We start from the raw sequence: 55010 nt of genomic DNA on the forward strand, positions 1-55010 counted from the left end.
CGGACTGCCGGATCGCGATCCGGTCGACCGTGGTGCCGAGCGCGCCCGCCGTGATCTGCTGGTGCACGGTGGTGGTGCCGTTGCCGAACTCCGCGGTCCCGACGGCGATGTCGTAGCTGCCGTCCTCCAGCAGCTTGACCGTGGCGTCGGCGAAGTGGCCGCCGGGCGGACCGGTGGCGATCATCGACATCGCGGTGCCCTGGCCGACCAGCCAGCCCGCCGGCGCGTCCTCGGCGCTGCGGTCCTCGGCGATCGCGTCGCGCACCACCTGCAGGCACTGGTCCAGGCCGTAGCTGGCGATGTGCAGGTCCTCCTCCTCGCCACCCGGGCTGATCATGTGCTCGCCCGGGCCGATGATGTTGCGCTCGCGGAAGACCAGCGGGTCGATGCCCAGGCGCCGCGCCATCTCGTCCATCGCCGACTCCACGGCGAAGGTCACCTGCCCCAGCCCGTAGCCGCGGAACGCCCCGGCCGGCACGCAATTGGTGTACACCGAGAAGGCGTTGACCTTCTTGTGCGGCGCCCGGTAGACCGCCATCGACTCGCCCACGCTGTGGAACATCACCGCCGGCCCGTGGTTGCCGTACGCGCCGGTGTTGGAGACCACGCGCAGCTGGAGCGCGGTGAGCGTGCCGTCCGCCCGCGCGCCGGCCTTCACCCGGATCGTGAACGGGTGCCGGGTGGTGGCCCCGTAGAACTGCTCGGGGCGGGTGAACTCCAGCTTCACCGGCCGCTTCAGGCGCATCGCCGCGAGCACCACGATGTCCTCGACCAGCATCTCCTGCTTGCCGCCGAACCCGCCGCCGACCCGGCCCGCGACCACCCGGACGTAGTCCTGCGGCAGGTCGTACAGCGCGCACAGGGCCCGCCGGGTGAGGAACGGGACCTGGGTGCTGGACCGGACCACGATCCGCTCCGCGCCGCCCTCGCCCTCCTCGAAGTAGGCCAGCGCGCCGTGCGTCTCCAGGCTGGCGTGCTGGACCCGCTGGGTGCGGAAGGTCTCCTCGTACACCAGGGCGGCCTCGGCGAACCCGTCCGCCACGCTGCCGATCTCGCCGTGCACCTCGCCGCAGACGTTGTTCTGCGGCCGGGCGATCCGCGACTCGGGCCCCTTCGGATGGATCACCGGCGCGCCGGGCGCCATCGCCAGCTCCGGGTCGATCACGAACGGCAGCACCTCGTACTCCACCGCGATCCGGCGGCAGGCCTCCTCCGCGGCGCCCTCGCTGTCCGCGACCACCGCGGCCACCCGCTGCCCGGCGAACCGCACCACGTCGTCCAGCACCCGGGTGTCGTCCGGGTCCTCGGTCGGGTGCTCGTGCCGGGCCGAGGAGAACAGCCGCTCGGGGGCGTCGTGGTGGGTGAGCACCAGGTGCACGCCGGGGACCCGCAGCGCGCGCGAGGTGTCGATCGAGACGATCCGGGCGTGCGGGTGCGGGGAGCGCAGCAGCTTCATGTGCAGCAGCCCCTCCACCTCGACGTCGAAGGTGTACCGGGCGGTGCCGGTGACCACCAGCGGCCCGGCCGGCGCCCCGAGGCTGCGGCCCACCGCCTGCCCCGCGCACGGCTCCTCGGCGTGCCGCACCCCGCGCACCGCGTCCTCGATCGCCCGGTAGCCGGTGCACCGGCACAGGTTGCCCTTCAACGCCCGGGGCAGATCGGTGAGTTGCTCCTCGTCCAGGGCCGAGGTGGTCATCAGGAAGCCGGCGGTGCAGAAGCCGCACTGGAAGCCCTGCGCGTCCAGGAAACACTGCTGCATCGGGTGCAGCTCACCGTCCTTGGCCAGGCCCTCGACGGTGGTCACCGAGCGGCCCTCGGCCCGGACGGCCGGGTAGAGGCAGCTGTGCACCGGCTCGCCGTCCACCTGCACCGTGCAGGCACCGCAGTCCCCGGCGTCGCAGCCCTTCTTCACCCCGAACCAGCCCCGGTCGCGCAGGTAGGTGCGCAGGCACTGGCCCGGCCGGGGCTCGGCGTCGAAGGACCTGTCGTTCACGCGGATCTCGAAGCTCATCGCCCGGCCTCCTCGACCAGTTCGCGCCGGATCTCCTCGGCGAACCGGAACGTCATGTGCCGGCGCCAGGCCGGCAGCCCGTGGATGTCGTCGAAGTACTCGTCCGGCGCCACGGCGTGGACGAGCGCCTCGCGCAGCGCCGCCGCGTTCGGTGGCAGCGGGAACCACAGCCGCACCGGCCGGACCGTCGACGCCGTCACCGTGATGGTCAGCGCCCCGTCCACCGGGTCCAGCGCGCCGACCAGCAGCGCGCCCGAGCGGCCCAGCCCGTACAGCGACGCCTGCCGGAACGCGGTCCGCGCGCCCAGCGCCCGGGCCGGCAGGGTCACCGAACGCAGCAGCTCACCGCGGTCCAGCAGGTTGCGCCCCGCCCCGGTGACGAACTCCGCCACCGGCACCCGCCGCACACCCCCGGTCTGCGCCCACAGCTCGGCCACCCCGTCGAGCGCGGCGGTCAGCGAGATCATCGGCCCGGCCGGCAGCGAGTTGCACAGGTTGCCGCCGACGGTGGCCATGTTCCAGATCTTCCAGGAGGCCAGGAACGCCCGGCAGCACTGCTCGAACAGTGGCTGCGCCGGCCACGGGGCGGTGGCCGCGTACCGGGAGAGCTGGGCGATGGTGCAGGTGGCCGCGATCTCCAGCCCGCCGTCGGCGGTCGCCCGCAGCGGCTCCCAGCCGGTCCGGCTCAGGTCGATCAGCCGGCGGATGTGCGGCTGCGGCTCGGAGAACAGGTAGGTGCCCCCGCCCAGCCAGGCGTCGCCCGGCTGCCACCCGCCGCGCCGCCGGGCGTCGCGCACCTCCAGCACCGTGTTCAGATCCACGTCGTCCACCGTCCTCGACCGCTCGATACGGCGATTGAAGCAACGTGCGACCTGCGCGGACGAGTGTCACCGCACACCGGCTCCACCGCCCCGCGCTGGAGGATCGACCAGCGCCGGCGGTGCCGGCCAGGCGCCCGCCGGGGCGGCCCGGCAGGGTCAGGCGGCGGTGCCCGGCACCCTCGCGAGCACCTGCTCCGGACCGCCGGCCGGCCCTCGGCCGGCCCGGTCGTCGATGCGGGCCGGTCGCGGTGCCACCAGCCGGCGGGCCAGCGCGGCGCGCTGCTCGCGCGGGGTCCCGGTGGCGGCGAGCGCGGCGGCGACCGTGACGGCGGCGTCGGTCGGCAGGGCGGTCGCGCGCAGCGCGGGCAGCAGGAGCAGCAGCCGGAGGTGCCGGGCGGTGACGCCCGCCCGGGCGCCGGGGTGGCGGGCCGCGTGCAGCAGCTCGGACCAACCGAGGCCCGGCCCGCCCGGCCGGTCACCGGTGCGGGCGAGCAGCCGGGTGCGGGCCCGGTGCGGGTGGCCGATCAGCAGCTCCAGCCCGCCGCCGCGGGGGACGGCCAGCACGGTGCGGTCGTACTCCAGCGGGATCAGGGCGATCGGCCGGCCGGTGGCGCCGGCGAGGGCGGCCGAGGCGGTGGCGGCGGCCGCGGGGGCGACGCCGAACTCCGGGCCGAGCGGCGCGGGGCCGGCGGCGGCCCCGGCCGGTGCCGGCAGGTACCGGTGCAGGTAGGCGGCCCAGAAGCCGGGCAGCGCCAGCGGCCCCTCGTCCGGCTCGGGCAGCCCGTCGACCTCTCCAGGGATCAGCACGGGCCCATCCTGGCATCCGGCACCGACACGCGGGAGAGGGCCTCGCCCCGGACCTCTCCCGCGCCGGGTGTCAGGACGGTCGCGGGCCGGCCCACGCGTACGTCTCGCCGGGGCGGCGCGGGCCGTGGACGGTGCGCTCGGCCTCGGTGATGGCCAGGTCGTTGATCGAGGCCTCCCGGCGGCTCATCAGGCCCTGCGGGTCGAACTCCCACAGCTCGTTCCCGTGGCTGCGCCACCACCGGCCGGCGTCGTCGCGCCACTCGTACACGAAGCGCACGGCGATCCGGTCGCCGGAGTAGGACCACAGGTCCTTGCGGAGCGCGTAGTCGAGCTCGCGCTCCCACTTGGCGGTCAGGAAGGCCTCGATCTCGGCGCGGCCGGTGACGAAGGTGTCCCGGTTGCGCCAGCGGGAGTCGGGTGTGTACGCCTGCGCGACCCGGTGCGGGTCGCGGGAGTTCCAGGCGTCCTCGGCGGCCTGGACCTTGGCGCGGGCGCTCTCCTCGGTGAACGGTGGCAGGGGCGGCCGGGCGGCTTCGGACATGGGGTGCTCCTGGTTTTCGCGGGTTCCCGCATGCTCTCGCGCGCTCTCGCATGCGGCGGTCGTCTAACCCTTAAATCATCTAGTAATGGTTAGAAATTGGCAAGAAGGCTGCCCGCCCCGGCGGTGCTCCGCGAGCGCGGCTGGCCTTGACGCCGGGGGCAAGGTCTACCGTCGGTGCCATGCGGATCGGCGAGCTGGCGGCGCGGGCGGGAACCACCACCCGCACCCTGCGGTACTACGAGTCGCGCGGGCTGCTGCCCGCGCGGCGCTCCGGCAACGGCTACCGGGCCTACGACGAGGAGGACCTGCAGCTGCTGCGGCAGATCCGCACCCTCCAGGACTTCGGCTTCGGACTGGAGGAGACCCGGCCCTTCGTCGAGTGCCTGCGGGCGGGCCACCCGGCGGGTGACTCCTGCCCGGCCTCGCTGGAGGTCTACCGGAGCAAGCTGGCGGAGCTGGACGCCTGCCTGGCCCAGCTGCAGTCGGTCCGCGACCAGGTGGCGGCCCAGCTGGCCAGGGCCGAGCTGGAGCGCGCCGAACTGGCCCGCGCGGCCGACCGGCCGGGCGGCCCGGAGCCGAGCTGCGAACTGTCCACGGGGCGTGGGCGGTGGACGAGTTGAGGGGATGAGCAGATGACGGCGGAACTGCGCACGGTCACCGACCGGAGCTTCGAGCAGGAGGTCCTGACGGCCGAGCAGCCGGTGCTGGTGGAGTTCACCGCCGACTGGTGCCCGCCCTGCCGGATGCTCGCACCGGTGCTGGCCGAGATCGCCCGCGAGGAGTCCGACCGGTTCCGGGTCGTCCAGCTGGACGTCGACGCCAACCCGGAGACCCAGGCCGCGTACGGCGTGCTGTCGATGCCGACGCTGATGCTCTTCCGGGGCGGCGAGCCGGTCCGTACGCTGGTCGGCGCGCGGGCCAAGGCCCGGCTGCTGCGCGAGCTCTCCGACCTGGTCTGACCTCCGAGGTCGGCCGGCGCCGCGGATCCGCGGCCTGCCCCTACCGTGGGGGGCAGCAACCGGATCCGAAGGAGCAACCCCCATGCCCGACCGCGACGCCGCGCTGGAGACGATCCAGCGGGAGCTCACCGCGTTCGCCCGCCGGGCCCGCCACAAGGCCGCCCAGCTGCACCCGGACCTCTCGCTGGTCACCTACAGCATGCTCGACCTGGTGAACGAGCGCGGCACCTGCCGGGGCGCCGACCTGGCCTCGCACTTCATGCTCGACAAGTCGACGGTCAGCCGCCAGGTGACCGCACTGGAGCGGCTCGGCCTGCTGGTCCGGGAGGCGGATCCGGAGGACCAGCGCGGCCAGCTGCTCCGGCTGACCGACGCCGGCACCGAGCTGCTGGCCGAGGCCTACCAGCAGCGGCGGCTCTCCTTCACCAAGCGCTTCGAGACCTGGTCCGACGAGGACATGGCGGCCTTCGCCCGCTACCTGGTCCGCTACGGCGAGGCGGACTGACACCGGCCGGGCCGCCCGCCACCGGTCGAGCCGCCTGGCCCCGGCCGGGCGGCTCGGCCAGGATGGGGCGCATGACCCGGATGACCGAACCCCAGTGGCGCGCGTTCCTCACCCACGGCACCCGTACCGGCAAGCTCGCCACCACCCGCGCCGACGGCAGCCCGCACCTGGCCCCGATCTGGTTCCTGCTGGACGGCGACGAGCTGGTGTTCAACACCGGCAGCACCACCGTCAAGGGCCGCAACCTGGCCCGCGACGGCCGGGTGATGCTCTGCGTGGACGACGACCGCCCGCCGTTCGCCTACGTGGTGGTCCGCGGCACCGCGACGATCAGCGAGGAGCTGCCCGAGGTCCGCGCCTGGGCCGGCCGGATCGCCGCCCGCTACATGGGCGAGGACCGTGCCGAGGAGTACGCGGCCCGCAACGGCGTCCCCGGCGAGCTGCTGGTGCGGGTGGCGATCGAGAAGGTCACCGGTGAGCTGGGCGTGGCCGACTGACTCCGCGGCACCCGACCCGCCCCCGGCGGGCCGTCCGCGGTACCCGGCTCAGGCCTGCGCGAGCAGTTCCCGGGCGTCGTCCGGCGCCCGGTCGCGCCCGCGGCCGAACAGCACCGGCACCAGGCCCAGACCCACCACCGCCCCGGCCGCCTGGGCCAGGACGAAGGCCGGCACCGAGACCGGCGCGATCCCGGTGGCGCTGTCGCTGAGCGCCCGGCCGAGGGTCAGCGCCGGGTTGGCGAAGCTCCCCGACGAGGTGCCCCAGCAGGCCGCCCCGATCCACGCCGCCACCGCCACCGGCAGCAGCGGCGCCCGGCCGCTCCGCACCAGCCCGACCACCAGCAGGATCAGCACCCCGGTCGCCACCCCCTCGGCGAGCCACAGGTGCCCGGCCGCCCGCTGCTGCCCCGAGAGCTGCACCAGCGGCCGCCGGAACATCGCGTTCGCCAGCCCCGTGCCGGCCACCGCGCCCGCCGTCTGGGCCAGCACGTACCCGCCGAGCTCGCGCAGGGTCAGGCCGAGGCCGCCGCGCCGCCCGGTCCACCAGTCGGCGGCCGACACCAGCGGGTTGAAGTGCCCGCCGGAGACGGGTGCGAACAGCGCGATCAGCAGCGCCAGTGCCAGGGCCGAGGCGAGGACGTTGGCGAGCAGCTGCACCCCGCCGTCCCCGCTCAGGCCGGCGGCCCGGATGCCGGAGCCGACCAGGACGGTGGCCAGCACCGCGGTGCCGAACGCCTCGGCGGCCAGGCGCCGGGACAGCGGAGTCGTCATCATGGCGTTCATCCTGGTCACCGCCGGGCTGGCCGGACAATTGGCCGGTGTGCCGAAGCAGCGGGCACCCGCCGCCCGTCCCGCTCGGAGACTCGTACGGCGCACGCCCCCGGCGCCCGCGGCGGGCCGGCCGCCGCGACAAGAGCGGGCTTGACCCTCACGCGACGTGAGGACCGAGGCTGGAGCCAACGAGGAAGGAGGACCCGATGCCCCCGCAGGACAGCTACACCGTGGGACAGCTCGCCAAGCTCGCCAAGGTGACCGTGCGCACCCTGCACCACTACGACGAGATCGGCCTGCTGTCGCCCGGCGGCCGCACCCCGGCCGGGTACCGCCGCTACGCGGAGGCGGACCTGGACCGGCTGCAGCAGATCCTGTTCTACCGCGAGCTCGGGTTCCCCCTGGAACAGATCGCCGCCATCCTGGACGACCGCTCGGTCGGCCCGTCCGAGCACCTGCGCCGGCAGCACCGGCTGATCGGTGAACGGATCGGGCACCTCCAGGAGCTGGCCGCGGCGGTCGAACGCGCGATGGAGGCGAGGACGATGGGCATGCAACTGACACCGGAGGAGAAGTTCGAGGTGTTCGGCCCCGACTACGACGAGAACTGGGAGGCCGAGGCCGAGCAGAAGTACGGCGGCTCGCAGCCCTGGGAGCAGTCCCGGCGGCGTACGGCCGGGTACTCCAAGGCGGACTGGGAGGAGATCAAGGCGGAGGGCGAGGAGCTCAACGCCCGGCTGGCGGCGGCGTTCACGGCGGGGGTGGCGGCCGACTCGGCGCGGGCGGCCGACCTCGCCGAGGAGCACCGGCAGCAGATCACCGCCCGGTACTACGACTGCGGCTACGAGATCCACCGCGGGCTGGCCGCGATGTACCTCGCGGACCCGCGGTTCACCGCCGTCTACGAGCAGCTGGCGGTCGGTCTGGCGCAGTGGTTCCACGACGCGATCATCGCCAACGCGGACCGCCACAGCGCTGGTTGAGCCCGCGTCGGGTGCGGGCGGCGCTCAGGCCGCGCCGCGCCCGAAGGTGCGCCGGTAGGCGGTGGGGGAGGTGTGCATGGTGCGGCCGAAGTGGTGCCGGAAGGTCGCGGCGCTCTCGAAGCCGACCGCGCCGGCGATCTCCTCCACCGTGCCCTCCGGCGCCTCCAGCAGCGGCAGGCTGGCCGCGATCCGCTGGGTGATCACCCAGCGCATCGGGCTGGTGCCGTTGCGGGCGGTGAAGTGCCGCAGGTAGGACCGGTCGGACATGCGGGCGGCCCGGGCCAGCAGCGGCACGGTGACCGGCGCGGTGAGGTGGTCCAGCGCCCACCGCATGGAGCGGGCGATGCCGTCGTCCTCCTCCTCGACCGGCCGCACCGCCGCCTCGATGAACTGCGCCTGGCCGCCGTCACGGTGCGGTGGTACGACGAACCGGCGGGCCACCGTGTTGGCCACCCGCGCGCCGTGGTCGCGCCGCACCAGGTGCAGGCACAGGTCGATGCCGGCCGCGCTGCCCGCGCTGGTCAGGATGGACCCGTTGTCCACGTAGAGCACGTCCGGGTCGACCCGTACCGCGGGGTGGCGCTGCTGGAGCAGCTCGGCGTACCGCCAGTGCGTGGTGGCGTCCAGGCCGTCCAGCAGGCCGGCGGCGGCCAGCCCGAAGGCGCCGGAGCAGATCGAGACGATCCGGGCGCCGCGCTCGTGCGCCGTGCGCAGCGCGGTGACCAGGCCGGGCGAGACCTCGCCGGCGAACGGGTTGGGCACGCCCGGCACGATCACGGTGTCGGCCGCGGCCAGTTCGTCCAGGCCGTGCGGGGCGCTCAGCGAGAAGCCGCCGACGGCGTTCAGCGGCGCGCCCGGACGGTCCGCGCAGACCTTGACGTCGTACCAGGGGGTGGCCAGGAGCCCGGTCAGCTCCGGCCGCGCCAGACCGAACACCTCGACCACCACGCCGAGTTCGAACGGGGCCAGGCCGTCGAAGACGTACACGGCGACGGTGTGCACGGGCTCGGGACGCCGTCCGATGCTGACGGCCACCGGGCCGCAGGTCCGCTGCTCGGTCACTGTTCTCCCCAATTGCGCAGCCTGGCGGGATCTTGGCGAGTGTAGTCGTGGACGCCACTGTCGGGGGCGGGTGTCCGGATCGGAGGATCGAGCTGTCCGGAACGCAGCCGGCACCGACCGTCAGGAGTCCGCAGATGACCGCCACCACGTCCCCCGTGACCGCGATCCCCGCCCTCGCCCCCGAGCGGGCCTTCGCCTTCTTCGCCGAGCGCCTCGGCTGCCAGGCCGACCCGGCCGACGTCTGGTACGCGCTGCGCGACGGGCAGCGGGACTTCACCCTGGTCGACGTCCGGCCCGAGGGCGCCCACCGCAAGGCCCACCTGCCGGGCGCGGTCAGCCTCCCGCTCGACGGGATCACCGCCGAGCGGCTCGCCGACCTGCCGCCCGGGCTGCTGGTGGTCTACTGCTGGGGCCCGGCCTGCAACGGCTCCACCAAGGGCGCGATGCGGCTGGCCGCGCTCGGCCGCGAGGTCAAGGAGATGATCGGCGGCCTGGAGTACTGGGTCCGCGAGGGCTGGCCGACCGAGGGCCGGCGCCCGATCGACCCGGCCACGGCCACCCCCGCGGACCTCGGCCTGGTCCGCTGACCCGGCCCGACCGCGACGGGCGCCGACCCGACGCGACGGGGCGGGCCCGGACCGGTCACCGGTCGGGCCCGCCCCGTCGTGGGCGGCCGGCTCAGCGGGCCAGGCCGGCCATCCAGGCCTCGACCTCCTCGGCGCGGCGCGGCAGCCCGGCCGAGAGGTTCTCGTTGCCGTCGGCGGTGACCAGGATGTCGTCCTCGATCCGGACGCCGATGCCCCGGTACTCCTCGGGCACCGTCAGGTCGTCCAGCTGGAAGTACAGGCCGGGCTCGACGGTCAGCACCATGCCGGACACCAGCTCGGCGTCCACGTACGACTCGCGACGGGCGTGCGCGCAGTCGTGCACGTCCAGGCCGAGCATGTGGCCGGTGCCGTGCAGCGTCCAGCGGCGCTGCAGGCCCAGCTCCAGGACCTTCTCCAGGTCGTACACCGAGGAGTCGATCAGGCCCCAGGCCAGCAGGCGCTCGGCGAGCACCCGCTGCGCGGCATCGTGGAAGTCGCGGAACCGGCCGCCGGGGCGGACCGCCGCGATGCCGGCCTCCTGGGCGTCGAACACCGCGTCGTAGATCCGGCGCTGGAGCTCGTCGAACCGGCCGTTGATCGGCAGCGTCCGGGTGACGTCCGCGGTGTACAGGTTGGCGGTCTCCACGCCGGCGTCCAGCAGCAGCAGCTCGCCGGGGCGGACGTCACCGTCGTTGCGCACCCAGTGCAGGGTGGTGGCGTGCGGGCCGGCGGCGGCGATCGAGCCGTAGCCGACGTCGTTGCCCTCGACCCGGGCCCGGCGCCAGAAGGTGCCCTCGATCCAGCGCTCCGAGGTGGCCACGGCCTGGTCCAGCTCGCGGACCACGTCGGTGAAGCCCTTCACCGTGGCGGTGCAGGCGGCGCGCAGCTCGGCGACCTCCCACGCGTCCTTGACCAGGCGCAGCCCGCTCAGGAAGACCTTGAACTCCTCGTCCTTGCCGGCGTCCAGCTGCTCGCCGAGGGCGCTCTCCAGCTCCTCGTCGTACCCGCGCACGATCCGGGTCGGGCCCGGCGCGGCGGCCAGCTCCTCGGCGGCCGTGCGGACGTCCTTGCAGGGCAGCCCGTAGCGCAGCTCCGCCTCGGCCAGGCTGTACCGGCGGCCCACCCACAGCTCGCCGTAGCCGTCCAGCCAGAACTCGCCGTTCTCGCGGTCGGAGCGCGGGCGAAGGTAGAGGGAGAACGCGTGGCCCTCGGCGGCCGGCTCGCCGACCAGCACGGCGTCCTCGCTCTGGTCACCGCTGAGGTGGACGTACTCGCTGGCCGCGCGGAACGCGTAGTCGGTGTCGTTGGCCCGCACCCGCAGGTGGCCGGCCGGCACGACCAGGCGCTCGCCCGGGAAGCGGGCGGACAGCGCGGCCCGCCGCGCCGCCGTGTACGGCGCCTGCTCGACCGGCTCCAGGCCGCGCAGCTCGGTGTCGGCCCAGCCGGTCTTCATCGAGGCCGCGAGCTCGTCGGAGACCTCCGAGTAGAGCCCGTTCTTGCGGCCCTTGATCTCCTCCTCCGCCGCCAGGCCCTCAGGGTTGTCGGACACCGCCGGGGTACGGTCCTCGGTCACGTACGTCGCCTCCTTGCGCGCGTGGCGCCGCCCCGGCACCCCGGATCGCGGGGCGGTGGGCGGCCTCGGCTCCCATGGTACGGATGCCGGCCCGATCATCCGTTCGGAGGTTCGGGCCGGTCACTCGAAGCGGACCGCCAGCAGCACCAGGTCGTCCCTCGCCCCGTCCTGCGGTTCGTCACCGAGCAGCGTCTCCAGCAGGTGCGCGCACAGTCGGTCCGGGTCGAGCCGCACGTCCCGCGGCGCGTCCGCGGCCGCCCGCCGCAGCGCGGCCTGCCCGGCGTGCAGGGTCGGGCCGAGGCGCCGTGCCAGGCCCTCGGTGCACAGCACCAGCACGTCGCCGCGCTCGGCGGTGAACTCCACCCCCGGCGCCTCCCAGCAGCTGAGCATGCCGAGCGGCGCGGAGAGCGAGGTCTCCACGAAGTCGGCGCCGTGCCGGCCGACCAGCACGGGCGGGCAGTGGCCGGCGCCGGCCAGCGTCACCCGGCGCTCCTGCGGCTGGACGCAGGCGTAGACGGCGGTCGCGGACCGGTTCGGTTCGGTGGTCTTGAGCAGCAGCTCCAGGTCGCCGAGCACCGACACCGGGTCCTCGCCCTCCAGCACCGCGTACGCGCGCAGCGCCGCCCGTACCCGGCCCATCGCCGCCGCCGCCCCCGCGGCGGCGCCCGGACCGGCGCCCGGCCGGTCCGCCGAGACGCTGCCGACGGTGAGCCCGAGCGAGCCGTCGGGCAGGGCCACGGCGTCGTACCAGTCGCTGCCGCAGGAGTGCTCCAGGGCGGCCGGCCGGTAGCGGACCGCCAGCCGGACCCCGGGCAGCACCGGCAGGTGGTCGGGCAGCAGGCTGCGCCGCAGCGCCCCGGTGGCGCGCACCGCGGTGTCCGCCTCCAGCTGCCGGGACAGCAGCGGCGCCGCGAACTCGCAGTACCGCTCGACCAGCTGCCGGCGGCGCTCGTCCGGGCGGGCCGGCTCGTCGTAGAACCAGACCGCGGCCGCCAGCGGGCCGTCCTGCTCGGTGGCCAGGGTCAGTGCGTAGCAGGCGCCGAGGCCGAGCTGGGCGGCCACCTCGCGGAACCGGTGGCCGACACCCGGGTCCTCGGCCAGGTCGGTGATCATCAGCCGGCCGGTCTCCGACGGGCGGCTGAGCAGGCCGGCGAACGGGCCGTGCTCGGCCGGCACCGTCTCCAGCGCGCCGATCCCGGCCCGGTCCAGGCCGAGCCCGACCGGTCGGCCGGAGCCCCGGGCGGTGGTGGTCACCAGCCCGCGCGGCGCCCCGAGCAGGGCCGCGCCGGAGGCGAGCACGGTCTCCAGCGCGGCCGGCAGGCCCCGGGTGCGGGCCAGCAGCTCGGTGTGCTCGTGCAGGCTGGTGAAATCGGACAGCCATCCGGCCAAACGGTCCTGCACCCCGTCCGGCGACACGGCCGGGAAGCCGGCCACCAGATCGTCCGCCGCCGGCTCCGGCAGCGTGGCGGAGGTGCTCGGCCCGGCCACCGGGCCGGACGGAGCGGACTCGGTCGGCACCAGGTGGAGCGGCCGGGCATCGGTCATCTCGGAACTCCCCGCAAAGTGGTACGTGTCACGCAGGACCCCCGGCACCGCCCAAAACGACTGCTACCTCTACTACTCGGCAACAATCCACCACTTGTACACAGGCCGATCGGGGCATGTCCAGAATTCTGACAAGGCCCGCCGAGCCGGCCCGGGAGCCCGGAAGGGCCGCTCCGGCACCCCGGCCCGGCCGCCCGGGAGGCGCCGGCGGTGGCACCGCCCGGCCGACGCGTCGTCAAGTGGCGGTCCGGATCGTATGCTTCGCATCCGCGCCGGTCGCCCACCCGGGTTTGGACTCACTCGTACGGTGGAACCAGGAGCTCCCGGCAGGCGTCCATCCGGACGTATGAGGGATTCTCGTTCCAGCGGGCCGGTCCACCCGGCCCCGCCCCTCAGCCACCCCTGGGTCACCTCGGCCGGGCCGTGCGGCAGCCGCCGGCCGACGCGTTGATCGACGGTCCCGTGCTCCATGGTCGCGGAAAGGAACGAGTGCCCATGCGTCGGACACGTCGTCGACTGGAGCCGCTGCGGCGGGCCGTGACCCGGTGGCGGCCGGACTCCTGGCGGGAGCTGCGCCCCCGGCGGCCCGGGGCCCGGCGCCGCGCACTGGCGGCCGCCCTCGCGGCGGCCGAGCTCGGCTGGCCGGTCCTGCCGGGCGCCCGCACCGTCCGCGGCCCCGCCGGCCCGTGCTCCTGCGGCGACGTCTGCTGCCCGGTGCCCGGCGGCCATCCGCACGAGCCCTCGTTGCTCGCCGCCACCACCGACGCCCGGATGGTGCGCTGGTGGTGGGAGCGGTGCTCGCCCGGTGCCCCGGTGCTGGTGGCCACCGGCCGGACGGTCTGCGCGGTCAGCGTCCCGGCGGCGGCGGGGGCCCGGCTGCTGGCCTGGTTCGACGGGATCGGCGTGCCGCTCGGCCCGGTGCTGGCCACCCCGAACAGGTACCTGCTGCTGGTGGCGCCGTACACGCTGGAGGAGTTGGGCGAGCTGCTGGCCGAGCGGGCCTGGGTGCCCGGTTCGCTGCGCTACCACGGCCCCGGCGGCTACCTGCCGCTGCCGCCGTCACGGACCGGGAGCGGCACCGTGCAGTGGGTGCGCCCGCCACGCCCGGACGGTCCCTGGCTGCCGCAGATCGGCGCGCTGCTGGCCGGGCTGATCGCGCTGGCCGCGGCGCCCGACGGCACCCGGATGCCGTTCTGACCGGCGGGTGTTGGACCGCAGGCGTACTGTTCCGCGCGGTGGCCGGAAAAAGGAAAGGCCCGGCCGCTGGCGACGGGGGATGCACCAGCGACCGGACTGTTTAAAACAGTAACAAAGATCCGCGTGCGCGCCAATTTGTCCGCGCGGCCCGGGTCTTGGAATCCTCCGCGACCAGGACCGATGCGGGCGAATTGTGACACCCGTCACCATTCGTCAGTTCAGCGTGACCTGACGGTTCACCAGATTGGCGCGGGAGCGGCGCTCTTCGGCGGTGAGCGGGGCACTCTCCTTCAGCGCCGCGGCCAGCTTCTCGGCGAAGGCGGCGGCGGGCTGCTCGCAGTCGGCCGCGGTCATCTCCAGCGGCAGGTCCCAGACCGGCACGATCAGGCCGTGCGCGCGGAACGAGCCGACCAGCCGGGTGTCCTCGCCGAGCGAGGCCTCGCCGGCGGTGGAGAGCCGGGCCAGCGCGTCCAGCAGCTGCTCCTCGGGCACCGTCATGACCCAGCGCAGGTGGTTCTTGTCCGGGGTGCCGCACCAGTACGCCGCGTCCACGCCGGCCAGCTTCTCGGTCGGGATGGCGGAGGCGTTGGCCCGCTCCAGCGAGGCCGCCACCTCGCCCTCGGCGCCCTCCGAGTCCTCCAGCCAGAACTCGAAGCCGGTGTGCACGTCCGGGACGAACGCGGCCTCGGTGTCCAGCAGTTCCTGCAGCCGGCGGCCGCCGGGCACGGTCCGGCGGGACGGCACGGGGCTGCCCGGCGCGGTGGTCAGCGCCAGCTCCAGGGCGTCCGCGAGGTCGCGGCTCAGGTCGCCGGAGGAGGACTGGGTCTGCAGCCCCAGCAGGATCGAGCCGTCCGGACGGCGCAGCGCCGGCCAGGCCAGCGGGAGCACGGTGGCCAGCGTCACCGACGGCACCTCGCCCTCGGCCTGCTCGGCCACCCCGGCGGCCAGCGTCAGCGGCACGGTGGCGGCGGGCACCAGCTCGCGCAGGGCCACCCAGTCGGCCTCGCCCGGCAGCCCCTCGAACGGACGGTGCACCAGCTCCTGCACGGCGTGCGCGGCCTCCCGCCCGTGGCACGCCTTGTACCGGCGGCCCGAGCCGCACGGGCACATCTCGCGGGCGCCGACGACCGGGACCTCGCCCGCGGTCACGGTGCTGGACTGGCTGCGCTGCGGCGACTTCTTGGCGGCCTTCTTGGCCATGGTGCGGCTCTCCCGGTGACGGCGACGTCTTGCTCCGGGCAGCCTACTGAGATTTCCGGGGCTTCCCCGCGCACGGCGCCCTGGTACGCCGTTCGGGTGGCGTGGCCGGCCTTCCGAAGGAGCGGGCCTACGCGCTGCGGGCGTGCGGGCCGGCGCTGTCGGGCAGCGTCGTCGGAGCGGTCGCCGGGCGCCCGTCGGCCGGCAGCTCGGCCCAGACCGTCACCCGGCCGGGTGCGTGCCGCACCCCCCAGTCGCTGGCCAGCTCGCCGACGATGTTCAGTCCGCGGCCGCCGCGGGCGGTCACCGAGGGCCGGGCGGGCAGCGGTCTGGTCACCGCGCCGCCGTCCGTGACCTCCAGGGTGAGCAGGCCGTCGACGTGGGTCTGCCAGTGCACCAGCACCCCGCCGGGCTCGCCGTCCTGGTCCCCGTCCGGGCCCCGGTCGCCGGCGGGCTCGGCCACGCCGAGCCGGACCGTCCCGCCCGCGGTCACCAGGTGACCGGCCGGCAGTTCCACGTCCCGGTCGAGCTCGGCCAGCAGGGCCAGCGGCCGGGCGTAACGACAGGAATTGCTGAGCAGTTCGGAGAGGATCAGAACCGCGTCGTCAATCACCGAATCCGGAATCTTCCGATCGCCCAGATCGCGCCGCAACTGCCGTCGCGCCACACCCACGCTCGCCGGACCGTGCGGCACCGCCAGGGTCGATGAAGCCGGCCCGGCCTTCTCAGGCACAGAACGCGCCACCATCAACGCCACCCCCGGACCTCCTTCAGCTTCTGCCGAGGGATGGATGCCCCTTGGGATTGCGTCGGAAACGAGCGTTCACAGATCCCTGACGGCCATTTCGGGCACCGCAACGCACGGTGCCCAAAAGACGATTAGATGCTCACGTTCTGTGGTGAAACAGGTCGGAATTACCCCGGCGCGTACGTTGCGCCCCCTTCCGCGCCCCTTCACCCCCGCGCGCCCGAATACGCGCACCAGCGGGGCCCGATCGGCGCCCCGGCCGGCCGCGACCGGCACCGCACGGTGGCCGGCGGGCTCAGCGGCCGAGCTGGTCCAGCACCTGGCGCGGCCGGTTGGTGATCAGCGCCTCCACGCCCAGCTCCAGGCACAGTTCCACGTCGGCCGGCTCGTCCACGGTCCACACGTGCACCTGGTGCCCGGCCTTGCGCAGCGCCGGCACCAGGCCGGGGTTGCGCCGCACCAGCTCGATCCCCGGCCCCGCGATCCGGGCCCCGCCGGGGAGCGCGGCCGTGCGGCCCAGCAGCGGGAGCCGGCGCTCCAGCAGGTACACGGTCGGCACGGCCGGCGCCGCCCGGCGGATCCGGTGCAGGGCCAGCTCCGAGAAGCTCATGATCCGAACGGTCGACCCGTCGGGACCGGTCGCCGCGCCGGGCAGCAGGCCGAACCGGTCCAGCATCTTCAGCAGCTCGGCCTCCACCCGTCCCGCGTACCGGGTCGGGTGCTTGGTCTCGATGGCCAGCTCGATCCGGCGGCCGCTGTCCGCCACCAGCTCCAGCAGCTGGGCCAGGGTCAGCACGGGGGCCGGGCTCGGGTCCTGCGGCGACTTCCAGGACCCGAAGTCCAGCTCGCCGAGCTGGGCCAGCGTCATCGCGGACACCGTGCCGCGGCCGTCCGAGGTGCGGGCCACCGTCCGGTCGTGCACGCAGACCAGCTCGCCGTCGGCGGTCAGCCGGACGTCGCACTCCAGCCCGTCCGCGCCCTCCTCGATCGCCAGCCGGTAGGCCTCCAAGGTGTGCTCGGGCAGGGCGGCCGAGGAGCCGCGGTGCGCGATGACCTTGACCGACCTGCGGTCCGGGGAGCCGGCCGAGGCGGCGGCGGGGTCGAGGCTCTGGGTGTCCACGACGATCACCCTACGCGGGCCCGGATGGCCGAAAGCCGCCGGCACCGGGAACGTGCGGTGAACAGCTCCCCGGTGACGGCGGCTCCGGACGGCGCAGCGGCGCGGTCGGCCTGACACCGTACGGGCGGTCCGTACGGTGTCAGGCCGACCGACGGACCAGCGTGGTCGCCCAGGTGGCGAGCGCCGCGGTCAGGAAGGCGAACAGCGAGGCCGAGGTCCACGCCTGCGGGACGAAGCCCACCGCCGACTGCAGGTCCTGCCAGAAGCCGGTCCACCAGCCGGCGACCGCGGTCGGCGCGATGAACTGGTAGGTGGCGAAGCCGATCGCCCAGGGCAGCAGCATCAGCCAGCGGGCCGGGGCGTCCTGCTCCAGGTTCCAGCCGGTGCGGCCGGCGCCGAAGAAGTAGTCGACCGCGAGCACCGCGAACAGCGGCACGAACACCGCGCCGATCAGGTACAGGAAGTTGGTGTAGCCGGCGCTGAGCTCGTGGATCCACAGCGCCAGGCCGGTGACCAGCGTGCCGATGCCGACGGTCAGCACCCGGCGGTCGACCCGGGGGAAGAGGTTCTGCACCGACATCGCCGTCGAGTACACGTTGGCGAACGACTGGTCGGTCTCCCGCACCACCAGGACCAGCAGGAACAGCCAGCCCGCCGTCACCCCGGTGAAGGAGTCGAAGATCTTGGTGCTGTCGCCGTGTTGCTGGAGCAGGGCGATCAGGCCCAGCACGTAGCACCAGACCTGGGCCACCGTGTAGCCGGAGAAGGTGCCCCAGAACGAGGTGCCGGGGGTGCGCGAGTGCCGGGTGTAGTCCGCGGCCAGCGGGACGAAGGAGATCGACACCGCGATCACCGCGTCGGTGGCGGTCAGGAAGCCGTCCCAGTTGCCCGCCCCCGGGTCGGGGAAGCCCTGCCGGCCGAGCTGGACGGTGAAGTAGACCATCGCGACGCCCACCGCGACCGCCACGTACTTGCGCAGCACCGCGATCGCGCCGAGCGGCCAGATCGTCAGCACCGTGGTCAGCCCGCCCGCCAGCAGCACGAACAGCCAGCGCCAGCCCTGGGTGCCGACCACGTTCTGGGCCCCGCCCGCGATCACGATCAGCTCGAACAGCCCCCAGCCGATGCACTGCGCGATGTTCAGCACGGTCGGCAGGTACGAGAGCCTGGTCCCGAACAGCCCGCGCAGCACCGCCATCGCCGGGGCGCCGGTCCGGGCGCCGATCAGCGCGGCCACCCCGAGCATCGCGGTACCGATCACGGTGCCGACCACGATCGCCGTCACGGCCGCGACGAAGGACAGCTCCGCCCCCGCCGTCCCCAGCACGGTGGCGGCGCTGGAGAAGCCGATCAGGCTGACGCCCAGATTGGCCCAGAGCGCGAACTGCGCGCGGAAGTCGAGCGTTCTGGGGGGCTCGGTGTCGAGCACCAGAGGCGCCTCGGGGCGCTCGGCCACGGCGGTGGCGGAGCTGGAGGCAGGGGAAGACGAAACAGCCGTCATGGCCGATACTCCCTACGCCGGCATTACCCGGACAGGTTCCGGCGGTCTGCGCTCCCTCGACCACTCCCGCCGTGATACCCATGGCGTACGGTCGAACAGCGCACTCTCAGCCTGGTGGGTCCAAGCTCCCGCGTCGTTTCAGTTTGGAGCGCCAGGCTAACGGTCGGCGGCTCGAACGCCAAGGCCAGGGAGATGCCGTCCGCATCGCGGAACCGCCGGCCGGGCGGCGCGGCCGCGGGTTGTCGGGAGCACCTAAGCATTCTCATGACTTCTTCAGGGGGCTGCTTACGGCAACCGAATCGGCTATGCGAAAAACTATGGCCAAGGTCCTGTCAGCTATGGAGGTCGTCCGTGAGCACCGAGCACGAGAGTGGGTCCACCGGGCCGCAGGAGGGTCGGACCTCCGGCGTCCCAGAGGCGGGTGCTCCGGGTACTGACACCACGTCGGCCGCCACGCCGCCGGCGGGTGGCGAACCCGCAGACACGCTCGCCCTGTCGAAGCCGGTCGCCCCGCCGGCGCCCGAGTACATCGACGCGCCCCCGCCGGTGGCGCCCGCCGCGCCCGGCTACGCCAGCGCCCCGCCGCCGGCCGCCCCCGCGCCCGAGCCCGCCCCGGCCCCGATGGCGCCGCCGGTGCCGGCCGCCCCGGTGTTCGCCGAGGGCACGCCGCCGCGCGACCCGTACGCCGCGCCGGGCACCCCGGCCGCGCACCCGCAGCCCGGCCACCAGCCGCCCGCCGGCGACCCGGCCCACCACCCGTTCGGCGCCGGCCACCCGCTCGGCGGCTGGGGCACCCCGCCCGGCGGCACCGGCGGCCCGGGCCAGCCCGGCGAGTGGGGCACCCAGGGCACCCCGCCCGGCCCGCGCCGCAAGCGCGGCAGCCTGATCGCCCTGGTCGCGGCCGTCGCCCTGGTGGCGGGCCTGGCCGGCGGCGCGATCGGCGTCTCGCTCACCGACGGCAAGGACGGCGGCGTCAGCTCCTCCAGCCGCACCAGCACCACCGTGACGGTCGGCGACAACAAGAAGGCGCTCGACCGCGCCCCGGAGTCGGTCGCCGGCATCGCGGCCGCCGCCCTGCCCAGCACCGTCACCATCAAGGCCCAGGGCTCCAGCGAGTCGGGCACCGGCACCGGGTTCGTCTTCGACACCGAGGGCCACATCCTCACCAACAACCACGTGGTCGCCCCGGCGGCCAGCGGCGGCAAGCTGACGGTGAAGTTCTCCGACGGCTCCTCCTACCCGGCATCCGTGGTCGGCCGGGCCCAGGGCTACGACGTCGCCGTGGTCAAGCTCGACAACCCGCCCAAGGACAAGCTGGTCCCGCTCGCGCTCGGCGACTCCGACAAGGTCGCCATCGGTGACGCCACCATCGCGATCGGCGCCCCGTACGGTCTCGAGGGCACCGTCACCACCGGCATCGTCAGCGCCAAGGACCGCCCGGTGGCCTCCGGCGACGAGACCGGCTCGCAGGCTTCGTACATGAACGCGCTGCAGACCGACGCCTCGATCAACCCCGGCAACTCCGGCGGCCCGCTGCTGAACGCCTCCGGCCAGGTCATCGGCATCAACTCGGCGATCCAGTCCAACACCAGCGGCTCCAGCGGCAGCCGGGCGGGCTCGATCGGCCTCGGCTTCGCGATCCCGATCAACCAGGCCAAGTGGGTCGCCGAGACGCTGATCAAGGACGGCACGCCGGTCTACGCGATCCTCGGCGTGCTGCGCAACGACGACTACAAGGGCGACGGCGCGCAGATCCAGACCAAGGACGTCCAGGGCACCCCGGCCGTCACCCCGGGCGGCCCCGCCGACCAGGCCGGCCTCAAGCCGGGCGACGTCATCACCAAGCTCGGCGGCATCGCGATCGACAGCGGACCGACCCTGGTCAGCGAGATCTGGACGCACAAGCCGGGCGAGAAGGTCGACGTCGAGTACACCCGCGACGGCAAGACCGCCAAGACCACCGTCACCCTCGGCGAACGCAAGGGCGACAACTGACCCACCCCCCGGAAACGGTGTGCACCGAACCCCGCCGGACCCGTTAGGCTGGCCTCCGCCTGGAGAGCTGCCCGAGCGGCCTAAGGGAACAGTCTTGAAAACTGTCGTGCGGTGACCCCGTACCGTGGGTTCGAATCCCACGCTCTCCGCTGGTGGTGAAAGCCTCGATCAGGGCGGGTACCGACATCGGTCGGTACCCGCCCTGACGGCGTTCCGGGGCGCCGGGGCGTCAGCGGTCCAGCGCGGACAGGTCGAGGGCGGCGAGGCGCTCGGGGTCGGCCAGCACGTCGATGGCGACGATCCGCCCGGCCGTGACGGTGAACGCCATCACGGAGAGCCGGCGGCCCTGCGCCGCGACCACCACGCCGGCCGTCCCGTTGATCAGCGCCGGCCGCACGAACGGGGCCAGCCCGCCGAAGGTGACCGCCTGCCCCGCCACCGTCCGCGCGCCCCGCAGCACCACGGTGCGGCGGGCCCGCACGACGCCGCCGTCCGAGCGCAGCACCACGTCCGGGTCGAGCACCGCGACCAGCGCGTCGAGGTCCCCGTCGCGGGCGGCCGCGAAGAACGCGCCGACCACCTCGCGCTGGCGCCCGAGGTCGGGGTCGGGCACCGGCGCCTGCCCCTGCACCCGGCGGCGCGCGCGGCTGGCGAGCTGCCGGGCCGCGGCCGGGGTGCGCTCGATCAGCGGCGCGATCTCGTCGAAGGGCACCGCGAACATGTCGTGCAGCACGAACGCCAGCCGCTCCGCCGGGCCCAGCGTGTCCAGCACCACCAGCAGCGCCAGCCCGACCGAGTCGGCCAGCAGCGCCTGGTGCTCGGGGTGGCCACCGTCCTCGCGGTCGATCAGCGGGTCCGGGATCCGGGCCTCGAGCGGCTCCTCGCCCCGGCGTTCGTGCGAGCGCAGCACGTTCAGGCACAGCCGCGCGACCACCGTGGTCAGCCAGGCGTCCAGGTTCTCGATGTCCTCGCCGCCGGTCCGCGCCAGCCGCAGCCAGGCCTCCTGCACGGCGTCCTCGGCCTCGCTCAGCGATCCGAGCATCCGGTAGGCCACCGCGCGCAGTCGCGGCCGGTTCGCCTCGAAACGCTCCGTCAGCCGAAGGATCTCGTCCACCGTGTCACATCCCGTCCGGGCGTGGGGTCGTAGCAGCAGGTGCACGAAAACCTAGCTGATCGTCCCGGGGGCCGGACCCCCGGACGGAGGATTCTGGAGGAGCCATGACGTCACCCATCCTGGTCACCGGCGGCACGGGCACGCTGGGACGCCTGGTGGTCCCCCGCCTCCTGGCGGCCGGCCGCCCGGTCCGGGTGCTCAGCCGCCGCGGCGGCGATCACGCCGAGGCGGCACCGGGCGCCGGTACGGCGGCCACCGTCGAGTACGTGGCCGGCGACCTGCTCGCGGACCAGGGCATCGACGCCGCGCTGGCCGGCGTGCAGACCGTCCTGCACCTCGCCGGCGGCCCCAAGGGGGACGACGAGGCGACCCGCCACCTGGTGCGGGCCGCCGTCGGCACCGGGCAGGTGCGGCACCTGGTGTACGTCTCGGTGATCGGGGCGGACAAGGTCCCGCTCGGCTGGTTCCGCGCCAAGCGGGACGCCGAACGCGCGGTGGCCGGCTCCGGCCTGCCGTGGACGACGCTGCGGGCCGCCCAGTTCCACGACCTGGCCCTGACCGTGGTGGAGAAGATGGCCAAGCTGCCGATGATCCCCGTCCCGGGCAGCCTGCGGTTCCAGCCGGTGGACGCCCGCGAGGTGGCCGACCGGCTGGTCGAACTCGCCCTCGGCGAGCCGGCCGGCCTGGTACCGGACCTGGCCGGACCCACCGTGTACGGGCTCGACGAGCTCAGCCGCGGCTACCTGCGGGCCCGCGGACGGCGCCGGCCGATGCTGCCGGTCCGGATGCCGGGGGCGGCCGGCCGGGCGTACCGGTCCGGCGACAACCTCAGCCTCGCCGGGGCCACCGTCGGCCGGCGCAGCTGGGAGGAGTTCCTGGCGGAGCGGGTGACCCGGTAGCGGTCCGCCCGGCCCGCACCGCCCGGCCCGCACCGCCGGGCCCCGCCCGGCCCGTACCGCCCCGCCCCGTACCCCCGCCCGGGTGGAACCCGCGCCGCACCGGCCCGCCGCCCCGCACCGGGCCGGCCCGTCCCGCAGAATCGCGCCGGGCCGGCCCGCGAGCCGCCGCGCCCCGCCCGGGCCGCCGGCCCGGACGCACCGCGCCCGCGGCGGAGCAGGGACGGGACGGATGACCACGAGCACGGTGTACCGCCCCGACTCCCGGCCGGACCCGCCGCCCGCGTCCCCCGCTCCCGACGACCGGATCTGGTACGCCGCCTACGCCTCGAACATGCTGCTCGCCCGGCTGACCTGCTACCTCGCCGGCGGCCGCCTCGCCGAGGGCGACCGCGACCACCCGGGCAGCCGGGACCGCCGCCCGCCTGAGCGGTCGGTGCCGCTGCTGCTGCCCGGCCGCCTGCACTTCGCCCTGGAGTCGCTGGTCTGGGGCGGCGGCATGGGCTTCTACGACCCCCTGGACGAAGGCGAGTTGCCGGCCCGCGGCTACCTGCTGCGGGCCGGCCAGTTCGCCGACATCGCCGCCCAGGAGGTCCGCCGGGCACCCGGGACCGACCTCGACCTCAGCACCGTCCTGGCCGACGGGCGGGCCGAGTTGGGCGCCGGGCGGTACCAGACCCTGCTGTGCGTGGGCGCCGTCGCCGGTCTCCCGGTGCTCACCTTCACCGCACCCTGGCGCACCGCCGAGGCGGAGCTGAACCCGCCGTCCGCGCGCTACCTGCGGGTGCTCGCCGCCGGGCTGCGCGAGGCGCACGGCTGGGACGCCGACCGCTGCGCCCGCTACCTGAGCAGCCGCCCGGGGGCGAGCGGGGCCTGGTCCGCCGCCGGTGTCCGGCGCGCGCTCGGCGCGACGGCGGACTGAACGGTCGCCTCGCCCGACGGCGGACTGAACGGTCGCCTCGCCCGACGGCGGACTGAAGGGTCGCCCCGCCCCACGGCCGGGCCGCGCCGCCCGCCGACGCAGCCTTGCGGCCGCCCCGGCCGGGCGGAAGAGTGCGGAGCGGGACAGGTGCACGAGGAGCGGAGGCATGCCGTGAGTGATCTGGTCGACCGGTTGGTGCAGGGGCTGCCCGAGGACGCCGTGGTGGTGGACCCGGACGTGACGGCCGCCTACGCCCGGGACATGGCGGGCTTCTGCGCCGCCGGGGCGCCGGCCGTGCTGGTCTTCCCGCGGGACGTCGAGCAGGTGCGGCACGTGCTCCGGACGGCGACCGCGCTGCGGGTGCCGGTGGTGCCGCAGGGCGCCCGCACCGGCCTGTCCGGCGGCGCCAACGCGGTGGACGGCTGCATCGTGCTCTCGCTGGTGAAGATGGACCAGATCCTGGAGATCGACCCGGTCGACCGGCTGGCCGTGGTCGAGCCGGGCGTGGTGAACGCGGTGCTGTCCCGGGCGGCCGGCGAGTACGGGCTGGCCTACCCGCCGGACCCGTCCAGCTGGGAGTCCTGCACCATCGGCGGCAACATCGCCACCGGCGCGGGCGGCCTGTGCTGCGTCAAGTACGGGGTGACCGGCGAGTACGTGCTCGGCCTCGACGTGGTGCTGGCGGACGGGCGGCTGCTGCGCACCGGGCGCCGGACGGCCAAGGGCGTGGCCGGCTACGACCTGACCCGGTTGCTGGTGGGCTCCGAGGGCACCTTGGGGGTGGTGGTGCAGGCGACGCTGGCGCTCCGCCCGGAACCGGCGCCGCCGCTGGTGCTGGCCGCCGAGTTCGCGGGGACGGACGCGGCCTGCGCGGCGGTCTGCGAGGTGATGGCCCGGGGCTTCACGCCCTCGCTGATGGAGCTGATGGACGCCACCACCGTGCGGGCGGTGAACGAGATGGCCGCGATGGGGCTGCCGGCGAGCACCCAGGCGCTCCTGCTGGTGGCCTTCGACGGGCCGGCGCAGGAGGCCGAACTCGCCGCGGTGGCCGAGATCTGCCGGACGGCGGGGGCCACCGAGGTGGTGCCGGCCGAGGACCGGGCGGAGTCCGATCTGCTGCTCCAGGCCAGGAGGCTGGCGCTGCCGGCGCTGGACCGGCTGGGCACCACGATGATCGACGACGTGGCGGTGCCGCGCTCCCGGCTGGCGCAGATGCTCCGCGGGGTGGCCGAGATCGCCGAACGCGGCGGCCTGACCATCGGGGTGGTCTCGCACGCGGGCGACGGCAACACCCACCCGGTGGTGGTGTTCGACGCGACCGATCCGCAGGAGACCGCCCGGGCCGAGCAGTCCTTCGAGGAGATCATGGCGCTGGGGCTGGAGCTGGGCGGCACGGTCACCGGGGAGCACGGCATCGGTCTGCTCAAGCGCGACTGGCTGGCCAGGGAACTGGGCCCGGTGGGCCTGGCGGTCCAGCGGCAGATCAAGTCGGTCTTCGACCCGCTGGGAATCATGAATCCGGGTAAGACCCTCTGACGTTCATTCAAATGACCATCCGGCCACCGCGGTTAAGTCGACAATGGATGGCCGAAAGCACCCTGCGGTATGGCCGGCTTCCCTATCAAGGCGGCGTGCGACCGGATTTGTGCGCCGAGGTGGTGCGGTCGGTGTGCGACCGGTCGGGTGCGCGCCCGGCGTGAATCCGGCTGGTGAGCCGGCCGTTCGTGCCAATCTCCTTGCCCCTGGCGGAGTGTCTGTCGACGAACCTTCTCCGGTGGGGCTATGCGTGCTGCGCCCGAGATCACGCTAACGGGCGAAAAGCCGTTCCGGTGCTGGCGCTTTGTCGATTTGTTGCGGAAGGCTGTCTCTCGGCGTCGCAGCCCTGCGGGGGTTCGTCTGGCCGCGAACTCCCTTATATGTCAATAAAATTGCAGCCCTTTCCGGGCTGAAGGCTTCTTGGAGGACTCATGGCGCGCTTCCGTAACCGCACCACCCGCCGGTTCGCCGGTCTGCTGGTCGCCGCACCGCTCGCGGCCGGTCTGCTGATCGCCGGCGCCGGCTCGGCGGTCGCCGACAACGGTGCGCTGGCCGGCGACGGTTCCAACAGCAGCGTGGTGTCCAACTTCGGCAGCGGGAACATCTTCGGCTCGGTCGACGGCAACTACAACGCAACCCAGCAGACCGCCACGGGCTCGGGCGCCTCGAACCAGAACAGCAATGTGGGGGTCAAGGACAACTCGGGCTTCGTCTTCACCGATCAGTCCAACAAGAACTTCAGCTTCGTCTTCGCCCCGGTCTTCGGCGGCTGACGCCGAGGTCGGAGCGACACCCAGGGCCCCGATCCCGAATCACCCGTACCACCACTGACGGCGGGGGCGCCGGCAGTCCGGGACGCGGTGCGGGCCGGCCGGTCGAGGTTCGACCGGTGGGCCGGGAGGGGCCGGGTACGACATCCGGGAGCGGAAAGGGTCACCGCACTCCGGCGATGACGGGCGGCACCGGCAACGGCGCCGCCCGTCGGCGTTCCCCCGCACCACCCCGGCGGGCGCCCCGCTCCCGGCGAAGCGGGGCCCCGCCGGGGAAGCCGCCCTCAGCGCCGCGAGGTCAATGTGGCCCCGACGCTGGCCACCACCACGCAGGCGATCCCCGCCACCTGCACCCACCCCAGCAGCTGGTGCAGCACCACCAGCCCGACCAGCGCGCTGACCGCCGGGTCCAGGCTGACGATCACGCTGAACACCCGCTGCGGCATCCGGCGCAGCGCGGCCATCTCCAGCGCGTACGGGATGACCGGGATGAGCAGCGCCACCCCGGCGACCGCGAGCAGCAGCAGCGCAGGGGCGCCGGCGTCCGCCAGCCCGTGCCAGGCCTCGGCCGCACCGAACGGGGCCAGGGCCAGGGCGCCGATGGTGAACGACACCGCCAGCCCCTCGAAGCCCTTGAAGACGGCCCCGACCTTGTCCGTGAACAGGATGTACCCGGCGTAGCAGGCCGCGGCCCCGAAGGCGTACGCCAGGCCGACCGGATCCAGCCCGCCGCCGTCCGTGCCCTCGCCCAGCAGGGTGAGCAGCACCACCCCGCCGCCGGCCAGCAGGGCCCAGAGCAGGTGGGAGACCCGGCGGGCCAGCGCCAGCGCGACCGCGAGCGGCCCGAGGAACTCGATGGTCGAGGCGGTGCCCATCGGCAGCCGGTCGACCGCCCCGGCGAACAGCGAGGTCATCCCGGCCGAGGCGACGCCGAGCAGCACCGCCAGGCCCAGGTCCCGGCGGCTGCGGCCGCGCAGCCGGGGGCGGGTCACCGCGAGCAGCAGCACGGCGGCGAAGGCGAGCCGCAGGAAGGTGGCGCCGCCGACCCCGAGCGCGCCGAACAGCGGCTTGGAGGCGGCGATGCCCAGCTGAACGGCGAACATCGACACCACGCACAACAGCGGCGCCGGGATGTTCCCCAGGCGCCGCTGTGTCTCCGCGATCCGCGAGCCGGCCGTCGGCCGGCCCGTCGGGGCCTTACCGCCCGGGGGCGGATCGGCGGCGACGGTGGGCGCCGCGCCGCGTCGTCGCCAACCACCACGCTCGCCGGCGGGCTCTCCCTTGGGGGAGGGCGGCATGGCAAGGGCATCGGCGAGAGCCGGCTCGCAGGTGTTGGCGCTGGGCATGGAGACGAGTGTGGCGTAAGGAGTGCAGAACCTCCAAACTCATTACCACTTGCTGAGACGGTGCCCCCGACCAGGTGAAACGGGTCCGCTCCGCTGCGCGGCACGGGATCACCCTGATGACGGATCAGTAGGACTGGAGGGTGCGCTACCTAGGTCCCGCAGCCCTGACCGCCGCCTCCCTCGTCCTGCTCCTCGCCACCGACGGCACCGTCCTCGACGGCGGCCGGGGCCTCGGCGGGACGCTGCACGCGGGCCTCGCGGCGGCGCCCGCCCCCACGCCCCCGCAGCCACCGCCCCGGCGGCGGGTGCTGAGCGACCCCCGCGCGAAGCGGGAGGCCCTGCCGAGCGAGGTGTTCACCGGTGCCGGCTTCGACGCCTGCACCGCACCCCCGCCGGAGACCATGCGCGCCTGGCGTGCCGCCTCCCCCTACGGCGCGATCGGCATCTACAGCAGCGGCGACCAGCGCGCCTGCGACCAGCCCCGGCTGACCGCGGCCTGGGTGCGCGAGGTCCGCGCCATGGGCTGGCAGCTGATCCCCACCCACGTCGGCCTGCAGGCGCCGTGCCGGGCGTCCGCGGGCAAGCCGAAGCGGATCGATCCCGACCGGGCCGTGCAGCAGGGCCGGGACGAGGCCGCGCTCGCGGTCCGTGGCCTGCGGTCGCTCCAACTGGCCACGGGCAGCCCGGTCTACCTGGACATCGAGTCCTACCCGCGCGGGGACGCCGCCTGCAGCCAGGCCGTCATCGACTTCACCCTGGGCTGGACCCAGGCCCTGCACGCCGCCGGCTTCCACTCCGGCTTCTACTCCAGCACCGACTCCGGCATCGCCGACCTGGCCGCCGCCGCCCGGGTCGGCAGCTCCCCGCTGCCGGACGCGGTCTGGTACGCCCGCTGGGACGACCGGGCCGACACGGTGGACGGCAGTGGCCCGCTCGGCGCCGACCTGTGGGCCGGCCACCAGCGGATCCACCAGCACCACGGCAACGTGGCGGAGACCTACGGCGGTGTCACCCTCACCGTCGACCGCGACCAGCTGGACACCCTGGTCGCCCTGGTCGCCCCCTGATCCGCGCGGCCGTCCGCCGGGCCCCGCCGGCCCCCGCCCCGCCGTCCGCGTGACCGGGACAACGGGGAACGGGTGCTGACAGCAAGGCCCGCGACCGGCAAAATCGGGGCGCGACCGCCCTCCCCTACCGGCGGGTAGTCGCCCCCAGGTGCCGCCAGGTCAAGGAGGACCCGTGTTCAGCACGATGCAGGACGTCCCGCTCACCGTCGCCAGGATCCTCACCCACGGCTCGACGGTCCACGGCAGCGCCACCGTCACCACCTGGACCGGGGCCGATCCGGTCACCCGGACCTACGCCGAGGTCGGGGCCCGGGCCGCGCAGCTCGCGCACGCCCTGCGCGACGAGCTCGGGGTCACCGACGGGAGCGTGGTCGGCACCCTGATGTGGAACAACGGCGAACACCTGGAGGTCTACCTCGCGGTGCCGTCCACGGGCGCCGTGCTGCACACCCTCAACCTGCGGCTGCCCGCCGCCCAGCTCTCCTACATCGTCAACCACGCCGCCGACCGGGCGATCATCGTCGACGGCAGCCTGCTGCCCCTGCTCGCCGGGATCCTGCCGCAGCTGAACCCGACGCTCCGGCACATCGTGGTCAACGGCGAGGGCGACCGCTCGCTGCTGGACGGCTTCGCCGGCACCGTGCACGGCTACGAGGAGCTGATCGCCGGCCGCCCGCAGGAGTACCCCTGGCAGACCGACCTGGACGAGCGCCGGGCCGCCGCCCTCTGCTACACCTCGGGCACCACCGGGGACCCCAAGGGCGTGGTCTACAGCCACCGTTCGGTGTACCTGCACTGCCTCCAGGTCAACGCGGCGGACAGCTTCGGCCTCACCTCCCGGGACCTCGCGCTCCCGGTCGTCCCGATGTTCCACGTCAACGCCTGGGGCCTGCCGCACGCCGCGTTCATGACCGGCGCGAGCCTGCTGATGCCCGACCGCCACCTCCAGCCCCGGCCGCTCGCCGAGATGATCGACCGCTTCCGGCCGACCGTCAGCGCCGCCGTCCCCACCATCTGGAACGGGCTGCTGGACGAGCTGGACGCAGGCAGCTACGACACCTCCTCGCTGCGGATGGTGGTCATCGGCGGCTCGGCCTGCCCGCCCGCCCTGATGAAGGGCTTCGAGGAGCGCCACGGCATCCAGGTGGTGCACGCCTGGGGGATGACCGAGACCTCCCCGCTGGGCACCTTCGCCCTCCCGCCCGGCGGCCTGACCCCCGAGCAGGAGTGGCCGTACCGGGTCACCCAGGGGCTGTTCCCGGCCTCGGTCGAGGCCCGGTTGGTCGGCCCCTCCGGCGAGCGGATGCCGCACGACGGCCACGCCCAGGGCGAGCTGGAGGTCCGCGGCCCGTGGATCGCCGGCGCCTACTTCGCCGGGGCCGGCCAGGACCCGGAGCGGCCCGCGGACAAGTTCAGCGAGGACGGCTGGCTCCGCACCGGGGACGTCGGCACCATCACCGCCGACGGCTACCTGACGCTGACCGACCGGGCCAAGGACGTGATCAAGTCCGGCGGCGAGTGGATCTCCTCGGTCGAGCTGGAGAACCACCTGATGGCCCACCCCCAGGTCGCCGAGGCGGCCGTGGTCGCCGTCCCGGACGAGAAGTGGGGCGAACGCCCGCTGGCCACCGTCGTGCTGCGGCCCGGGGCCGAGGTCGGCCTGCCCGAGCTGCGGGAGTTCCTGGCCGGGCGGATCGCCTCCTGGCAGCTGCCGGAGCGCTGGTCGATCGTGGCGGCGGTGCCGAAGACCAGCGTCGGCAAGTTCGACAAGAAGGTGATCCGGGCCGAGTACGCGGCCGACCGGCTCCAGGTCACCGTCCTCGGCAAGGCGTAACCGCGGGGAATACCCCCGGGGGGTATCCGGGTTCTCCTGATCGGACCGCAGGTCGAACAGGAGGCTCCGCCATGGACCACCGACACCACCAGCACCACCGGCACGCTGCGCCGGCCCCGACCGACCGGGGCTGGCGCACCGCCGCCCAGGCCACCCTGCACTGCCTCACCGGCTGCGCCGCCGGCGAGATCCTCGGCCTGGTCATCGGCACCGCCCTCGGCCTGCACAACGGCGCCACCGTGGCGCTCTCGATCGCGCTCGCCTTCGCCTTCGGCTACGCGCTCACCATGCGCGGGGTGCTGCGCGCCGGGCTCGACCTCGGCCACGCCTTCAAGGTCGCGCTGGCCGCCGACACCGTCTCGATCGCCGTCATGGAACTGATCGACACCGGCACCGTGCTCGCCGTCCCCGGCGCCATGGACGCCGGCCTGGGCGACGCGCTGTTCTGGACCTCGCTCGCCGCCGCGCTGCTGCTGGCCTTCCTGCTCACCGTCCCGGTCAACCGCTGGCTGATCGGGCGCGGCCGGGGCCACGCGGTCGTCCACGCCCACCACTGAGCTGCCGCGCCCGCCGCGTTCCCGAAGCCGGCGGCCGCGGCGGGCCTCAGCCGACCTGGCTGACCTCGCCCATCGCGCCGATCCGCCCCAGCAGGTCGACGATCCGCGACTGCACGTCCTCGCTGGTCGACCGCTCGGCCAGGAACAGCACCGTCTCCCCGGTCCGCAGCCGCGGCAGCTCCTGCGGGTCGAGGTCGACCGAGGTGTACACCACCAGCGGCGTGCGGTGCAGCCGGTCGTTGGCGCGCAGCCAGTCCAGCAGCCCCACCCGGCGGCGGCGGACCTGGAGCAGGTCCATCACCACCAGGTTGGGCTGCACGCTGCTGGCCCGGGAGACCGCGTCGTTCTCGTCCAGCGCGTGCTCGACGTGCATCCCGCGCCGCTCCAGGCTGCTGATCAGGGCGGCCGCGATGTCCGGGTCCGACTCCACCAGCAGCACCCGGGCCGCGTGGTTCTCGCCGTCCCGCGGCGCCAGCGCCCGCAGCAGCACCGCCGGGTCCGCGCCGTACGCGGCGTCCCGGGTGGCCTGGCCCAGACCGGCGGTGACCAGCACCGGCACCCGGCTGTTCAGCGCGGCCGTCCGCAGCGACTGCAGCGCCGTCCGGGTGATCGGGCCGGTCAGCGGGTCGACGAACAGGGCCGCCGGGAAGCCCGACACCTGCGCGTCGACCTCCTCCCGCGAGCGGACGATCACCGGCCGGTACCCGCGGTCCTGCAACGCCTGCCGGGTCGACGGATCCGGCTCCGGCCACACCAGCAGCCGGCGGGCACCGTCCACCGCGGGGGTCACCATGGTCGGCGGGTCCGCCGCGGCCGCCCCGGGGGGCAGCTCCTCCGGACGCCCCGCGCCCGACATCGGCAGCTCCGAGACCGGCCGCGGCGGCGTCCGGCCGCCCGCCGGCGCCGGCTCGGTCTGTCCGCCCTCGCCGCTCTCGGCCGCCGGCAGCGCGGCCCGCTCGACCGCCTGGCCGGTCCGGGCCACCGCCACCGCCTGCACCGGCGCGTCCGCGAACGCGCTCGGGAAGGCACTCGCGAACCCGCCGCCCAGCGGCCGCGGCGGCGCCAGCTCGCCCAGCCCGCTGCCGACCGGCCGGGGCGCCTGCCCCGCACCGTCACCGACCGGCGCGGCCGCCGGCAGCTCCGCCCGGGCCGGCCTGGCCAGCTCCAGTTCACCGGCCGGCTCGGGCGCCTGCACGGGCAGCGGTGCCTGAACGGGCTGCGCGCCCTCCGCGCCGCCGCTCACCGGCACGCTCTCGCCGGACTCGGCCGGGGCACCGGGCACCGCCAGCCTGCGCCGCCGCCCGGTCGGCCGGACGGCCGGCGGCTCCGCCGGCGCCTCGCCCTGACCGGGCACCGCGACCGCGGCCGGCAGCGACTGCTCCAGACCCGGGTACAGGGCCGCGCCCGGCTCCGGGATCCCGGGGATCGACAGGCCGCCCGACGACTCGTCACCCGCGGGCAGCCCGCGCCGCCGCCGCGACGGGCGGGCCGGCTCGGCCGGGGCCTCCACCGGCTCCGCCACCGGTTCGCCCGGTTCGGCCGCCGGCCCCAGCGCGATCGCGCTCCGCCCCGGCGCCGGGGTCGACCCGTGCTCGGCCGCCTGGCCGGTGGGCACCCCGCGCCCGTCCGAGCCGGCCCGCTCCGTCCGGCCGTCCCGCGCCGCCGCTCCCTCGCCCTCCGCGCGCTCCGGGCCAGCCTGCTCGCCGCCCGGCTCGCCCGCGGCCGCCGCCACCTGCGGCAGGTCCGGCAGCATCGCCGTGTCCGTCTCCTTGGGCACGCTGCTCGACCGGCCGGTGCGCGGCGCCGACGGGTCGAGCGGCAGCTCCACCACGTACGTCGTCCCGGCCCGGTTCGGCAGCTCGTGCCGCTGCAGCACGCCGCCGTGCAGCTCCACGGTGGCGCGCGCGATCGGCAGGTGGACCGGGCTCGGGCGGCGGGACGGCCCGCGCACCTCGATCCGGGCCACCTCGCCGCGCTGCGCGGCCGCCAGCACCACCATCGGCAGTTCGGTGCCGTTCGCGGGCAGCGCCGGCACCCCGAGCCCGGGTGCGTCGGAACGGATCCCGGCGACCTCCAGCGACGGTGTGACACCACTCACATCGGCGACCAGGTGCGCCAGCGCCCGGGCCAGCCGGTCCCGGTCGACCGAGAGCTCGACCGGCGCCGCGTGCACCGAGTAGCGCACCCGGCCCGGCCCGACCAGCTCGCCCGCCCGCTCCACGGCCCGCTTGACCACCGAGTCCAGGCCGACCTCGGCCCGCTCCAGCTCCTCCTTGCCGGCCTCCACCGCCTGCTCGAAGTCCTGGTGCGCGAGCACCCCGTCGATCAGCGCGGAGAACCGCCGGCACTCGTCGGCCAGCCGCCGCAGGGTCCAGTTCGCCTCCGGCCAGAGCTGCCCGGCCGGATCCCCGGCCAGTGCGTCTATCCGCCGGTGCAACGCGCCCAGCGCGTCGCCGAGCTCGTGCTCCAGCACGGCGGTCAGGTGCTCGTTGCGGGCGACCAGCGCCAGTTCCTTGGTCCGGTCGGTGAACGTCATCACCGCGCCGACCAGCTGGTCGCCGTCGCGCACCGGCGCCGTGGTGAGGTCCACCGTCACCGGGGTGCCGTCCTTGCGCCACAGCACGGTGCCGCGCACCCGGTGCTTGCGGCCCGAGGTGAGGGTGTCCAGCAGCGCCGAGCCCTCCAGCGCCAGTGGCGTGCCGTCCGCCTGGGAGTGCTGGATCAGCGGGTGCAGCTCCCGACCGCCGAGCTCGCTGGCCCGGTAGTCGAGGATGTGCGCGGCGGCCGGATTGACCAGCACCACCCGGCCGTCCAGGTCGACCCCGAGCACGCCCTCGGCGGCGGCCCGCAGGATCATCTCGGTCTGCTTGTGCTGCCGGCGCAGCTCCGCCTCGACGCCGGTCCGGCCGGTGAGGTCGCGGACCAGGAGCAGCAGCAGCCCCTGGCCGCCCGTCCCGCCGGACTCCCGGTACGGGTCGTAGGACAGGTACCCGGGGCTGTCGCCCCCGGTCCGGTCGTCCTCGAAGTCGTTGCCGGCCACCTCGACCGGGAAGCTGGAGCCGTCGGTGCGCCGGGCGGTCATCCGCACCGGGGCGTCAAGTCGTTCGGGCTCGCTCGCCTTGGGCCGCATCGAGCCGGGGATCCGGCTGGGATCGAACTCGGGCAGCAGGTCCAGCACGCCCATGCCCACCAGCGAGGTGCCGGGGGCCTGGAGGCTCTGGACGGCGGCCTTGTTGGCCTCCACGACGGTGCCGTTGCTGTTCACCAGCAGCAGCGCGTCGGGCAGGGCGTCGAGTATCGCGGCGAGGCGAGCAGCGCCTCGGGTCGGCCTGCTGCTCACGTCGACAGGTCTCCTCACGGCTGGGGGCCGCCGCTGCGACTCGCGGCACGCGCTCTCCTCGGGAGACTGGAGTATCTCATTCTTCTTTGCGCCGTGGACGACCCGGCTAGTAACGTTGTCGGTGGTTGGTGCCGGAGCCTCAGGCTGTGGCATCATCGCTTTCGCGCGGAGTGCGTCGCAGCAGCGACGTGGTCCGAGTGGAGGAGGCGTCGCCTAGTCCGGTCTATGGCGCCGCACTGCTAATGCGGTTTGGGTCTTAAAGCCCATCGAGGGTTCAAATCCCTCCGCCTCCGCCTCCATGGGGAGCCCCGTCGGTCACACCGGCGGGGCTCCTTGCGTTGTGCCCCCGACCGGGCGCGGAGCAATGGATTTCACCCCAGGTCGAGGGTCATGTAATGTTGTCCCCGCACCGCCCGCCCGGCCAGTTCGACCGGGCGAGCGCTCATAGCTCAACGGATAGAGCACTTGACTACGGATCAAGAGGTTGCAGGTTCGAATCCTGCTGAGCGCACCACAACCCACGCTCGTGGCCCCTCGGGGCCGCCCGAGCGCTCATAGCTCAACGGATAGAGCACTTGACTACGGATCAAGAGGTTGCAGGTTCGAATCCTGCTGAGCGCACCAGCCGAAGGCCCCGGACGGATCGTCCGGGGCCTTCGTCGTGCCCGCGCCCGGTCAGCCCAGCTCGGTGCGGTTGATCCAGGCCACGTCCCGCAGGTCGAGGAACCACTCGGACGAGGTCAGCGGGCGGGCCCGGTTGAAGGTGACCGGCCCGGGGTCGTGCCGGATCAGCTCGGGGCGGGCGCCCTGCCCGATCAGCTGGAGCGCCAGTTCCGGGGCGAGCCCGGGCGGCCCGCTGAGGTGGACGTCGTGCTCCGAGCAGTCCCGGTGCCGCGCGAGCTGTTCGCGCAGCAGCGCGACCGCCTCCTCGTGCGGCCCGCCGTCGGCGGGGGCGGCCGGCAGCAGTTCCAGCCAGCGGTGCCGGTCGGCCAGCTGCCGGGCGGCCGGCAGCCCGTACTGGCCCGCACCCGCGCGGGCCGCCAGGTGCAGCGTGGTGGGGCGCCCGCCCTCCAGGGCGACCTGCTCCAGCAGCGACTTGATCTGCGCCCAGCCGGTGCCGCCGGCCACGGCCAGCAGCGGGCGGGCCGAGCCGGGCGCGAGCACCGCGCTGCCGCGCGGCGGGCCGAGCCGGACCGTCTCGCCGAGCAGCACGTCGTTCACCAGCACGGAGCTCAGCACGCCCGCGGACACCCGGCGGACGTGCAGTTCGAGGGTGCCCTCGGCCCGCGGCGCGCAGGCGATCGAGTACGGGCGCCAGACCTCCGGCAGCCGGGGCGAGCAGAGCGCCAGGTACTGCCCGGCGGTGAACGGGTAGGGGAGGTCGGGGGCGAGGGTGAACACGACCAGATCGGGGGCGGCCCGGACCCGCCCCACCACCTCGGCCTGCCACCAGCGCGGGCCGGCGGCCGGCCCACCACCAGCGGCCTGGATCATCGCCTGCGAGATCACCGCGTACGCCTCGGTCCAGGCTTTCTCGATCTCCGCCGTCCAGGAGTGCCCGGAGAAGTGCCTCAGCGCGGCGACCAGGCTGGCCCCGACGGCCGGGTAGTGCTCGGGCAGGACCCGGAACTTGCGGTGGTCACGGCCGAGCGCCGCCAGGTAGTCGGCCAGCCGGTCGGTGTCCGTCAGCCGCAGCACCAGCCGGGTGAGCGCCCCGAACAGCCGGTCGCGCTGCTCGTCCATCCGCTCCGGGAAGAGCGCCCGGATCCCGGGGTTGTGCGTGAACAGGTGGGCGTAGAAGTACTTGGTGAGCTGATCGGCGCGGCGTTCGACCACGGCGAAGCTGGCGCGCAGGACGGCGGAGTCGGAAGACACGGGCGCTGACTCTACTGAGCGTTTCGCCAAATCGAACAGGGATGGCTGATGAATGCTCAGGAATTGGTCGGCAAAGCGTCCTTGCGGGCGGCCGGCGCGATGGCTTGAATCCGACCGTTCCGGGTAGGTCCCACCCCGCCGGCCAGCTGACGACCAATCGGGTGTCACCGGGGCAGATCCCTCGGTGTCGCGGTATGACCGACTCCAGATCGTGATTCCCTTTTGTCGGATGTTATGGCTGTGTCGAAATCCAGGCCTGACCCGCGACTTGGCGGACGTCATCGAGAGGAGGGCCGGATGGGCGGACAGTCCCCGTACCGTGCCCCGGCAACCCCGGTCCGCCCCAGCGGACGCTCCCGCGTCGGGCTCCCGGTGCGCCGGGCCGCGGCCGCGGCGGTGCTCGCCGGCCTGCTGATCGGCTGGAATTCGCCCCCCGCTCCGGCGCAGCAGTCCCCGGACTCCTGGTCGGCCGAGCGGCGCGCGGTCCTGCCGTCCGGGCTGCGCGTCCAGCTGGATTTCGCCCCCCTCCCCGGAGTGGACGTCACGGCGGCCCCGGGAAAGCTCGCGGAACGCCCCGGTGCAACTCCTCCCTACACGGACGGGCTGCGCGCCGGTGACCCGGCCCAGACCTTTCTGGTGGCCGAGAAACGCCCCCGGGCGGACGGTTCCTGGCGAACCCTCGGCACGCTCCAGATCTCCTTCTCCCGCGCCGTCCGCAATCCGCGGCTGCACGTCGGCGGACTGGCCGGGCTGGCCACCGGAACCGGCGGCGCCACCGGCACGGCCACCCGGCTCACCGTCACCGGTGGCTCCCCGGCCGCACCCACCCTGGTCGGCCGGACCGGCTGGTCCGGCTGGACGGTGCGGGCCGGGGAGCTCGCCCCGGCCGGCGAGGGCGCCACGGACGGTTCGGCGGACGGCTCCGGCACGCTCGAACTGACCGGCAGCGTCGGCACCGTCACCCTGCGGGTGGAGCAGCGCAGCACCGCCCGATCCGGCTCCACCACCGCGCCCACCACCCTGCGCCAGGCCTACAGCATCACCGTGGACGAGGGCCTGGGCACCGCACCGCAGAGCTACGGCAACGCCTCGCACGTCATCACCGACCTCTTCCTCGGCCAGGACGCCGCCACCTCCAGCAGCCGCGCCCGCCCCGGCCTGACCCAGACCGTCGCCCAGCCGCTGGTCCCCGGCGAGCAGCCACCCCCGCCGATGCCGTACGAGAGCGCGCCGGACGACGGCCCGGTGGTCGAGCTCGACCACGGCGCCGGCCGGCGCAGCCCGTGGACCAGCACCTCGCGCAGCAGCAGCCCGCTGCCGCCGCAGCTCCAGCCGGGCCGCGGCGAGTACCTCGGCGCCGACCCCACCCTGGAGTTCCCCAACGAGGCGGCCGCCGGCCGCTACTACGACCTCACGGTGCCGGTCGGCCCCGGCGTCGGTCCGGCCACCCTGGCGGGGTGGATCGACTTCGACCACAACGGCCGGTTCGACCCGCTGGAGCGGGTGCAGGCCGAGGTGCCCGCCGGGGCCGACAGCTCGGTGCTGGAGTGGACGGTGCCGGACAAGGCGGCCGGCGGCGAGACCTGGGCCCGGCTGCGGATCGCCCGCAACGGCGCGCAGCTGGTCACCCCCGGCGGGTTCGCCGACTCCGGGGAGGTGGTCGACCAGCGGGTGAAGATCGCGGTCGGCGCCGCCCGGCCGGAGATCTCCTGGCCGGTGCCGGGCACCGTCACCGCCGACCCGAAGCCGGAGATCCGCGGCGAGGGCGCCGTCCAGGGCGCGACCGTGGCGGTGCTGGACGGCGAGCGCGAGCTCTGCCGCGGCACGGCCGGCGCCGACGGCGCCTGGTCCTGCCGGCCGGCCGGCGCGCTCGCGGCGGGGGCCCACGCGCTGACCCCGGTGGAGACCACCAAGGGCGGCCTGGTGCTGCGCGGCACGCCGGTCCGGATCACGGTCAAGACCGCTCCGCCGGCGCCGCCCGCGCTCACCCTGCCGGAGTTCACCAACGATCCCGGGCTGCTGATCACCGGCACCGGCGAGGCCGGCAGCACGGTCTCGGTGGCGCTGACCGACCTCCCCGGCGGGGTCCGGGCCGGCAGCGAGCTGTGCAGCACCGAGGTGGGGGACGGCGGCGCCTGGTCCTGCCTGCCGGTGGAGAACCTGGCGGACGGCCCGCACCGGCTCACCGCCAGCGCCGTAGACCAGGCCGGCAACCGCACGGACGGCAAGCCGGTCGCGCTCACGGTGGACACCGTCGCGCCCGACCGTCCGCAGCTCGGCGCGCCCGCGCCCGGCGAGACGCTCGGTACGGCCCGTCCCCGGCTGTCCGGCCGGGCCGAGCCCGGTGCGATGGTCACGGTCACCACCCAGGCCGCGGGCGGCGAACGGGCCACCGTGTGCGGCGCGGTGGCCGCGGCGGACTCCTCCTGGAGCTGCACCGCCACCCGCGACCTGCCGGCCGGCGAGCAGACCCTGCTCGCCACCGCCACCGACCGGGCCGGGAACGGCACGGCGGGGGAGCCGGTCCGCGTCGTCGCCCCGGCGGCGGGCACCCCGGAGGCCTCGCCGTCCGCGTCGGCGTCGGCTTCGCCCTCGCCCTCGGCTTCGGCGTCGGCTTCGGTCACCGCGTCGCCGTCCGGGTCCGCGTCGCCGAGCGCACCGGTGGCCGAGCCGACGGGGGCTCCGTCATCCGGCGCGCCGTCGGCCCCGTCCGATGCGTCACCGGCGGCCTCGCAGCCTGCGGGCGCGAGCGTCCCCGGCGGGTCCGCAGCGCCGAGCGCCCCGGTCGAGCTGACCCCGGCGCCGGCCGGCCTGCTGCCGATCGTGGTGCCGCCGGTACCCCCGGTCGCCCCGGCGCCGCCGGCCGTCCCCGTCCCGTCCGCGGTGGCGGCGCCGCCGGCCGGTACCTCGCCCTCGCCCTCGCCGGCTGGCACCTCGCCCTTGCTCTCGCCGTCGGCATCCGCGTCCGCGTCCGCGTCCGGGTCGCCCTCGCCCTCGGCATCCGCGTCCCCGGCCGAGTCGCCCCCAGGCTCCCCGGCCGCCGTGCCCGACACCCCGATCCGGCCGGAGCCGGACGGGGCCGAGCCGCTGATCGCTCCGCTGGTACGGGACGACGCGCCCGGCAGCGCGGACCAGGTGCTGGCCGCACCGCCCGCCGAGGCGCCCGGAGCGGCCTCCGCCACCGCCAACGGTGCCCCGGCGAGGGGCTGGCGCAAGGGTGCGATCGGCATCCTGATGATCCTCGTCGGACTGGGCCTGGTGACCAGGCGGGTGTTCGGCCGCGGTAGCGGGACCCGCCGCCGCTGAGCGGACGGCGGACCGTCGGGCGTGACCTGACGGGCCGTCGAAACACCGGACACGCCAGCGCGTTATGTCTCATTTGATGAGTTATCAACCTAATCTGGGCCCGTTGCGCGACCCACCGACCCCGAGGACCCGTGCATGGACGTCACCCGCGACCCGTCACCCGGCGACACCCCTTCCGAGCGTCCCGCGCTCCCCGGCGGGGCCACCCAGCTGGGCCGCGCGATGGCCCGCGCGGCAGCCAAACCACTGATCAAGGCCGCCCCGCTGATCAAGGTGGCCCTGTTCGACGACGACGGGCCGGACGGCCCGCCGACCCGCCCGATCCGTCCCGTCCGCGAGCTCGGCCGGCACGCCGCCCACACGCCCACCGCGCCGCCGGCCCCCGCACCCGCGCCCGAGCTCGACCGGGCCCACGGGCCCCACAGCCACGGCACCCACCCCCAGGACACCCACGACACCCCCGCGGCCCGGCGGCCGCCCCGGGTCGACCCCGGCATGCGCGAGTGGACCGCCCGCACCACCCCCGGCTGGCTCGCCGTCCTGGTGGTGCTGGCCGCCCTCGCCGCGATGGCCCTCGGCCTGGCCAGGGCCGGCGTCGTCCCGCACCTGGGCAACCTGCCCGAGCTCCGCAGCGCCGCCGCCGTGGCCGCCGGGGTCCCGGTGGTGACCGAGCTGGAGATCGCGGTCGTGGCCGGCTCCGCGGTGCTGGTGATGCTCGCGGTGGCCGGGCTGCTGGCCAACGCGGGCGGCGAGACCCGGGTGCTCACCCGCTGGGGGAGGTACCGGGGCACCGTCCGCCGGGCCGGCCTGGTCTGGGTGAACCCGATGCTGCGCCGGCACCGGGTCGACGTCCGGCTGCGCCACTGGCGCAGCGACCCGGTCCAGGTCACCGACCGCACCGGGACGCCGATCGTGGTCCGGCTGCTCGTCGTCTGGCGGGTCAAGGACACCGCGCGGGCCCTGCTGGGCGTCGCCGAGCACGAGACCTACCTGCGCGAGCAGGTCCAGGCGGTGCTGACCCGGACGGCCACCGCGCTGCCCTGCGACTCCAACGCGGCCCCCGGGCCGGCGCTGCGGGACGGGCAGTGGTTCTCCGACGAGCTCACCAGGGCGCTCGCCGCCGAGGCGGCCCCGGCCGGCCTGGAGGTCTACTCGGTGCAGCCGCTCGCCCTGGACTACGCCCCCGAGGTCGCCGACTCCATGCGCCGCCGCCGGCTGGCCGAGCTCGACGCGGGGCTGCGCACGGTGCTGGTGGACGACGCCGTCGAGGCGGCCGCGCTGGCCGTACGGAGGCTGGAGCGCGCCACCGCCCAGGAGCTGGACCAGGCGGCCCGCAGCGCGCTGATGGAACACCTGCTGGTCGCCTTCGTGGCCCCGGCCGGCGTGGTCGCGCCGGTGCCCGCCCCGGCCGTCCGCGCCGCCCGCAAGGACGGACCGGTGCGCAAGGCCTGACGGCGGCGCGACCCGCGCAGGAACGTGAGGGGTGGCAGCGGACCAGCTGCCACCCCTCCTGCCCGTCCCGGCCCGGCCGCTCAGGCGGAGGCCGCGTCCAGCTCCGTCAGGTCCTGCTCGGTCAGCACCAGGCCGGCCGCCGCCACCAGCGGCGCCAGCTGCGCCACCGTCCGGGCGCTGGCGATCGGCGCCGCCACCGTCGGGCGGGAGGCCAGCCAGGCCAGCGCCACCGTGGCCGGCTCCACCCCGTGCGCCCCGGCGACCCGCTCGACCGCCGCCAGCACCCGCGGCCCGCGCGGATCCTCCAGGTAGCGGGCGGCGCCCACCGCCCGGGCGCTGTCCACCGGTCCGCCGCCCGGCCGGTACTTGCCGGTCAGGAAGCCCGAGGCCAGCGCGGAGTACGGCGCCGCGGCCAGGCCGTACCGCGCCACCACCGGCGCCAGCTCGTCCTCGTAGTCCCGCGCCAGCAGGTGGTAGCGCGGCTGGACGGCCACGTACCCCGCCAGGCCCTCCCGGGCGGCGAGCTCCAGCGACGCGGCCAGCCGGTCGGGCCCGATGTTGGACGCGCCCAGTGCCCGGACCTTCCCTTCCCGGACCAGCTCGTCCAGCGCCGTCACGATCTCCTCGACCGGCGTGTCGAGGTCGTCCCGGTGGGTGTAGAAGAGGTCGATCCGCTCGACGCCGAGCCGGCGCAGCGACTCCTCCGCGCCACGCTTGATCGTGCTCGCCCGCAGTCCGCTGAGCTCGGGGTGCGAGCCGACCTTGGTGGCGACCACGATCCCGTCCCGGTTCCCGCGGCTGCGCAGCCACGCGCCGAGCACGGTCTCCGACTCGCCGCCGGTGTTGCCCGGGACCCAGGCGGAGTAGACGTCGGCGGTGTCGACGAAGTTGCCGCCCGCGGCCGCGTAGGCGTCCAGCACGGCGAAGGACCCGGCCTCGTCCGCCGTCCAGCCGAAGACGTTGCCGCCCAGCGAGAGCTGCGAGACCTCCAGGTCGGAGGAGCCCAGGGTCACACGAGGGATGTCACTTCGGGATTCGGTCATACCTCGGGTCAACCGTGCGCCTCCCGAGCGGGATTCCCCGGCGGGGGAGGAGTTCACGCGCCCGTCGTACGGCCGTTGCGGGAGGTGAGAGGTCCGTGGAGATGGCCACGTCCGGGCAGGTCCGGGGTGTCGGGCGGGTGCCCGAATTGGCTAGAGTCCGTGCCATGGCTGACAACGACTACGACCCCGCCGGCAGCACCCAGATGTTCCGGGCGTTCGTCGACGAGACCCCGGCCCCCCAGGCCCCGGGTTCGGTGACCACCTACGGCAACTCCAGCGGCGGCTCCAACAGGACCGGAATGATCGTCATCGGTGCCGTGCTGGCGCTCGTGGTGATCGCCGGCGTCATCTGGCTCGCCGTCAAGTAACGCGCCCCTCCGGGCCGCCGGTGCGGCGGCCCGGCCGGGAGCCCGGCCCGGCTCCCACCGGGGTGGTGGCGACCTCGATGTCCCTAGACTGGACACGGCCCGCGACCTGCGCGGGCCCGTGCCTCCGGAGGACGTCCCGTGACCCAGCAGCCCACCGAGACCGCCCGCAGCCTCGGCCTGAACGGCGCGGTCAACGCCCGCGACCTCGGGGGTTACCCGACCGCGGACGGACGGGTGCTGCGGCACGGCGTGGCGCTGCGCGCCGACGCGCTCAACCGGCTCACCGACGAGGACCTCACGGTGCTGGCCGAGCACGGCCTGCGCCGGGTGGTCGACCTGCGCAGCCTCGACGAGGTCCGCGAGGCCGGCCCCGACCGGGTCCCCGGGCTGCCCGCGGCCGCCGTGGTGGCGGCCGAGCTCTCCGGCGTGCCGGTGACCGTCGAGCCCGCCGACCCGTCCGGCATCGCGCTGCACCACCTGCCGGTCTTCGCCGCCGACTTCGACATCTACGTCGCCCTGCGCAACGCGCTGGCGGACCGGGACGCCGCCAAGCAGCGCGCCCTGCTCGGGGACGGCAAGGCCGCCGCGATGATGGTCGGCCTCTACCGCTGGTTCGTCACCGACCCGGTCGCCCGCGACCGCTTCGCCACCGTGATCCGGCTGCTGGCCGCACCCGACGGGCCGCCGCTGATCTTCCACTGCTCGGCCGGCAAGGACCGCACCGGCTGGGCGGCCGCGCTGGTGCTCACCGCGCTCGGCGTCGACCGCGAGACGGTGTTCCAGGACTACCTGCTCACCAACCAGCGCTCCGCCGCACTGATCGAGCAGATCGTGGACAGCTTCGGCACCCGCGGCCTGATGAAGGAGCCGGCCCTGCTGCTCCCGGTGTTCCGCGCCGAGCGGGCCTACCTGGAGACCTCCTTCGCCGAGGTCGCGGCCGGCTGGCCGTCCTTCGAGGCGTTCTGGCAGGACGGCCTCGGCCTGGACGACGAGGTGCTCGAAGGACTCCGCACCAACCTCCTGGTCTGACCGCCCGGGTCCGGCCCCGGCCCGGACTCAGGGCCGGAGCCGTCCCGGGGCCTCAAGCCTCGGCGATCAGGCCGTCGCGGAGCTGGGCCAGCGTCCTGGTCAGCAGCCGGGAGACGTGCATCTGCGAGATGCCGATCTCCTCGCCGATCTGGGACTGGGTGAGGTTGCCGAAGAAGCGCAGCATGATGATCCGGCGCTCCCGCGGCGGCAGCTTGGCCAGCAGCGGCTTCAGCGACTCCCGGTACTCGACGCCCTCCAGCGCCAGGTCCTCGTAGCCGAGCCGGTCGGCCAGCGGGCCTTCGCCGCTGTCGTCCTCGCCGGGGGTGGAGTCCAGCGAGCTGGCGGTGTAGGCGTTGCCCACCGCCAGCCCCTCCACCACGTCGTCGTCGCTGACGCCGAGGAAGGCGGCCAGCTCCGGCACGGTGGGGGAGCGGTCGAGCTTCTGGGAGAGTTCGTCGCCCGCCTTGGTGAGGGCCAGGCGCAGCTCCTGGAGCCGCCGGGGCACCCGGACCGACCAGCTGGTGTCCCGGAAGAAGCGCTTGATCTCGCCGACCACGGTGGGCATGGCGAAGGTCGGGAACTCCACCCCGCGGTCCGGGTCGAACCGGTCGATCGCCTTGATCAGCCCGATGGTGCCGACCTGGACGATGTCCTCCATCGGCTCGTTGCGGCTGCGGAAGCGCGCGGAGGCGTACCGGACCAGCGGCAGGTTCAGCTCGATCAGGGTGTCGCGGACGTAGGTGTGCTCCGCGCTGCCGACCTCCAGCGCCGCGAGCCGGCGGAACAGCGAGCGCGACAGCGTACGGGTGTCCAGCGTCCGGTCGGCGAGCTCGATCGGGCCGTCCGGCGCGACCGGCTGGGCGGGCACGGCGACCGCTCCCGGCCCCGTGGGCCCGGCGACGACCGCCCCCGGCCCGGGGACCTCCACCACGACCGCCTCGACGACTGCACTGGCCGGCTCTGCGGACACGCACCCACCCCCTCGTGACTGACTGTTCAACGGACCCCACCGGACGGTGGTTCCCGGCTGAGTTCGCCCCCCACCTCAATACCGGCACACTGTCCCCGGCAAACCCGAATGTCGCAAGATGTCACTCCGCGGTAACACCGTGCGATCCCCGGGGGTGGTCGGCCGGGGTCACTCCTCCCAGGAGTTCCCGGTCCGCAGCCGGGTCAGGATCCGCGCCAGCAGGCGTGAGACGTGCATCTGGGACATCCCCAGCTCGGTGGAGATCTGGGACTGCGTCAGGTTGGCGAAGAACCGCAGCATGATGATCCGGCGCTCCCGCTCGGGCAGCTGCACCAGCAGGTGGCGGACCATGTCCCGGTGCTCGACGTCGGCCAGCGCGGAGTCCTCGTAGCCGAGCCGGTCCAGCAGCGCGAGGCCGCCCTCGTGCTCCTGGGCCGCCTCCAGCGAGGCCGCGTTGTAGGCCCGTCCGGCGTCCAGGCAGGCCCGGACGTCCTCCTCCGGGATCCGCAGGTTGGCGGCGATCTCCGGCACCTTGGGGGCCCGCCCGTGCACCACGGTGAGCTCCTCCATCGCGCCGCTCACCTGCACCCACAGCTCCTGGAGCCGGCGGGGCACGTGCATGGTGCGGACGTTGTCGCGGAAGTAGCGCTTGATCTCGCCCAGGATGGTCGGCAGCGCGTAGGTGGGGAACTGCACCCCGCGGTCCGGGTCGAACCGGTCGATCGCGTTGATCAGCCCGATGGTGCCGACCTGGACGATGTCCTCCATCGGCTCGTTGCGGCTGCGGAACCGGGTCGCCGCGTAGCGCACCAGCGGGATGTTGACCTCGATCAGCGCCGCCCGGACCCGCGCCCGCTCGGGGGCGCCGGCCGGCAGCTCCGCCATCCGTTCGAAGAGCACCCGGGTCAGCGTGCGGACGTCCACCGCGCTCCCGCGCACGCCGGCGCGGTGGTCCGCCGGCTCCTCCGTGGGGGCTCCGGGCCCGGCGGCGGCCACGGCCTGCGAGGGGCCCTCCTGGCCGGCCTCCGGCGATCCGCCCTGTGTCCGAACGGACACCTGAACCCCTCCCAATGTCGACACCGCATGATCCGGGCTGCCTGCCTGCCGCCCGGTGCTGACCGGGCGCCGTGGTAGTGCCCGGGAGCTCACTCACCACCTCGCCATATCCGGCAAAACCGGTCATAGCATCACAAGTCGTTCGCGGTGCGGGCAAGTACCGGGTACGGGCGTGTTGGTCCGGGGTGCGGCGAACGGCCGTACGTGCTGCGGCCCCCCGCCCGGGGTGGGGGCGGGGGGCCGCAAGGGTTCTCCGTGTGCGACGGCGGCCGGTCGGGCCGCCCGGCCGCTCAGACCTCGAGGTCGGCGATCACCCAGGTGGCGAACTCGCGCCACTGCGCGGCCGCGGCCTGGTGGGCCGGGTGGCCCAGGTAGGCCTGCAGCGCCGGGCCGTCCTCGACCAGGCTGTTGATCGCGAAGTCGTGGGCGATGTCGCGGTCGGTGATGTTCCAGCCGCACTCCCACTCGCGCAGCTCGGGGACGAGCGCGCCGAGCTCCGCGAAGGCCGCGGCGCCGGCGACCGCGCGCGGGTCGTCCTTGGTGACGCCGTCGTCGAGCTTGAACAGGACCAGGTGCCGGATCACGATGCCGCTCCTAGCAGTGAGGGTGAACGAACCCCGTCACCGTAGCCGCCGCGGCGGCGGGTCATTTCACCAACCCGGTCATGAACGTCCCGACCGCCTTGGCCGCGTCCGAGATGCCGACGAAGCCCGACTGGACCAGCTCGGCGGCCCGGGTGGGGGAGGTGATGATCGTGTAGATCACGAAGATCAGGAGGAGGTACATGCCGACCTTCTTCGCCTGAGCCATCGAACGGGCCTGCCTCCCTGGTGCCGGGCACCCCCCTGGCCCCGGGCGCCCACTCTCCTGGCCGCAGCTTATCCATCGGACGGGCTATCGAGTGAGTGCCGCGTTCACCCGTCGGGACGAAGGTCCTCCGGACTGGGGGCTTTCTCCGGATGCCCGGGCCGCGGCCGGGCGGCAGGATGGGTGATGTACCGAGGATCTGGCAGGAATCCGCGGTGCATGGAACCGGAGTTCCCCGCTGTGGGACCGGGCGCCGCGGTTTCCCCCCGACGCGGCATCGGTTGTGGGAGCTCCGCAGGGGGAGCGGTCCGTCCCCCCGGGACCGCTCCCCCCTTTCCGAAACGGCGAAGGGCCCCGACCGTGAGGTCGGGGCCCTTCGTTCGTCCTGCTCAGAGCGGTAGCGGTGGGATTCGAACCCACGGTGAAGTTGCCCCCACACACGCTTTCGAGGCGTGCTCCTTTGGCCGCTCGGACACGCTACCGAGGGAGACTCTACCGGACGGTCCGGCCGGGAACGAAATCCGTTCCGGTGCGGGCCCCGGGGCACCTGGGCGGGGGCTCAGCGCTGGGTGTCGAAGAAGGTGCGGAGCTGGGCGCCGCACTCCTCGGCCAGGACGCCGGCGATCACCTCGGGGCGGTGGTTGAGCCGGCGGTCACGCATCACGTCGAACAGCGAGCCGGCCGCGCCGGCCTTCTCGTCGAGGGCGCCGTACACCACCCGGTCGATCCGGGACAGCACGATGGCGCCGGCGCACATGGTGCACGGCTCCAGGGTGACGACCAGCGTGCAGCCGGAGAGCCGCCACTCGCCGACCGCGGCGGCGGCCTGCCGGATCGCGACCACCTCGGCGTGGGCGGTCGGGTCGCCGACCGCCTCGCGCTCGTTGTGCCCGCGCCCGAGGACGGCGCCGTCCGGCCCCAGCACGAGCGCCCCGACCGGGACGTCGCCGGTGGCGGTGGCCAGCGCCGCCTCGGCGATGGCGAGGCGCATCCGGTCCGTCCAGCGGTCGCGAACCGGGTCGGGGCGGACGGGGGCCGGGAGCGGGGCGAGTCGGGGGAGCGGTGCGGACTGCATGGACCCAGTGTCGGTCACCGGGCCCCGGTGGGGGGCCACCGGGCCGCCGCTAGCGCACGGCCTCCAGGATCTCGCCGCAGCCGATCGCCTCGGCGATCTCCGCGAGCGCCTCGCCCGGGACGGCGCCCTCGCCGGCCAGGTCGGTGAGCTCGGTGGCGCCCAGTCCGTACTCGGCCAGCAGCTCGGCGTCGCCGAGCGGGCCGACCGGGACGCCGCCCGGCCCCACCGCGCCGGCCGACTCCTCGTCGCCGTCCTGCTCGTCCCCGGCCGTGTCCTCGTCGTCCAGCTCGGCGACCAGGTCGTCGAGGTCGTCGAAGTCGTCGCCGGAGTGCTCGACCAGCTCGTCGGTCAGGATCGCGCCGTAGGAGCTGCGGGCCGCCGCCGCGCCGTCGGAGACGAAGATCCGGGGGTCCTCCTCCCCGTCCACCCGAAGGACGGCGAACCAGGCGTCCTCCTGCTCGATGAAGACCAGCACGGTGTCGTCGTCCTCGGCGGCCTCCCGGGCGAGGTCGACCAGGTCGGTCAGGGCTTCTACGTTGTCGAGTTCGGTCTCGCTCACATCCCACCCGGCACCGGTGCGAGCAAGCACTGCAGCGAAGTACGCCACCAGGGACACTCCCAAGATTGGTCTCGGCTGTCGGCGATCTCGGGCGAACGCGGTCTGGCCGCCCCCGCGCCAGAGGCGGTCCGCTGTTCGGACCGTCCCACCGCATCGTGACAGAAAGCCCGCCGCTGCGGGGGGTGTTCGGCAGCGCGTCTTTGCAGGTCGTGTCGGAAAGCGCGGTCCGCGACCGGTCCGTCACAGCCGCGCACCCGGCGCGGCGGCCGGCGACCCGTCAGATCCGGAAGGTGCGCATCCGCATCGCCTCGCGCAGCCGGCGCTCCTTGGTGCGGCGCGGCTGCACCCGGGCCCGCAGCTCGCGCGCCTCCGCGAGCTCGCGCAGGAACACGGCCCGCCGTTTTCGGCGGTCCGCGGCGGTCTCGGACACGGGCTTGGACTCGTCTGTCGAGCCGGCCCCGGCACGCGGGTTGCTCTTCATACGCTCCGACGTTCCCAGAAATGTCCGGTTGATACCACGGGAAAGGTCTCGGTTCGGTGAGGTACCCCGATCGGTGGCGCGCCGCAGCCCTCGCAGCCGCCCCACCGGCCCCGCGTGCCGCGCCCGTTTCGCGGCGAGTCGTACCCATGTGCTGCCGGACGTTACGGTTGGCACATGCGTCTCCATGTCGTCGACCACCCGCTGGTGGCCCACAAACTCTCCACCCTGCGCGACGAGCGCACCGACTCGCCGACCTTCCGCAGGCTGACCGACGAGCTGGTGACCCTGCTCGCCTACGAGGCCACCCGGGACGTCCGGACCGACCAGGTGGAGATCACCACCCCGGTGGCGGTCACCACCGGCACCCGGCTGAGCTACCCCCGCCCGCTGGTGGTGCCGATCCTGCGGGCCGGCCTCGGCATGCTGGACGGCATGACCCGGCTGCTGCCGACCGCCGAGGTCGGCTTCCTCGGCATGGTGCGCAACGAGGAGACCCTGGAGGCCTCCACCTACGCGACCCGGATGCCGGACGACCTCTCCGGCCGTCAGGTCTACGTGCTGGACCCGATGCTGGCCACCGGCGGCACGCTGGTCGCCGCGATCCGGATGCTGCTGGCGCGCGGGGCCACCGACGTGACCGCCGTGGTGCTGCTGGCCGCGCCCGAGGGCGTGGCGCTGATGGAGCGGGAGCTCGAGGGCACGCCGGTCCGGGTGGTCACCGCCGCCCTGGACGAGCGGCTCAACGAGCACGGCTACATCGTCCCGGGTCTGGGCGACGCGGGCGACCGCCTCTACGGCACGGCCGGCTGAGCCGGTCGCACCGGAGCCGGTCACGCCGGACCGTACGACAGTGGGCGCCTCCCCGGCCGGGGAGGCGCCCACTGCGCCGTTCGGGTGAAGCGGTGGAAGGAGCGCTCGGGCCCCGGTCAGCAGCTGCCGGGTTCGGCGGCGGCCGAGGGCTTGATCGCGGCGGCCAGTGCGGCGGCGGCCTGGGTCGGGTCGAGCATGGCGGTGTAGGCGTCGCCGATCACCAGGTCCACGGTGGCGTCGGCCCGGGTGTCGGCGGTGGTGGTGGCCCCGGCGACCTGGGAGCCGACCAGGGTGGCGGCGCCGATGCCGCCGGGCCCGCTGATCACCTGCACGGTGCCGGGCACCTTCTTGTCGAGCGCGGAGGGCGCGTTGCCGACCTTGCCGACGGTGAACCCGCGCTGCTTCAGCTCCTCCGCCGTCCGCGCGGCGAGGCCGCTCTTCCCGGTGGCGTTGTACACGTTCACCGTGACGGCCTGGGGCTGCGGGACGGCGGTGCTGGTGGCGGCGGGGGCCGCCGGGGCGCCCGCCGGGTCGGTGGCGGCGCCGCTCCCGGGTTCGGGGGCGGCCAGGGGCGTCCCGGACGCGGCCGGGGAGGCGCACGCCTGGGCGCTGGCCTGCCTGCCGTGGCCGGTGAAGATCTGCACCAGCTGGACGCCGCCGAGGGCGATCAGGGCCAGGGCGAGCAGCGAGCCGATCAGCGCCAGGACGCGGCGGCTCCTGCGGGGCGGGCGGCCAAGTCGAGGGTAGGAGTTACCGGTGACCCGGTACTGCTTCCCCTTCAGACCTTGGGGAGTCAACATGCTCACGGTTCGTCTCCCCCTCGTGCCGGGGCGGGGCTCGGTGACGGTGCGGCCGTCCGGTTCGGGTGCGGTGTGCGGCGAAAACGCCGACTGGTGCGCGGCCGTATCAGCAGACTAGTGCCGGACCGGTCGCATATGTACTAAATGATCATCATCTGGAGTATCGCGACACTCGAAAGGATGTACCGACGGTACGGGAGGCCGTCCCTGGCGGGTGACGGCGGATCGATGGGTTTGGCAGCCGGCGACGGCGCTCAGTCCATCTCCAGCACACGGGCGTGCAGCACCTGACGCTGCTGCAGGGCGGCCCGGACGGCCCGGTGCAGGCCGTCCTCCAGGTACAGGTCGCCGCGCCACTTCACCACGTGGGCGAAGAGGTCCCCGTAGAACGTCGAATCCTCGGCCAGGAGCGTTTCCAGGTCGAGCTGGCCCTTGGTGGTCACCAGCTGGTCCAGCCGCACCGGACGCGGCGCGACGTCCGCCCACTGGCGGGTGCTGGTCCGGCCGTGATCCGGGTACGGCCGTCCGTTGCCGATGCGCTTGAAGATCACACGGAAAGCCTACCGTCCGGGGCGCCGGGGGCGCAGCAGGCGTGACCTGACCTGCGGGGCCAACCGTCCGGCGTTTTGATGGGGAATGCCGTGAAAGCCCGTCTTGTGACACCTCGCCCGCGTTGGGAGCCAGCCCCATGACCTCCGCCCAGAGCCCGTCCGATCCCGCCGCCGGGCAGCCGGACCCCGCCCGGCCGGACGCCGCTGCGCTCCCCGACGCGGTGCGCCCGATCGCCGCCGGCTACGCCTTCACCGGCCCGGCGCTGGAGCTCGGCGCCGTGCTGCTGGGCACCGAGGCGTACCCGGCGGCCCAGGTCCGGATCCCGCTCGCGGTGCTGAACCGGCACGGCCTGGTGGCGGGAGCGACCGGCACCGGCAAGACCAAGACCCTGCAGCTGATCGCCGAACAGCTGTCGGCGCAGGGGGTGCCGGTCTTCCTGGCCGACATCAAGGGGGACGTCTCCGGGATCGGCGCGCCGGGCGTGTCCGGCGACCGGATCACCGCGCGGGCGGCCGAGCTCGGGCAGGACTGGACGCCGCAGGGCTGCCCGGCGGAGTACTACGCCCTCGGCGGCCAGGGCACCGGGATCCCGATCCGGGCCACCGTGACCAGTTTCGGTCCGCTGCTGCTGGCCAAGGTGCTGGAGCTGAACGAGACCCAGGAGTCCTCGCTCGGTCTGGTCTTCCACTACGCCGACCGGCACGGCCTGGAGCTGTACGACCTGAAGGACCTGACGGCGGTGATCACCTTCCTCACCTCGCCCGAGGGCAAGGCGGAGCTGAAGGCGATCGGCGGGCTGTCGGCGGCCACCGCTGGGGTGATCCTGCGTTCGCTGACCGTGCTGGAGAACGAGGGCGCGGGCGCGTTCTTCGGGGAGCCGGAGTTCGACACGGCGGACCTGCTGCGGACGGCCGAGGGCCGGGGGGTGGTCTCGGTGCTGGAGCTGCCGGCCGTGCAGGACCGGCCGCGGCTGTTCTCCACCTTCCTGATGTGGCTGCTGGCCGACCTCTACCAGGAGCTGCCGGAGGTCGGCGACCTGGAGCGGCCGAAGCTGGTGTTCTTCTTCGACGAGGCGCACCTGCTCTTCAAGGGCGCCTCCAAGGCGTTCCTGGAGGCGATCACGCAGACGGTCCGGCTGATCCGCTCGAAGGGGGTCGGGATCTTCTTCGTCACCCAGACCCCCAAGGACGTGCCCGGGGACGTGCTGGCGCAGCTCGGCAACCGGGTGCAGCACGCCCTGCGGGCCTTCACCCCGGACGACGCCAAGGCGCTGAAGGCGACCGTCTCGACCTTCCCGCGGTCCGGCTACGACCTCACCGAGGTGCTCACCGGGCTGGGCACCGGCGAGGCCGTGGTGACGGTGCTGTCGGAGCAGGGGTCCCCGACCCCGGTGGCCGCGACCCGGCTGCGCGCGCCGCGGTCGCTGATGGGGCCGCTGGAAGCGGGGGCGCTCGGCGCGGCGGTGGCCGCCTCGCCGCTCGCGGCGCGCTACCGGGACGCGATCGACCGGGAGTCGGCGTACGAGAAGCTGGCCGCCCGCGCGGCGGACCCCGTGCAGGCGCCGCCGACCCCCGGGCCGGCGAAGGCGCCGGAGAAAGGGCCGGAGCGTCCGGCGGACCGCGGCGCCGTGGAGGGCGCCGGCGGGCTGATCGGCTCGCTGCTGGGCAGCCCGGCGCTGAAGTCCTTCGCCCGCTCGGCGGGCAGCCAGCTCGGCCGGGAGATCACCCGGAGCCTGTTCGGCACCTCGAAGCGCCGCCGCTGAGCGGGCCCGGCCCGGCCCCCGGGCGGGGTCAGCGCAGCGCGGCGCCGATCCGGTCCAGCGAGGACAGCCGCATCAGGCCGTAGTGGTAGAACTCGACCTCGGGCACGCCGAGCTTGCGCAGCACCTCGATCTTGGCGGCCAGGTTGGCCGGACCGTCGCAGTCCGAGGCCATCGGGCGCAGGATGACGGCCATCTCCTCGGGCCGCACGCCGTGCAGGGCGAAGGCGGCGACCTTCTCGCGGACGGCCTCCGGGGTCGTCGCGTAGCCGAGGGTCTCGATCTGGTGCGCGGCCTTGGCCAGCGTGGGCAGGTCGATGCCGGAGAGCCAGCCCTTGCCGGGGCCGGCGCCGTCCATGAAGGTGAGCCGCATGCCGTGCTGCCCGGCGGCCTCGGTGACCTCGGCGGCCAGCGAGGTGACGGTCCGGGCGGCGGCGTCCAGGTACGCGGCGAGCGCTCCGCCGGCCAGCGTGTCCAGGGCGAGCGGTTCGGCGGCGCGCCGCTCGTCGGCGAGGCGCTCGCGCACCTCCTCGGCGACCACCCGGCGGACCTGCTCGGCGTCCACGCCCTCGGCCGTAGCCGCGGCCCGGCAGTGGTCGCAGAAGCAGATGCCGAGCAGCGCCTCGGCGCCCGCGCCGAGGTCCTCGAAGTAGCGCTCGTGGTGGTAGCCGTGGCGCAGGCCGTGGAAGTGCAGGGACTCGGCGCGGATCGCGTCCACGCCGTACCGGGCGAACTCGCCGACCAGGGTGGTGGCGTAGGCCCGGACCTCGGGGTTGGCGGGGCACAGCTCGGTGCGGTACCGGTCGCCGAAGGCGTTGGCGGGGGCGCAGTCCGGGTACTGGAAGCCGAGCCGGTCGTTGTGGCAGAAGACCGTCCAGGCGTGCAGCTTGAGCCCGCGGCGGGCGGCCTGCTCGGCGGCCTCGGCGAACGGGTCGCGGTCGCCGATCGCGGTGGATGGCGCGGGGGTGAGCCGGTGGCCGGCCCAGCGGGCCGGGTCGGGGCGGAAGTAGGCGGCGCCGGGCTCCAGGTACCGCACCACCCGGCGGGGGTTGTGCGGGAACACGTCCCGGGCCTCGTGGTAGACCGAGGCCAGGGTCACCCCGCCGACGCCGGCCCGGTCGGTAAGGTTGCCGAAGAAGGCGTCGGGGCCCTCGTCCAGCAGGTCGGTGGCGAAGGCGAGGACGGACGACTCCACGGGGCGGCTCCGGAGCAGGGTGGTACACGGGTGCTCCCACGCTATCCGGGCACCCCGAAATGGTCTATACCTGATGGCGAGGGGAGCGGCGATGTCACCCGTCTACCGGCAGTTCGACCGGGCGGAGCTGGACCGGGAGTACTCGCCCAGCAGCTGCGTGGCCGACCTGGCGGCCGAACTCGCCGCGTACACCGAGGGCAGCGCCGCCGCGCACGCCGCGCACCCGGCCCGCCGGGACCAGCGCTACGGCGGGCAGCCGCCGGAGCTGCTCGACTGGTTCCCGGCCGCCGCGCCCGGCGCCCCGCTGCACGTCTTCGTGCACGGCGGTTACTGGCAGGAGCTGGACAAGGCGGACTCCGCCTTCGCCGCCCCCGACTTCCTGCGGCGCGGCGCCGCCTTCGCCGCGATCGGCTACGGGCTGGCGCCGCGGTGGTCGCCGGCCGAGATCGTGGCGCAGGTCCGGCGTGCGGTGCGCTGGCTGTTCGAGCACGCCGGGGAGCTCGGCTTCGACCCGGCCCGGGTGTACCTCAGCGGCAGCTCCGCCGGTGCCCACCTGGTCACCATGGCGCTGCTCGACCCCGAGCCGGCCCCCGGGCACCGGGTCGCCGGCGCGACCCTGCTCAGCGGTGTCTACGACCTGGAGCCGATCGCGCTGTCGTACGTCAACGAGCCGCTCGGGCTGGACGCGGAGGAGGCCCGACGGCTCAGCCCGTTGCACCTCCCGCTCGCCGGCCTGCCCCCGCTGCTGATCGCCCGGGGCGAGTACGAGACCGCCGAATTCGCCCGCCAGCAGGACGAGTTCACCGCCGCCGCCCGGGCCGCCGGGGTGCCCGTCCGGGCCATGGTGGCCACCGGACGCAACCACTTCGACCTGCCGCTGGACCTCGGCCGCGCCGACACCGAACTCGGCGCGGCGGTGCTGGAGCGGTTCGGCGGCTGAACGGCGGGCGGCTCCCTAGACTGCCCCGGAGAGCCGATCACCCTGACGACCAGGAGAGGGACGCCCCATGACGGACCGTGCGCCGCTTCCGTACGACTTCCTGCCGAAGGTGCCCGCCTTCACGCTGACCAGCGCCGATCTGGTGGACGGCGGGACCATGCCCGAGCCGCACGTGCACGGCGGCGACAACCTGTCGCCGCAGCTGTCCTGGTCCGGGCACCCGGCCGGCACCAGGAGCTTCGCGGTGACCTGCTTCGACCCGGACGCCCCGACCGCCAGCGGCTGGTGGCACTGGCTGGCCGTCAACCTGCCGGCCGGCACCACCGAGCTGGCCCGCGGCGCCGGCTCCTCGGACGCGGACCTGCCGGGCGAGGCGTCCTTCCACGTCCGCAACGACTTCCCGGGCCACCGCTACGACGGCGCCGCCCCGCCGCCCGGACCGGCCCACCGGTACGTCTTCGCGGTGCACGCGCTGGACCTGCCGGCGCTGGAGCTGCAGCCGGACACCCCGGCCGCGATGGCCGGCTTCAACCTGACCTTCCACACCCTCGCCCGCGCGCTGCTCACCGTCGAGTACCGCTCGCACTGACGGACCGGCCGGGGCCGGCCCCGCGCGGGCCGGCTCAGGCCAGCACCTGGGCCAGGAAGGCGTCCAGGTTGGTGACCGTCCGGGCGATCTGCTCGTCCAGGGTCAACGACTCCTCCGGCCGGCTGACCAGCGCGGACCGCTTGCGGCCGCGGACGTACAGCGAGCAGGCCAGGTCGGCGCAGAGGTAGTTGCCGACCGTGTTGCCGTCGCGGCCGGCCGCACCCGCCCGGCGCGCGGTCAGCAGGGCGACCCCGGAGCCCGAGTGGACCGTGACGCACAGGGTGCAGATGTTGCTCTTGGCCAGGCTGCGGCGCACCGAGGGCACCCGCAGGGTGAGGCCCACCAGGGCGCCGTCCCGCTCGGCGACCAGGTACCCGCGGTCGGGCGCGCCCTGGTCCCGCCAGCCGAGGAAGTCGAGGTCCTCCCACGGCTGTTCGGCCAGGCCCCGGGGCAGGTTGAGCCGCCGGGCCTCGCCCTTGGAGCAGTTGACGAAGGACTCACGGATCTCGTTCTCGGACAGCGCACGCATGGTTCGCACGCTA

General features: G+C 74.6%; 51 protein-coding genes and 5 tRNA genes (1 of these 56 cut by a window edge). 27 read left to right on the plus strand and 29 right to left on the minus strand.

Annotation, left to right across the window (positions count from 1 at the left end):
- The 4 genes from ABT014_RS23955 to ABT014_RS23970 form a co-directional block, all read right to left on the minus strand.
- On the minus strand, positions 1 to 2011 hold the 5' portion of the coding sequence (locus ABT014_RS23955; protein WP_350641093.1) for a molybdopterin-dependent oxidoreductase. It extends 740 nt beyond the left edge of the window; the window shows 2011 of its 2751 coding nt (coding positions 1–2011); its start codon is at positions 2009 to 2011; its stop codon lies beyond the left edge, outside the window.
- Positions 2008 to 2832, minus strand: coding sequence for an FAD binding domain-containing protein (locus ABT014_RS23960; protein ID WP_350641094.1), 825 nt, complete (start codon positions 2830 to 2832; stop codon positions 2008 to 2010). Before ABT014_RS23960 ends, ABT014_RS23955 begins: the two co-directional genes overlap by 4 nt.
- A gap of 156 nt (positions 2833 to 2988) precedes the next feature.
- Complete coding sequence (locus ABT014_RS23965; RefSeq protein ID WP_350641096.1) at positions 2989 to 3639, minus strand: hypothetical protein; 651 nt, start codon at positions 3637 to 3639, stop codon at positions 2989 to 2991.
- A 70-nt stretch (positions 3640 to 3709) separates the two neighbouring features.
- Positions 3710 to 4180 (minus strand): nuclear transport factor 2 family protein, encoded by a 471-nt coding sequence (locus tag ABT014_RS23970; RefSeq protein ID WP_350641097.1) that lies wholly within the window; start codon positions 4178 to 4180, stop codon positions 3710 to 3712.
- Between the two features lie 179 nt (positions 4181 to 4359).
- Here ABT014_RS23970 and ABT014_RS23975 point away from each other — a divergent pair, with 179 nt between their 5' ends.
- The 4 genes from ABT014_RS23975 (at position 4360) to ABT014_RS23990 (ending at position 6141) form a co-directional block, all read left to right on the plus strand.
- The gene (locus ABT014_RS23975) at positions 4360 to 4800 is read left to right on the plus strand and encodes a MerR family transcriptional regulator (RefSeq protein WP_350641098.1); all 441 of its coding nucleotides are present in this window, start codon (positions 4360 to 4362) and stop codon (positions 4798 to 4800) included.
- Positions 4801 to 4812: 12 nt separating this feature from the next.
- Positions 4813 to 5139, plus strand: coding sequence for a thioredoxin (gene trxA, locus ABT014_RS23980; RefSeq protein ID WP_350641099.1), 327 nt, complete (start codon positions 4813 to 4815; stop codon positions 5137 to 5139).
- An 82-nt stretch (positions 5140 to 5221) separates the two neighbouring features.
- Positions 5222 to 5644 (plus strand): MarR family winged helix-turn-helix transcriptional regulator, encoded by a 423-nt coding sequence (locus tag ABT014_RS23985; protein ID WP_350641100.1) that lies wholly within the window; start codon positions 5222 to 5224, stop codon positions 5642 to 5644.
- Positions 5645 to 5715: 71 nt separating this feature from the next.
- Positions 5716 to 6141: a PPOX class F420-dependent oxidoreductase gene (locus ABT014_RS23990; RefSeq protein ID WP_350641101.1), complete on the plus strand. Its 426-nt coding sequence runs from the start codon at positions 5716 to 5718 to the stop codon at positions 6139 to 6141.
- 48 nt (positions 6142 to 6189) lie between these two features.
- Here ABT014_RS23990 and ABT014_RS23995 read toward each other — a convergent pair whose 3' ends face one another.
- Positions 6190 to 6915 carry an aquaporin gene (locus ABT014_RS23995; protein ID WP_350641102.1) on the minus strand — a complete coding sequence of 242 codons (726 nt, stop codon included), beginning with the start codon at positions 6913 to 6915 and terminating at the stop codon, positions 6190 to 6192.
- Positions 6916 to 7118: 203 nt separating this feature from the next.
- Here ABT014_RS23995 and ABT014_RS24000 point away from each other — a divergent pair, with 203 nt between their 5' ends.
- Positions 7119 to 7895, plus strand: a complete 777-nt coding sequence (locus ABT014_RS24000; protein WP_350641103.1) for a MerR family transcriptional regulator — start codon at positions 7119 to 7121, stop codon at positions 7893 to 7895.
- 24 nt (positions 7896 to 7919) lie between these two features.
- On the opposite strand, the gene ABT014_RS24005 is transcribed toward ABT014_RS24000, so the two are convergent.
- Positions 7920 to 8897: a helix-turn-helix domain-containing protein gene (locus ABT014_RS24005; RefSeq protein WP_502895088.1), complete on the minus strand. Its 978-nt coding sequence runs from the start codon at positions 8895 to 8897 to the stop codon at positions 7920 to 7922.
- A gap of 194 nt (positions 8898 to 9091) precedes the next feature.
- Here ABT014_RS24005 and ABT014_RS24010 point away from each other — a divergent pair, with 194 nt between their 5' ends.
- Complete coding sequence (locus ABT014_RS24010; protein WP_350641105.1) at positions 9092 to 9544, plus strand: rhodanese-like domain-containing protein; 453 nt, start codon at positions 9092 to 9094, stop codon at positions 9542 to 9544.
- Between the two features lie 91 nt (positions 9545 to 9635).
- Here ABT014_RS24010 and ABT014_RS24015 read toward each other — a convergent pair whose 3' ends face one another.
- Together ABT014_RS24015 and ABT014_RS24020 are read right to left on the minus strand one after the other, a co-directional pair.
- Complete coding sequence (locus tag ABT014_RS24015; RefSeq protein ID WP_350641106.1) at positions 9636 to 11117, minus strand: aminopeptidase P family protein; 1482 nt, start codon at positions 11115 to 11117, stop codon at positions 9636 to 9638.
- A gap of 120 nt (positions 11118 to 11237) precedes the next feature.
- The gene (locus tag ABT014_RS24020; protein WP_350641107.1) at positions 11238 to 12662 is read right to left on the minus strand and encodes a PP2C family protein-serine/threonine phosphatase; all 1425 of its coding nucleotides are present in this window, start codon (positions 12660 to 12662) and stop codon (positions 11238 to 11240) included.
- A gap of 495 nt (positions 12663 to 13157) precedes the next feature.
- Here ABT014_RS24020 and ABT014_RS24025 point away from each other — a divergent pair, with 495 nt between their 5' ends.
- Positions 13158 to 13859 (plus strand): bifunctional DNA primase/polymerase, encoded by a 702-nt coding sequence (locus ABT014_RS24025; protein WP_350641108.1) that lies wholly within the window; start codon positions 13158 to 13160, stop codon positions 13857 to 13859.
- Positions 13860 to 14072: 213 nt separating this feature from the next.
- Here the strand turns inward: ABT014_RS24025 and ABT014_RS24030 are convergent, their stop codons facing one another.
- The 4 genes from ABT014_RS24030 to ABT014_RS24045 form a co-directional block, all read right to left on the minus strand.
- Positions 14073 to 15059 carry a DUF5926 family protein gene (locus ABT014_RS24030; RefSeq protein WP_350641109.1) on the minus strand — a complete coding sequence of 329 codons (987 nt, stop codon included), beginning with the start codon at positions 15057 to 15059 and terminating at the stop codon, positions 14073 to 14075.
- Positions 15060 to 15186: 127 nt separating this feature from the next.
- Positions 15187 to 15804, minus strand: a complete 618-nt coding sequence (locus tag ABT014_RS24035) for an ATP-binding protein (protein WP_502895089.1) — start codon at positions 15802 to 15804, stop codon at positions 15187 to 15189.
- A 295-nt stretch (positions 15805 to 16099) separates the two neighbouring features.
- On the minus strand, positions 16100 to 16924 hold the full coding sequence (locus ABT014_RS24040) for a glycerophosphodiester phosphodiesterase (RefSeq protein WP_350641111.1): 825 nt from the start codon (positions 16922 to 16924) through the stop codon (positions 16100 to 16102).
- Positions 16925 to 17063: 139 nt separating this feature from the next.
- The gene (locus ABT014_RS24045) at positions 17064 to 18425 is read right to left on the minus strand and encodes a purine-cytosine permease family protein (protein ID WP_350641113.1); all 1362 of its coding nucleotides are present in this window, start codon (positions 18423 to 18425) and stop codon (positions 17064 to 17066) included.
- 351 nt (positions 18426 to 18776) lie between these two features.
- On the opposite strand from ABT014_RS24045, the gene ABT014_RS24050 reads away from it, so the two are divergent.
- Together ABT014_RS24050 and ABT014_RS24055 are read left to right on the plus strand one after the other, a co-directional pair.
- The gene (locus ABT014_RS24050; RefSeq protein ID WP_350641114.1) at positions 18777 to 20420 is read left to right on the plus strand and encodes a S1C family serine protease; all 1644 of its coding nucleotides are present in this window, start codon (positions 18777 to 18779) and stop codon (positions 20418 to 20420) included.
- 61 nt (positions 20421 to 20481) lie between these two features.
- Positions 20482 to 20569: transfer RNA gene (locus ABT014_RS24055), tRNA-Ser, on the plus strand.
- An 80-nt stretch (positions 20570 to 20649) separates the two neighbouring features.
- On the opposite strand, the gene sigJ is transcribed toward ABT014_RS24055, so the two are convergent.
- Positions 20650 to 21534, minus strand: a complete 885-nt coding sequence (sigJ, locus tag ABT014_RS24060; RefSeq protein WP_350641116.1) for an RNA polymerase sigma factor SigJ — start codon at positions 21532 to 21534, stop codon at positions 20650 to 20652.
- A 104-nt stretch (positions 21535 to 21638) separates the two neighbouring features.
- Here sigJ and ABT014_RS24065 point away from each other — a divergent pair, with 104 nt between their 5' ends.
- The 4 genes from ABT014_RS24065 to ABT014_RS24080 all read left to right on the plus strand — a co-directional run bounded on the left by ABT014_RS24065 (position 21639) and on the right by ABT014_RS24080 (position 25661).
- Positions 21639 to 22433, plus strand: a complete 795-nt coding sequence (locus ABT014_RS24065; protein WP_350641117.1) for an SDR family oxidoreductase — start codon at positions 21639 to 21641, stop codon at positions 22431 to 22433.
- 229 nt (positions 22434 to 22662) lie between these two features.
- Positions 22663 to 23352, plus strand: coding sequence for a histone deacetylase (locus ABT014_RS24070; protein ID WP_350641119.1), 690 nt, complete (start codon positions 22663 to 22665; stop codon positions 23350 to 23352).
- A gap of 171 nt (positions 23353 to 23523) precedes the next feature.
- Positions 23524 to 24888, plus strand: a complete 1365-nt coding sequence (locus tag ABT014_RS24075) for an FAD-binding oxidoreductase (protein WP_350641120.1) — start codon at positions 23524 to 23526, stop codon at positions 24886 to 24888.
- Between the two features lie 431 nt (positions 24889 to 25319).
- Positions 25320 to 25661, plus strand: coding sequence for a hypothetical protein (locus tag ABT014_RS24080; RefSeq protein WP_350641121.1), 342 nt, complete (start codon positions 25320 to 25322; stop codon positions 25659 to 25661).
- Positions 25662 to 25942: 281 nt separating this feature from the next.
- Here ABT014_RS24080 and ABT014_RS24085 read toward each other — a convergent pair whose 3' ends face one another.
- On the minus strand, positions 25943 to 27004 hold the full coding sequence (locus ABT014_RS24085) for an EamA family transporter (RefSeq protein WP_350641122.1): 1062 nt from the start codon (positions 27002 to 27004) through the stop codon (positions 25943 to 25945).
- 140 nt (positions 27005 to 27144) lie between these two features.
- On the opposite strand from ABT014_RS24085, the gene ABT014_RS24090 reads away from it, so the two are divergent.
- The 3 genes from ABT014_RS24090 (at position 27145) to ABT014_RS24100 (ending at position 30462) form a co-directional block, all read left to right on the plus strand.
- Positions 27145 to 28071, plus strand: a complete 927-nt coding sequence (locus tag ABT014_RS24090; protein ID WP_350641123.1) for a DUF1906 domain-containing protein — start codon at positions 27145 to 27147, stop codon at positions 28069 to 28071.
- Positions 28072 to 28243: 172 nt separating this feature from the next.
- Entirely contained in the window at positions 28244 to 29905 is a 1662-nt protein-coding gene (locus ABT014_RS24095; protein WP_350641125.1) for a long-chain fatty acid--CoA ligase, read from the plus strand.
- Between the two features lie 71 nt (positions 29906 to 29976).
- Positions 29977 to 30462, plus strand: a complete 486-nt coding sequence (locus ABT014_RS24100) for a DUF4396 domain-containing protein (protein WP_350641126.1) — start codon at positions 29977 to 29979, stop codon at positions 30460 to 30462.
- 46 nt (positions 30463 to 30508) lie between these two features.
- Here the strand turns inward: ABT014_RS24100 and ABT014_RS24105 are convergent, their stop codons facing one another.
- Positions 30509 to 33802 carry a hybrid sensor histidine kinase/response regulator gene (locus ABT014_RS24105; protein WP_350641127.1) on the minus strand — a complete coding sequence of 1098 codons (3294 nt, stop codon included), beginning with the start codon at positions 33800 to 33802 and terminating at the stop codon, positions 30509 to 30511.
- Between the two features lie 202 nt (positions 33803 to 34004).
- On the opposite strand from ABT014_RS24105, the gene ABT014_RS24110 reads away from it, so the two are divergent.
- The 3 genes from ABT014_RS24110 to ABT014_RS24120 all read left to right on the plus strand — a co-directional run bounded on the left by ABT014_RS24110 (position 34005) and on the right by ABT014_RS24120 (position 34426).
- Positions 34005 to 34095, plus strand: a tRNA-Ser gene (locus ABT014_RS24110).
- 145 nt (positions 34096 to 34240) lie between these two features.
- Positions 34241 to 34316: transfer RNA gene (locus ABT014_RS24115), tRNA-Arg, on the plus strand.
- 34 nt (positions 34317 to 34350) lie between these two features.
- Positions 34351 to 34426 (plus strand) — tRNA-Arg (locus ABT014_RS24120).
- A 51-nt stretch (positions 34427 to 34477) separates the two neighbouring features.
- Here the strand turns inward: ABT014_RS24120 and ABT014_RS24125 are convergent.
- The gene (locus ABT014_RS24125) at positions 34478 to 35677 is read right to left on the minus strand and encodes a globin domain-containing protein (RefSeq protein WP_350641128.1); all 1200 of its coding nucleotides are present in this window, start codon (positions 35675 to 35677) and stop codon (positions 34478 to 34480) included.
- Positions 35678 to 35974: 297 nt separating this feature from the next.
- Between ABT014_RS24125 and ABT014_RS24130 the strand changes: the two genes are divergently transcribed.
- Positions 35975 to 38983: an Ig-like domain-containing protein gene (locus tag ABT014_RS24130; protein ID WP_350641130.1), complete on the plus strand. Its 3009-nt coding sequence runs from the start codon at positions 35975 to 35977 to the stop codon at positions 38981 to 38983.
- Positions 38984 to 39118: 135 nt separating this feature from the next.
- Entirely contained in the window at positions 39119 to 40435 is a 1317-nt protein-coding gene (locus ABT014_RS24135) for an SPFH domain-containing protein (RefSeq protein WP_350641131.1), read from the plus strand.
- 80 nt (positions 40436 to 40515) lie between these two features.
- Here ABT014_RS24135 and ABT014_RS24140 read toward each other — a convergent pair whose 3' ends face one another.
- Positions 40516 to 41478 carry an aldo/keto reductase gene (locus ABT014_RS24140; RefSeq protein WP_350641132.1) on the minus strand — a complete coding sequence of 321 codons (963 nt, stop codon included), beginning with the start codon at positions 41476 to 41478 and terminating at the stop codon, positions 40516 to 40518.
- A 164-nt stretch (positions 41479 to 41642) separates the two neighbouring features.
- On the opposite strand from ABT014_RS24140, the gene ABT014_RS24145 reads away from it, so the two are divergent.
- A complete protein-coding gene (locus ABT014_RS24145; protein ID WP_350641133.1) occupies positions 41643 to 41846 on the plus strand; it encodes a hypothetical protein in 204 nt (67 codons plus the stop codon).
- A 138-nt stretch (positions 41847 to 41984) separates the two neighbouring features.
- Complete coding sequence (locus tag ABT014_RS24150) at positions 41985 to 42875, plus strand: tyrosine-protein phosphatase (protein WP_350641135.1); 891 nt, start codon at positions 41985 to 41987, stop codon at positions 42873 to 42875.
- Positions 42876 to 42927: 52 nt separating this feature from the next.
- Here the strand turns inward: ABT014_RS24150 and ABT014_RS24155 are convergent, their stop codons facing one another.
- From ABT014_RS24155 to ABT014_RS24190, 8 genes are all read right to left on the minus strand, one after another.
- Positions 42928 to 43845 carry an RNA polymerase sigma factor SigF gene (locus tag ABT014_RS24155; protein WP_502895087.1) on the minus strand — a complete coding sequence of 306 codons (918 nt, stop codon included), beginning with the start codon at positions 43843 to 43845 and terminating at the stop codon, positions 42928 to 42930.
- Between the two features lie 168 nt (positions 43846 to 44013).
- On the minus strand, positions 44014 to 44901 hold the full coding sequence (locus ABT014_RS24160; RefSeq protein WP_350641136.1) for an RNA polymerase sigma factor SigF: 888 nt from the start codon (positions 44899 to 44901) through the stop codon (positions 44014 to 44016).
- Between the two features lie 290 nt (positions 44902 to 45191).
- Positions 45192 to 45485, minus strand: coding sequence for a Dabb family protein (locus ABT014_RS24165; RefSeq protein ID WP_350641137.1), 294 nt, complete (start codon positions 45483 to 45485; stop codon positions 45192 to 45194).
- Positions 45486 to 45546: 61 nt separating this feature from the next.
- Positions 45547 to 45711: a hypothetical protein gene (locus ABT014_RS24170; protein ID WP_350641138.1), complete on the minus strand. Its 165-nt coding sequence runs from the start codon at positions 45709 to 45711 to the stop codon at positions 45547 to 45549.
- Positions 45712 to 46103: 392 nt separating this feature from the next.
- Positions 46104 to 46190, minus strand: a tRNA-Ser gene (locus tag ABT014_RS24175).
- A 77-nt stretch (positions 46191 to 46267) separates the two neighbouring features.
- On the minus strand, positions 46268 to 46783 hold the full coding sequence (gene tadA, locus ABT014_RS24180) for a tRNA adenosine(34) deaminase TadA (RefSeq protein ID WP_350641139.1): 516 nt from the start codon (positions 46781 to 46783) through the stop codon (positions 46268 to 46270).
- Positions 46784 to 46832: 49 nt separating this feature from the next.
- Entirely contained in the window at positions 46833 to 47390 is a 558-nt protein-coding gene (locus tag ABT014_RS24185; protein ID WP_350641141.1) for a tRNA adenosine deaminase-associated protein, read from the minus strand.
- Positions 47391 to 47619: 229 nt separating this feature from the next.
- Positions 47620 to 47823, minus strand: coding sequence for a hypothetical protein (locus tag ABT014_RS24190; RefSeq protein ID WP_350641142.1), 204 nt, complete (start codon positions 47821 to 47823; stop codon positions 47620 to 47622).
- A gap of 174 nt (positions 47824 to 47997) precedes the next feature.
- Between ABT014_RS24190 and upp the strand changes: the two genes are divergently transcribed.
- Complete coding sequence (gene upp, locus ABT014_RS24195; RefSeq protein WP_350641143.1) at positions 47998 to 48633, plus strand: uracil phosphoribosyltransferase; 636 nt, start codon at positions 47998 to 48000, stop codon at positions 48631 to 48633.
- A gap of 116 nt (positions 48634 to 48749) precedes the next feature.
- On the opposite strand, the gene ABT014_RS24200 is transcribed toward upp, so the two are convergent.
- Positions 48750 to 49433, minus strand: coding sequence for a LytR C-terminal domain-containing protein (locus ABT014_RS24200; protein ID WP_350641176.1), 684 nt, complete (start codon positions 49431 to 49433; stop codon positions 48750 to 48752).
- A gap of 254 nt (positions 49434 to 49687) precedes the next feature.
- Positions 49688 to 49984, minus strand: a complete 297-nt coding sequence (locus ABT014_RS24205) for a type II toxin-antitoxin system VapB family antitoxin (RefSeq protein ID WP_014136828.1) — start codon at positions 49982 to 49984, stop codon at positions 49688 to 49690.
- A gap of 137 nt (positions 49985 to 50121) precedes the next feature.
- Here ABT014_RS24205 and ABT014_RS24210 point away from each other — a divergent pair, with 137 nt between their 5' ends.
- Entirely contained in the window at positions 50122 to 51747 is a 1626-nt protein-coding gene (locus tag ABT014_RS24210) for a helicase HerA-like domain-containing protein (protein WP_350641144.1), read from the plus strand.
- A gap of 28 nt (positions 51748 to 51775) precedes the next feature.
- Here ABT014_RS24210 and ABT014_RS24215 read toward each other — a convergent pair whose 3' ends face one another.
- Positions 51776 to 52939: a hypothetical protein gene (locus ABT014_RS24215; RefSeq protein ID WP_350641145.1), complete on the minus strand. Its 1164-nt coding sequence runs from the start codon at positions 52937 to 52939 to the stop codon at positions 51776 to 51778.
- A gap of 91 nt (positions 52940 to 53030) precedes the next feature.
- Here ABT014_RS24215 and ABT014_RS24220 point away from each other — a divergent pair, with 91 nt between their 5' ends.
- Positions 53031 to 53879, plus strand: coding sequence for an alpha/beta hydrolase (locus ABT014_RS24220; RefSeq protein ID WP_350641146.1), 849 nt, complete (start codon positions 53031 to 53033; stop codon positions 53877 to 53879).
- Between the two features lie 67 nt (positions 53880 to 53946).
- Positions 53947 to 54468 (plus strand): YbhB/YbcL family Raf kinase inhibitor-like protein, encoded by a 522-nt coding sequence (locus ABT014_RS24225; protein WP_350641147.1) that lies wholly within the window; start codon positions 53947 to 53949, stop codon positions 54466 to 54468.
- 34 nt (positions 54469 to 54502) lie between these two features.
- Here the strand turns inward: ABT014_RS24225 and ABT014_RS24230 are convergent, their stop codons facing one another.
- Positions 54503 to 54997 (minus strand): FBP domain-containing protein, encoded by a 495-nt coding sequence (locus tag ABT014_RS24230; RefSeq protein ID WP_350641148.1) that lies wholly within the window; start codon positions 54995 to 54997, stop codon positions 54503 to 54505.
- Between the last annotated feature and the right edge of the window lie 13 nt (positions 54998 to 55010).

The sequence above is a fragment of the Kitasatospora sp. NPDC094015 genome (assembly GCF_040304075.1).
Taxonomy (GTDB): domain Bacteria; phylum Actinomycetota; class Actinomycetes; order Streptomycetales; family Streptomycetaceae; genus Kitasatospora.

Excerpts from the sequence above, each read along its gene's own strand:
- ABT014_RS23970 (WP_350641097.1), bottom strand. The coding sequence starts at position 4,180 with ATGTCCGAAGCCGCCCGGCCGCCCCTGCCACCGTTCACCGAGGAGAGC.
- ABT014_RS23975 (WP_350641098.1), top strand. The coding sequence starts at position 4,360 with ATGCGGATCGGCGAGCTGGCGGCGCGGGCGGGAACCACCACCCGCACC.
- trxA (WP_350641099.1), top strand. The coding sequence starts at position 4,813 with ATGACGGCGGAACTGCGCACGGTCACCGACCGGAGCTTCGAGCAGGAG.
- ABT014_RS23985 (WP_350641100.1), top strand. The coding sequence starts at position 5,222 with ATGCCCGACCGCGACGCCGCGCTGGAGACGATCCAGCGGGAGCTCACC.
- ABT014_RS23990 (WP_350641101.1), top strand. The coding sequence starts at position 5,716 with ATGACCCGGATGACCGAACCCCAGTGGCGCGCGTTCCTCACCCACGGC.
- ABT014_RS23995 (WP_350641102.1), bottom strand. The coding sequence starts at position 6,915 with ATGATGACGACTCCGCTGTCCCGGCGCCTGGCCGCCGAGGCGTTCGGC.
- ABT014_RS24000 (WP_350641103.1), top strand. The coding sequence starts at position 7,119 with ATGCCCCCGCAGGACAGCTACACCGTGGGACAGCTCGCCAAGCTCGCC.
- ABT014_RS24010 (WP_350641105.1), top strand. The coding sequence starts at position 9,092 with ATGACCGCCACCACGTCCCCCGTGACCGCGATCCCCGCCCTCGCCCCC.
- ABT014_RS24020 (WP_350641107.1), bottom strand. The coding sequence starts at position 12,662 with ATGACCGATGCCCGGCCGCTCCACCTGGTGCCGACCGAGTCCGCTCCG.
- ABT014_RS24025 (WP_350641108.1), top strand. The coding sequence starts at position 13,158 with ATGCGTCGGACACGTCGTCGACTGGAGCCGCTGCGGCGGGCCGTGACC.
- ABT014_RS24030 (WP_350641109.1), bottom strand. The coding sequence starts at position 15,059 with ATGGCCAAGAAGGCCGCCAAGAAGTCGCCGCAGCGCAGCCAGTCCAGC.
- ABT014_RS24035 (WP_502895089.1), bottom strand. The coding sequence starts at position 15,804 with ATGGTGGCGCGTTCTGTGCCTGAGAAGGCCGGGCCGGCTTCATCGACC.
- ABT014_RS24045 (WP_350641113.1), bottom strand. The coding sequence starts at position 18,425 with ATGACGGCTGTTTCGTCTTCCCCTGCCTCCAGCTCCGCCACCGCCGTG.
- ABT014_RS24065 (WP_350641117.1), top strand. The coding sequence starts at position 21,639 with ATGACGTCACCCATCCTGGTCACCGGCGGCACGGGCACGCTGGGACGC.
- ABT014_RS24070 (WP_350641119.1), top strand. The coding sequence starts at position 22,663 with ATGACCACGAGCACGGTGTACCGCCCCGACTCCCGGCCGGACCCGCCG.
- ABT014_RS24080 (WP_350641121.1), top strand. The coding sequence starts at position 25,320 with ATGGCGCGCTTCCGTAACCGCACCACCCGCCGGTTCGCCGGTCTGCTG.
- ABT014_RS24085 (WP_350641122.1), bottom strand. The coding sequence starts at position 27,004 with ATGCCCAGCGCCAACACCTGCGAGCCGGCTCTCGCCGATGCCCTTGCC.
- ABT014_RS24100 (WP_350641126.1), top strand. The coding sequence starts at position 29,977 with ATGGACCACCGACACCACCAGCACCACCGGCACGCTGCGCCGGCCCCG.
- ABT014_RS24130 (WP_350641130.1), top strand. The coding sequence starts at position 35,975 with ATGGGCGGACAGTCCCCGTACCGTGCCCCGGCAACCCCGGTCCGCCCC.
- ABT014_RS24135 (WP_350641131.1), top strand. The coding sequence starts at position 39,119 with ATGGACGTCACCCGCGACCCGTCACCCGGCGACACCCCTTCCGAGCGT.
- ABT014_RS24140 (WP_350641132.1), bottom strand. The coding sequence starts at position 41,478 with ATGACCGAATCCCGAAGTGACATCCCTCGTGTGACCCTGGGCTCCTCC.
- ABT014_RS24145 (WP_350641133.1), top strand. The coding sequence starts at position 41,643 with ATGGCTGACAACGACTACGACCCCGCCGGCAGCACCCAGATGTTCCGG.
- ABT014_RS24170 (WP_350641138.1), bottom strand. The coding sequence starts at position 45,711 with ATGGCTCAGGCGAAGAAGGTCGGCATGTACCTCCTCCTGATCTTCGTG.
- tadA (WP_350641139.1), bottom strand. The coding sequence starts at position 46,783 with ATGCAGTCCGCACCGCTCCCCCGACTCGCCCCGCTCCCGGCCCCCGTC.
- ABT014_RS24190 (WP_350641142.1), bottom strand. The coding sequence starts at position 47,823 with ATGAAGAGCAACCCGCGTGCCGGGGCCGGCTCGACAGACGAGTCCAAG.
- upp (WP_350641143.1), top strand. The coding sequence starts at position 47,998 with ATGCGTCTCCATGTCGTCGACCACCCGCTGGTGGCCCACAAACTCTCC.
- ABT014_RS24200 (WP_350641176.1), bottom strand. The coding sequence starts at position 49,433 with ATGTTGACTCCCCAAGGTCTGAAGGGGAAGCAGTACCGGGTCACCGGT.
- ABT014_RS24210 (WP_350641144.1), top strand. The coding sequence starts at position 50,122 with ATGACCTCCGCCCAGAGCCCGTCCGATCCCGCCGCCGGGCAGCCGGAC.
- ABT014_RS24220 (WP_350641146.1), top strand. The coding sequence starts at position 53,031 with ATGTCACCCGTCTACCGGCAGTTCGACCGGGCGGAGCTGGACCGGGAG.
- ABT014_RS24225 (WP_350641147.1), top strand. The coding sequence starts at position 53,947 with ATGACGGACCGTGCGCCGCTTCCGTACGACTTCCTGCCGAAGGTGCCC.
- ABT014_RS24230 (WP_350641148.1), bottom strand. The coding sequence starts at position 54,997 with ATGCGTGCGCTGTCCGAGAACGAGATCCGTGAGTCCTTCGTCAACTGC.